Source organism: Pelagibius litoralis, assembly GCF_011683915.1.
GTDB classification, from domain to species: domain Bacteria; phylum Pseudomonadota; class Alphaproteobacteria; order Kiloniellales; family Kiloniellaceae; genus Pelagibius; species Pelagibius litoralis.
The window spans coordinates 111,932-169,602 of sequence record NZ_JAAQPH010000008.1 but is presented as its reverse complement, the minus strand read 5'-3'; the positions used below and the strand labels follow the sequence as shown (position 1 = coordinate 169,602).

Below are 57,671 nucleotides of genomic sequence, written 5' to 3'. Positions count from 1 at the left end.
GCCCGGGCACGGCGGACTTCTGGTTCGTGGCCTTCCAGCCGATCAACCATCCGATCGCCGGCGCGCAGGACCCCGGCGCCACGCCCGACCCCTTCGACGACCCGGTCTCCCTGGTGTTGCAGTACGTCGTGACCGACGCCGACGGCGACGTCTCGCCGCCCGCCAGTGTCACGCTGACCATCGAGGACGATGGGCCGGCGGCGGGCCTGGCGTTGCTGCCGGGCGCGGCGATCGTGGTGGATGAAAGCCTGGGGGAGAACCCGGGCGAGGACGAGACGGCCAGCCTGGGCGCGGTGACGGTCCTGGGCACCGACCTTTTCACCGACAGCGCTGATGCGGGTTCCGACGGCCAGGAGAGCAAGGTCAATACGCTGGACCTGACGGCGGGGGCGAGCGGCCTGACCGACACCGCCTCCGGCGAGGCGGTGGTGCTGGTCGACGTTGGCGGGATCATCGAGGGTCGCACGGAGACCGGGGGCGAGCTGGTCTTCACCATCGCGGTCGATGCCGACAGCGGCGATGTGACGGTGACCCAGTTCCGCGCGCTGGAGCACGGCGATACGGGCGATGCGGATGACAGCATCGGCCTGAACCCGGGCCTGGTCGCGCTGATCCAGACGGTGACCGACGGCGACGGCGATGTGGACAGCGCCTCGGTCGACCTGGGCAGCGTGATCTCCTTCGAGGACGATGGGCCGAGCGTGACCGCGGAGCTCAATGGCGACGAGACATTGCGCCACGACGAGATCGAGGGCCTCAACGGCGAAGACGATATCGTCTTTGACGACCTGTCGACGGAGATCCAGGATCTGTTCAACGCCGTAGGCAATCCCGGCGACGATCCGAATGTAGCGGATGTAGATAAGGACAACGGCGCCCTCGGTTTCGCCGCCAACCCCGCTGCCTTGGTCACCATAACGGCCTCCGACTTCGGCGCCGACGGGCCGGCCGGCGGCAATGCCGCTGCCGCGACCGTCTATGCCCTGGCGATCGGCGGCGACAACGGCGCGGTCGACTCCGGCCTCGACACCGCCGATGGGCAGAGCATCTTCTTGTTCCTGCAGGACAACGGCGTCGTGGTCGGGCGTGTCGACCAGGACGGCAACGGCAGCGCCGGCCCCACCGATCCGGCGGCCTTCGCCATTGCCATCGATCCCGCCAGCGGCGCGGTCTATCTGGCGCAGTGGCTGTCGCTGCTGCACGATGCCACGCCGGAAACGGTCGGCGAGCCCATTGCCCTGGCTGCCGAGGCACTGCAGGTCACGGTCACGCTGACCGACGGCGACGGCGACCAAACCACCGCCGCCGTCGACGTCGGCAACCGTATTACCTTCGAGAACGACGGCCCGCGGGTCATCGACCTGACCGACCTCGACGTGTCCAAGGGCTTCGTCATCATTGGCGAAGCGGCGGGCGACCAGGCCGGCGTCAGCGTGTCTTCCGCCGGCGACGTGAACGGTGATGGCTTCGACGACCTGATCGTCGGCGTCCCCGGCGATTTCTTTGAATATAGTAACGCAGATGGCGCGGCCTACGTGGTGTTCGGCAAGGCCGGCGGCTTCGGCCCCGTCGATCTTGCGAACCTCGGCACGGGCGACGGCTTCGTCATCCAGGGCCTCGAGAATTTTGACCGGACCGGCCACAGCGTTTCTTCCGCCGGCGACGTCAACGGCGACGGCTTCGACGATGTGATCGTCGGTGTCCCGGGCGATAACTATTTCATTGATCCGGAAGGGGCGGCCTACGTTGTCTTTGGTAAAGCCGGGGGATTCGGCCCCGTCGACTTGAGCAGTCTTGCCGTTGACCAGGGCTTTGTCATCCAGGGGGCCGGTCCGGGCGATGAAGCCGGCTTCAGCGTTTCTTCCGCCGGCGACGTGAACGGCGATGGCCTCGACGATCTGATCGTCGGCGCACCCTTTAGCGATGGCGGCGCGGCCCATATCGTGTTCGGCAAGACGGGAGGTTTCGGGACCGTCGATCTCTCGAACCTCGACGCGAGCGACGGCTTCGTCATCCAGGGCGCCGAGAATTTCGACCGGGCGGGCTTAAGCGTCTCCTCCGCCGGTGACGTCAACGGCGACGGCTTCGACGACCTGATCGTCGGCGCGAACGGCAACGGGGCGAATAACCAGGGCGCGGCCTACCTGGTCTTCGGCAAGGCGGGCGGCCTTACGGACATCGATCTCGGGTCCGGTTTGGCCGCCGGCGAGGGCTTCGTCATCCGGGGCGCTGCGGGCGACCGGGCCGGCAACAGCGTTTCTTCCGCCGGAGATGTCAATGGAGACGGCTTCGATGATCTGATCATCGGCGCGATTGGCAATGCCCTTTCCGGTGCAAGTGGCGCGGCCTATGTGGTCTTCGGCAAGGCCGGCGGCCATACGGACATCGACCTTGGGGCCGGCCTGACCGCCGAGGAGGGTTTCGCCATCCAGGGCGATGGGGCGTTTGACCGGACCGGCTTCAGCGTTTCCTCGGCCGGGGATATCAACGGCGACGGCTTCGACGACATCATCGTCGGCGCGCTCGGCAATCCCTATGCCGGTTCGGGCGGCGCGGACTATGTGATCTTCGGCAAGGCGGAGGGCTTCGGGACCATCGATCTGGCGAACGGTCTGAGCGCTGACGAAGGCTTTATCATCCAGGGCCTCGATCAGGGCGCCTATGCCGGCGCGAGTGTTTCCTCGGCGGGCGACGTGAATGGCGACGGCTTCGACGACTTGATCGTCGGCGCGCCCGCGCCCTATGGCACTGCCGAAGGTTATAGTGGCGGCGCGGCCTACGTGATTTTCGGCGGCGCCTTCGGCGGCGCGGTAACCACGACGGGCACCGGCGGCAACGAAATCCTGATCGGCGGCTCGGGCGACGACACGCTGACCGGAGGCGGCGGCGCCGACGTGTTCCGCAGCGGCGCTGGCGACGACCTGCTCGTAGTGGGCGACACCGGTTTCGCGCGCATCGACGGTGGCACCGGCTTCGATACCCTGGCGCTGGACGGTGCCGGCCTGCATCTCGACCTGACCCAAGTGCTGCCGGCGGAGATCGCCAGCATCGAGGCCATCGACCTGACCGGCAGCGGCGCCAACAGCCTGACCCTGTCTCAACTCGACGTCTTCGACATCACGGAGGAACGCAGCGACGGCATGGCGATCCTGCGGGTCACCGGCAATGGTGACGACGGCGTGACCTTCGCCGAGATCGGCTGGGCCAATGCCGGTAGCATCGCCGAGAGCGGTGTCACCTACGACCGCTACGTGCTGGGCAACGCCGAGGTGCGGGTCGAGCAGGGCGTGACGGTTTCTTCCCCGCAGATTATCGACCTGACCGGTCTAACCGTGCCGCAAGGGTTCGTCATCCAAGGCGATAGGTCGGGCGATCGGGCCGGCGAGAGCGTTTCCTCTGCCGGCGATGTCAACGGCGATGGCTTCGACGACCTGATCGTCGGCGCGCCCTATGGCGATGATGGCGGCGAGGCCTATGTGGTCTTTGGCAAGGCCGAGGGTTTCGGGACCATCGACCTGAGCGCTCTGGCCCCGGCGGACGGCTTCATCATCCTAGGCGACATGGCGAACGACCGGGCCGGCTTCAGCGTTTCCTCGGCCGGCGACATCAACGGCGACGGCTTCGACGATCTGATCGTCGGCGCGCCCGATGGCGACGACGGCGGAACCGATGCCGGGGAGGCCTATGTGGTCTTCGGCAAGGCTGATGGTTTCGGCACCGTCGACCTGGCTGAGCTCGCTCCGGCAGAGGGGTTCATTATCCAGGGCTCCGCAAGACTTGAAGAGGCCGGCCTCAGCGTTTCCTCTGCCGGCGATGTCAATGGCGACGGCTTCGACGACCTGATCGTCGGCGTGCGCGGCAAATTCGACCCCGCGTTCAAGGCGGCCTACGTGGTCTTCGGCAAAGTGGAAGGTTTCGGCACCGTCGACTTGGCTGAGCTCGCCCCGGCGGAGGGCTTTGCTATTGAGGGCTTGCCGACCTTACGGATCGGCTGGAGCGTTTCCTCTGCCGGCGATGTGAATGGCGACGGCTTCGACGACATCATCGTCGGTGCGCCCGGGGCCGATCGAAGCGACACCGGCAGAGCTGCCGGGGAGGCCTATGTGGTCTTCGGCAAGGCGCACGGTTTCGGGAGCGATGGTGTTGTCGACCCGGCGGCTCTGGCAGGCTCCGGCGACGGCTTCGTCATCAAGGGCGCCGCGACAGACGACTGGGCCGGCTGGAGCGTTTCCTCGGCCGGCGATGTGAACGGTGACGGCTTCGACGATTTGATCGTCGGCGCGTTTCTTGGCGATGACGGGGACGATGAGAATGTCGGCGCGGCCTATGTGGTCTTCGGCAAGGCGGACGGCTTCGGGAGCGATGGCCTTATCGACCTGGCGGGTTTGGCAGGGTCCGGCGACGGTTTCGTCATCCAGGGCGCCGCGGCGTTCGACAACGCCGGCCGGAGCGTTTCCTCGGCCGGGGACGTCAACGGCGACGGCTTCGACGACCTGATCGTCGGCGCGCCCGGTGGCGACGGCGGCGGCGACAGGGCCGGGGAGGCCTATGTGGTCTTCGGCAAGGCCGATGGTTTCGGCTCCGTCGACGTGACCGACCTTGCCGCCGACGACGGCTTCGTCATCCAGGGCGCCGCCGCATACGACCTGGCCGGCTGGAGCGTTTCCTCGGCGGGCGACGTCAACGGCGACGGCTTCGACGACCTGATCGTCGGCGCGCCCGGCGTGTTGGGTACCGGCAATAGCGGCGCGGCCTACGTGATTTTCGGCGGCGCCTTCGGCGGCGCGGTAACCACAACGGGAACCGGCGGCAACGAGATCCTGATCGGCGGGCGGGACAACGATACGTTGACCGGCGGCGGCGGCGGCGATGTGATCCGTGCCGGCGCCGGCGACGACCTGCTCGTCGTCGCCGATACCGGCTTCGCGCGCATCGACGGCGGCACGGGTTTCGACACCCTGGCGCTGGACGGCGCCGGCCTGCATCTCGACCTGACGGAAATGCTGCCGGCGGAGATCGCCAGCATCGAGGCCATCGACCTGACCGGCAGCGGCGCCAACAGCCTGACCCTGTTGCAGCTTGACGTCTTCGATATCACGGAGGAGCGCAGCGGCGGCACGGCGATCCTGCGGGTCACCGGCGATGCCGGCGACGGTGTGACCTTCGGCGAGTTCGGCTGGGCCAATGCCGGCAGCATCGCCGAGGGTACGATTACCTACGACCGCTACGTCCTGGGCAACGCCGAGGTGCGGGTCGAACAAGGCGTGGCGGTCTCCTTCCCGCAGGTCATCGACCTGGCCGGTCTGACCGTGCCGCAAGGCTTCGTTATCGTCGGCGACAAACTGGGCGACGAGGCCGGCACCAGCGTTTCCTCGGCGGGGGACGTGAATGGCGACGGCTTCGACGACATCATCGTCGGCGCGCCCTTTGGCGACGACGGGGGCGACGCCGCCGGGGAGGCCTATGTGGTGTTCGGCAAGGCCAGCGGTTTCGGCACCGTGGATCTGTCCAATCCTTTGGACCCCGCCGTCGGCTTCGTCATCGTCGGCGACAGATCGGGCGACCGGGCCGGCTCGGGCGTTTCCTCGGCGGGCGACGTCAACGGCGACGGCTTCGACGACATCATCGTCGGCGCGCCCGGCGGGGACGATGGGGGCGGCTCGGCCGGGGAGGCCTATGTGGTGTTCGGCAAGGCGGATGGTTTCGGCACCGTCGACCTGTCTGCTCTGACACCGACCGACGGTTTCGTCATCCGGGGTGATAGGGGCGGCGATCAGGCCGGCCGGAGCGTTTCCTCGGCCGGGGACGTGAACGGCGACGGCTTCGACGACCTGATCGTCGGCGCGCCCTTTGGCGACGACGGCATCGACGACCAGGCCGGCAAGGCCTATGTGGTCTTCGGCAAGGCCGGCGGCTTCGACACTGTCGACCTGACAGGTCTCAGTGCCGCGAACGGCTTCGTCATCGTCGGCGACACATCGGGCGATCGGGCCGGCTGGAGCGTCTCCTCTGCCGGGGATGTGAATGGCGACGGTTTCGACGACCTGATCGTCGGTGCGTACTGGGGAGACGACGGCGGCGGAGACGCCGGGGAAGCTTACGTGGTTTTCGGCAAGGCCAGCGGATTCGGCACTATCGACGTGACGGGCCTGGCAGCGTCCGGCAACGGCTTCGTCATCCAAGGCGACACGGCGAACGACCAGGCCGGCTACAGCGTTTCCTCGGCCGGCGACGTGAACGGCGACGGCTTTGACGACCTGATCGTCGGCGCGCGCTTTGGCGGCGACGGGGGAACCACTTCCGGGGAGGCCTACGTTGTCTTCGGCAAGGCCGGCGGTTTCGGAACCGTCGACCTGTCAGTCTTGAGTCCGACCGACGGCTTCGTCATCGTGGGCGGCGCGCGCGAGGCGGCCGGCTACAGCGTTTCCTCGGCGGGCGACGTGAACGGCGACGGCTTCGACGACCTGATCGTCGGTGCGGCCCGGGACAGTGACGGCGGGACTTGGGCCGGCGGGGCCTATGTGATCTTCGGCAAGGCGGGCGGTTTCGGCACCGTCGACCTGACAAGCTTGGTCCCGGCGGACGGCTTCGTCATCCAGGGCGACGCGGCGTTCGACCGGGCCGGGCGGAGCGTTTCCTCGGCGGGCGACGTGAACGGCGACGGCTTCGACGACCTGATTGTCGGCGCACTCTATGGCGACGACGGGGGCGACAAGGCCGGGGAGGCCTATGTGGTCCTCGGTGGGGCTTTTGGCGGCAGCACGACACCGGCGACCACGGTGGGCACCGCCGGCAACGAGATCCTGATCGGCGGCCTCGGTGACGACACGCTGACCGGCGGCGGCGGTGCCGACGTGATCCGTTCCGGCGCCGGCGACGACCTGCTCGTCGTCTCCGATACCGGCTTCGCACGCATCGACGGCGGCACGGGCTTCGACACCTTGGCGCTGGACGGGTCCGGCCTGCATCTCGACCTGACCCAGGTGCTGCCGGCGGAGATCGCCAGCATCGAGGCCATCGACCTGACCGGCAGCGGCGCCAACAGCCTGACCCTGTCGCAGCTCGACGTCTTCGATATCACGGAGGAGCGCAGCGGCGGCACGGCGATCCTGCGGGTCACCGGCGACGCCGGCGACGGCGTGACCTTCGCCGAGACCGGCTGGGCCAATGCCGGCAGCATCGATGAGGGTGGTGTTACCTACGACCGCTACGTCCTGGGCAACGCCGAGGTGCGGGTCGAAAAGGGCATCTCGATTTCGTCCCTGCAGGACATAGACCTGAGCCTTCTAAACGCGCAGCAAGGATTCGTCATCCAGGGCGACGCGGCGGGCGACCAGGCCGGCGTCAGCGTTTCCTCGGCGGGCGACGTCAACGGCGACGGCTTCGACGACATCATCGTCGGCGCGCGAGGAGGTGATGACGGCGGCAACCGGGCTGGGGAGGCCTATGTGGTCTTCGGCAAGGCCGGCGGCTTCGGTACTGTCGATCTGACGGGACTCAGCGCCGTGGACGGCTTCATCATCCAGGGCGCTGTGGCGAACGGCGCCGCCGGCTTCAGCGTGTCCTCGGCCGGGGATGTGAACGGTGACGGCTTCGACGACGTCATCGTCGGCGCGCCCTTTAGCGGCGCCGGGCAGGCCTACGTGGTCTTCGGCAAGGCCGGTGGCTTCGGGACCGTCGATCTGGCCGGTCTCAGTGCCGCAGACGGCTTCGTCATCCAGGGCGATGCCGCGTCCGACCAGGCCGGCTTCAGCGTTTCTTCGGCTGGCGACGTGAACGGCGACGGTTTCGACGATCTGATCGTCGGTGCACGCTACGGCGATGGCGGGGAGCTCAATTCGGGGGTGGCCTATGTGGTGTTCGGCCAGGCCGGCGGCTTCAGCACCGTGGATGTCGCGGACCTGAACGGCAGCGACGGCTTCATTATGCAGGGCGAGGTATTCAGAGACCAGGCCGGCGCAAGCGTTTCTTCGGCGGGCGACGTGAACGGCGACGGCTTCGACGACATCATCGTCGGCGCTCCCGGCGGCGACGACGGCGGCCCTGCCGCCGGGCAGGCCTACGTGGTCTTCGGTAAGGCCGGTGGCTTCGGGACCGTCGACCTGAGCGCTCTGGACCCGGCGGACGGCTTCATCATCCAGGGCGACAGGACGGGAGACCAGGCCGGCTACAGCGTTTCCACGGCCGGGGATGTGAACGGCGACGGTTTAGACGACCTCATCGTCGGTGCGTTCGGGGGTGACGACGGGGGCAACTCGGCCGGGGAGGCCTATGTGGTCTTTGGCAAGGCCGGCGGGTTCGGGATTAATGGCCTTGTCGATCTGACGAACCTCAGTGCCGCGGAGGGCTTCGTCATCCGCGGCGACGCGGCGTTTGATTTTGCCGGCCGGAGTGTGTCCTCGGCGGGCGACGTGAACGGCGACGGCTTCGACGACCTGATCGTCGGCGTGCCCAATGACGACGACGGCGGCGAAAATGCCGGGGAGGCCTACGTGGTCTTCGGCAAGGCCGATGGTTTCGGGACTGTCGACCTGAGCGCCTTGGCCCCGGCGGACGGCTTCGTCATCCAGGGCGACGCGGCGGGTGACTTTGCCGGCCGGAGTGTGTCCTCGGCGGGCGACGTGAACGGCGACGGTTTCGATGACCTGATCGTCGGCGCGCCTTCTGGCGACGACGGCGGCAACCGGGCTGGGGAGGCCTATGTGATCTTCGGCAGGGCTTTTGACGACGCGACGCCGGTGACCACGGTGGGGACCGGCGGCAACGAAATCCTGATCGGCGGCCTCGGCGACGACAGCCTGACCGGCGGCGGCGGCGGCGACGTGATCCGTTCCGGCGCCGGCGACGATCTGCTGACCGTCTCCGATCTCGATTTCGCGCGTATCGACGGCGGCAGCGGCTTCGACACCCTGGCGCTGGACGGGTCCGGCCTGGATCTCGACTTCACCGCCATCGACAGTTCCTCCAAGGTGACAAGTATCGAGGCTGTCGACCTCACCGGCAGTGGCGACAACAGTCTGGCCCTGGGCGTTCAGGATCTGCTGCAGCTCTCCGACGAGACCAGCGATCTCTTCGTTTTCGGTGACAGCGGTGACACGGTCGCGCTGACCGGCGACTTCGCGGCGGACGGCACCGCGGATGTCGACGGCACCACCTACAACGTCTATATCTCCGCCGGGACCGAAGCCCGGCTGCTGGCGGAGACCGGCGTCGACGTCACGCTTGTGGTGGTCTGAGGCGGTGTAACGGTATGGATGGTGCAAGGATGACCGAGACGGCGATAGCGGCGAGCGGCGCGGCCCAGGTGACCGCCCAGGCGACCAAGGTGGAGCTGTCGGCTTCGCGGCAGTTCCCCAGTTGGCTGGCCGAGCAGAAGACCAGCCTGGCCTTCACCACCTACCAGGCCGGCAAGCTGTTCCTGATCGGCCTGCAGCCCGATGGGCGCCTGTCGATTTTCGAACGGACCTTCAACCGCTGCATGGGCCTCTGGGCGGCGGGCGACAGTCTGTGGATGAGTACGCTCTACCAGCTCTGGCGCTTCCAGAACGCGGCCCAGCCGGGCCAGGCGGCAAACGGCTATGACCGGGTCTACATCCCGCAGATGGCCTATACGACCGGCGATCTGGACATCCATGACGTCGCCGTCGATGCCGAGGGGCGGGCGATCTTCGTCAACACCCTGTTCGGCTGTCTGGCGACGGTCAGCCCCGAGCACAGTTTCATTCCGCTGTGGCAGCCGCCCTTTCTCAGCAAGCTGGCGGCGGAGGACCGCTGCCACCTGAACGGCCTGGCGATGGAGAACGGGCGGCCCCGCTATGTGACGGCGGTCAGCCAGTCCGACGTCGCCGACGGCTGGCGCGACCGCCGCAACGACGGCGGCTGCGTGATCGACGTGGCCTCGGGCGAGATTGTTGTTTCTGGTCTGTCGATGCCCCACTCGCCGCGTCTGCACAACGGGCGGCTCTGGTTGCTGGATTCAGGGACCGGGTATTTCGGCTATGTCGATCCCGAGAAGGGGAATTTCGAGCGGGTGGCCTTCTGCCCCGGCTATCTGCGCGGGCTGAGCTTCATCGGCAACTTTGCCGTGGTCGGCCTGTCGCGGCCGCGCGGAAACCGCACCTTCAGCGGCCTGGCGCTGGACGACAACCTGGCCAAGGCCGACAGCGACGCGCGCTGCGGTCTGATGGTGATCGATCTGAAGAGCGGCGATATCGTCCACTGGTTGCGTATCGAGGGCGTGGTCGAGGAACTTTATGACGTCGTGATCCTGCCCGGCGCCGTTCGCCCCATGGCGCTCGGCTTCAAGACCGACGAGATCCGCCGCATCCTCAACGTCGGCGAGCCGGGGGCCCTGGTGCCGAACTGACGCAATCCCCGAGGTTTGTCTGGGAATCGTCTCGCCGTTCGCCCGTCCCTAAAAAGCCAGCAGCGTCCCCCTGTAACCAGATCCAATTAGCGCCAAGATAGTCGTCGAGTTAGAGCAGTGGTTTGTCCAGTATCGGCAAAGCCTGACTCGGCTCGCATGCCACAGCGTCACGGGCCAACTTCGGCTCGAGTGTCCATTCGGCGTCAGGTCAGATTGACGAGGCTTGCCGCTTCGGCCCGGACGCGGCCGGCGAGCGAAGGGTCGGGCGGCACGTCGCTGCACATACCCAACAGCTGTTCCACCTGTTCTTCGGTATTTATGCCGACGATGACGCTGGCGCAATTGGGCGACAACAACGGAAAGCGAAGGGCGAACTTCGTCAGCCCTTGTTCGGCAATCTCCGGGAATGCCTTCATTAACGCGGCCCGCTTCTCGAACGCTGCCGCGTACTTGGCGGCCTTCAGACGATGGTCGTGCGGGACCGATGCGTGATCGGCGTAGCGGTCGGTGAGAACACCCTCATAGAGCGGGCGGATGGCGAGAAAGCTTCGTCCGTCGGCCTCCAGCATATCGGCAACCGGTGAAAGCTCTACCTCCAGCAGATTGTAGTAACCGATGAGGCATTTGAAGTCGGCCGATGACATCATGGCGGCCGCTGCGCTTTGAGGGAAGTAAGGGAAGGTTGCGAGTTCGCCGACCTTACCCGCCTGCGCCAGGCGCTCGTGGGTTTCCCGCAAGCCGTCGATACACCTTGCCAGCAGCGGCAGGCGGTGGGTCTCGTCATGGGGCCGGATACGCCACATCCATTGGACCAGCGCGATTTGTTCACAGCACAGTTCTTTGAGGGCTTCGTCGATGCGCATCTCGTACTTCCGCCCATCGAAGGCGCCATCGTCCCAATCCGGAACCGGCACCTTGATTACATGATGAAGGTCGTTGCGGGCGGGATGGTCCGACAGGACGCGGTTCATCAGCCAGCGCACACCGTACTCGTAGCTGGAATGGACGAAGTTGATGCCCCCGTCCAGGGCCGCCCGCATGGCGCGTTCGTGTACCGGCAGGAGTGGATCGCTGGGTGTGGTGGCAAGGCGCATCGGGCCATAGCAAAGGACCGACACATCGAGCGACGTGCCGCGAAGACGGCGGTAGGCAATCGACATCAGACAGCTTCCTTGAGGGCGATGGCGTGGGCGAAGGCGCTGAGATCACCCACGAAGCGGGCCGGATGCTCAGAGTGGAGGGCGTGGCCCCCATCTGGATAGGTGACGACCGTAGCGTCCGGGATCTGGCCGACCAGCTCGTCGACGTCCTCCTGGATGCGGAACAGGCGGTCGTGCAGGCCGGTCAGCACCAGCGCTGGAACGTTCAACTCGGCCCAAGGGTAGTCCCAGTCTGCCTTGTGGACGCCATCGGCCAACCGCCGACGGGGGTTGTCGGCGGGCCAAGGCGTGTAGCCCTCATCGGGCAAATGGGTGGGGCGGAGCAGCGCCAGTTGGTCGCGACCGGAGAGCACCGGGCGAAGCACGTCGAGCACGAGCGGCATGCCGCCCATGGCGATAAGCCGTGCTTCCAGCGTGTTGATCCACTCCACCTGGGCGTTTGGTTTGCGAAGGGTGTTGATAAAGGCGATTCCGCGTGCGTCGGCGCCCTGCCGCAATGCCTGGGCACCGAAGAGACCGCCGATAGAGAGCCCCACCATGATCGGCCGTATCGGTGACTCGGTCCGGAACACGCGCACGATGTCTGCGATGATCTCAGCGGGCTCAAGCACGGCATCCGGCCCGAAGCGCGTCTCACCCTGACCGCGATAATCGAACGACAGCGTGCCGAACCCCTGTTCGCGAAGGGCGGGGGCGATGGCGGCCTCCCAAGCCGCAGTCGTCGCGCCCATGGAGTTGAGAAAGACGAAGGTCGCCAGACCTTCGCGTGGCCGGGCATGGAGAACGTGGATGGCGTTGTCCTCGTCGATCGTCACGAATCCTGGTGTTGGCGTGGTCATCTTGCTTCCTGGTGTAGTGACGATCGATGAGTAGGTCATGTTATCGATAACATGTCCCCCTCATCGTCAGTCAACTCTTTATCGTGAATGTCCAGAATGCAGCGCGTTGTGACGGCCGGCTTGCCCCAATCTGTGCTGCCGGCAAACCGCGATGGCGGACCTCTGCTCCAAACCCCGATCGAATTCACCCTGCTTGGAAAGCATTTGACGGCACTCCCGATATCTGGAATGTTATCGATAACAATCAATGCGCCGAATCTCAACTCGGCCGCGAAACATCAGAAGAGGGAGGACATTTTATGACGATTGGAAAGCTGCACCTTGCGGGCCGTGCCTTGGCCTTTGCGGCAACCACGGCGCTTGCCAGCGGTGCCATCGCGCAGGAGGTCGAGATGACCTATGCGCACTCAGAAAACCCCAGTTCGGTCACTGCGGCGGTCGCCTTCGAGGCTATCGTGGAGGGGCTCTCGCAGGGCGAAATCCAGGTCAACCGCGTCATCCATGGCGCGCTTGGGAGCGACCGGGACGTGGTCGATCAGCTTCGCCTCGGCGAGCTCGACTTTTATGTCGTCGGTGTCCATGGCCTGTCCGCTGTCGCGCCGGACTTTCAGCTGTTCGACGCGCCCTTCGTCTTCAAAAACCGCCGCGAATTCTACAGTCTCATGCAGGACGAGACGCTGGTTTCTTACCTGCGCGACTATCTTCTGGAGAAAACCGGCGGCACCATCCGCTTCGAGGGGGCTGCGGAAAACTCCGTGCGCAACCTTTACACCAAAGCCGGTCCCATTCAGACGCCGGATGATCTCGGCAGTGTGAAACTTCGCGTACCGCCCGGACCGCTGAACATTGCTGTGTGGCAGGGGCTTGGCGTGGGCAACGTGGTCGGCCTGTCCGGTTCGGAGCGTAACCAAGCACTACAGACCGGCCTTATCGACGGTGTGGAGGGCAGCCTTTCCGGCGCGGTCGGCAATGGTCACCTCGATATTCTGGACCATGTCACGATGACCGGCCACAGCTACTCGTACATGGCCTACCTTCTGAACAACGACTTCTATGAAGGCCTGTCTGACGCGAACAAGGCGATTCTCCAGGAGGCTATCGACCTTTCGATCATCGTCCAGAACGGATCGGCGATGTCGGAAGAGTTTGCCGCGCTTGAGAAGCTGGCATCCGAAGGCAAGTCCATCACCGTGCTGTCGCCCGAAGGCCTCGGCCAATGGCAAGAGGTTGCCTATCCCATCGGCCAGAAATTTGTCACCGAGAATGTTGATCCGACATTCCGCGACACGGTGATCGGCGCGCTCGAAGGTGTTCGCGCGAAGCTGAACTAGCAACGCCCCGCGATGGCTTGAAGGTACTCTGTGCCTTCAAGCCACGACGCGCCCACCTAGGCGCATTTGCTTTGACAAGCGCATCGCGGATACCCGCGTCCTCACCCCCTGTCAGCCCACGAAAGGATGCGTGATGGTCGTAGCAATCATGCTGCTGGCATTGATCGTGGGCGTCCTGATCGGGTTGCCGATCTTTGCGGCGATGGGCCTCTCTACCCTGGCGCACTATCTTGAGACCGGTCGCGAGTCCACGCTGATCATTCTCAACCAGCGCCTCTTCGATGGCGTCACCTCGTTCACTTTCCTGGCTGTGCCGATGTTCGTCCTTGCCGGCGAAATCATGGTCCGCGGCGCGCTGATTGACCGCCTTCTTGATGTGGCCCGCGCCTTCGTTGGTCATCTCCAGGGCGGCCTCGCACAGGTCAATATCCTATCCAGCGTGTTCTTCGCGGGCATCTCGGGGTCCGGCCAGGCCGACATCGCCGCAATGGGTTCCACGATGATGCCGGCGATGGAGAAAGAGGGCTATCCGCGCGGCTATGCGGCCGCGGTCACGGCCCAATCGGCAACGCTGTCGCCCACGCTCCCGCCCAGCATCGTCATGGTCGTCTACGGCGCGGTGTTCGGTGTGCCGGTGGGGGCGCTGTTTGCCTCCGGGATCACCGTCGGCGCGTTCATGGCGGTGGCCTATATGATCCTCGCCTACTTCATGACCAAGAAATACAAGATCCCCAAGCACCCGCGCGCTTCGCTCGCCATGGTGGGACAGAGCCTGCGCCAAGGCGTAGTGCCGCTCGGCATGCCGGTCATCATTCTGGTCGGGATTTTTGGCGGGATCTTCACCACCGTGGAGGCGGCCTCCATTGCCGTACTCTATGCGGTGATCGCCACGATGGTCATCTATCGCACCGTCTCGGTGAAGGATCTCGGCGGCATTCTGATCTCCGCGTCGATTACCTCCGCCGCGGTGGTCATCATCTCAGGCGTGGCGCTGTCCTTTTCCTACATCGTCGCCATCCAGAACATTCCGGAAGTCGTTCTGGATGCGATGCTGTCACTCACGAAGAACCCGAATGTGATCATCGGAATGATCATCTTCATCCTGCTTGTCGCGGGCATGTTCGTTGGGCGCACCGCGAATATCCTTTTGTTCGGTCCCATCATCATCCCGATCTTCTATCAGTTCGGCTACGCGCCGGTGCACACGGGGATCATCATCATCATCGTGCTTGGTGTCGGGCATCTGACGCCGCCGGTGGGCGGCGCAATCCTCACCGCATGTCTCATCGGCCGCGTCTCCATGGGTGAGATGATGAAATACATGTGGCCGGTGATCATCCTCGAAATAGTTCTGGCGATCATCATCTTGCTGTATTCGCCGCTCTCCACCGCGCTGCCGCGCCTGTTCGAGCTGGGAGGGGTGTGACCATGAATGCTGATACGCACCGCGGGAAAGGCGCGCTCGACCGCGCCTTCGCCCTATGGGACCGGGCCACAGGCTGGGTGGACCTTGCCGCCCGCTGGTTCATGGGAGCTGCGCTTCTGGGCATTCTCGTGATGCTCGTGTTCCAGGTTCTGGTGCGCTACATCCTGCCGTTCCCGGTGCCGTGGGTGGAGGAGGTGGCCATCTACCTTTCCGGCTATGTGGCCTTGGTGGGAATGTCGGTTTGCCTGCGCGCCAGCTTCCACCTGGAAGTGACGCTCCTGGTGGAGCTCTTGCCGGAGCGGGTTCGGCTCGTCCATGTGGTGCTTCTCAACATTCTGGTAGCGGCCTTCGCGGTCTACCTTATCAAGTACGGGGCGAAATTCGTGGCGCTCGGCGCCGGCCAGACCACGCCCTCCAGCTACCTGATGGTCTCGCACGCCCGCGCGGCCTTGCCCATTGGCGGCACACTCTTGCTGCTTCAAGCGCTGACGATGATGGGCCGCGCGGTGATCGCGTTGCAGAAGCATAAGGCGGGGTCCGACCAGCCGCCCGCCGGCGGTCAGATCACCGACGTATAACGACGAGCGGGGCGGCTTCAGGCGGTTCCACCGCCGGGTCACCCCGACACGCAAATGCCCTTCGCGCGGCGGTGCCCCGACTGGCGAACGTTGAGGAGGTTTAACATGCCAAACAAAGTTGCACTCATCGGATGCGGTGCCATGGGTGGGGCAATCGGGACACGGCTCGCGGAAGTCGGCGAGACCCTTACCGTATTCGACCTCAACAGCGCCGCGATGCAAACGCTGGTGGACAAGGGCGCGCTGGCGGCATCCTCGGCGGCCGCAGCAGCCGCTGCGTCCGACGTCATCATCTTGAGCCTCAACTCGGCCGAGATCGTGCGTGCGGCCGTCTTCGGCGAAGGCGGTGTGGGGGAGGGGGCCAGGCCCGGCTCGCTCATCATCGATATGTCCTCCATCGATCCAACCAGCACCAAGGCGCTCGCGGCGATGGCCGCGGAGAAGGGGCTGCGGTGGCTCGACTGTCCCCTCTCGGGCGGCGCGCCGAAGGTGCTGATCGGCGAGCTCACGGTGATGGCCGGCGGGACGGCGGAGGATTTTTCCGCGGCGCGCATCGTCATGGATCATCTCTGCGCCAACTTCACCCACATGGGCCCATCCGGCGCGGGGCAGACCACCAAGCTCATCAATCAGGTGTTGTGCGGGTTGGGTTTTATGGCCGTGGCGGAGGCCACGCGTCTCGCGCAGGACGCGGGCGTCGATGCGGAAAAGATTCCGGTCGCCCTGAAGGGCGGTAGGGCCGACAGCGCGATCCTGCAAGAGTACATGCCGCGCATGGCGGTGAAGGACTACGCGCCCACCGGCCGAATCGCCAACATGGTCAAGGACCTCAACGGAGCGCAGGATCTTGCCCGGCTCACCAACACGGCCATGCCACTGACCGCCCTTTGCGCCGAGGTGCACCGGCTGATGACGGCGGCCGGCCTGGGCGACGCCGATCAGGCGGCGCTCATGGAGTTTTTCGAGGGGCCGGACCCCGAAGGGATTCCGACGTGACGCCGCACTGCGGGGTCTGCTGCGCCCGAGAACCCCGATGAGCACCTCGCGACGACCCACCATGTCCGATGTCGCCCGCGTTGCGGGCGTATCGGTCATGACGGTCTCGCGGGCGCTCAAACCCCAGACGCCGGTCAGCGAAAGCACCCGCGCCCGCATCGAGGCCGCTGCGGAAGAGCTTGGCTATGTCCTGAACAGCACCGCCGCCGGGCTCTCCTCGCGCCACTCCGGTTTCGTAGCGATGACCGTTCCCTCGCTCAACAACTCCAACTTCTCCGACACGGCGCGTGGGCTGACCGAGGGGTTGCGCGGCAGCGGATTCGAGCTGCTGCTCGGCTATACCAACTACGACATGGCCGAGGAGGAGCGCCTGATTGCAGCGTTCCTGCGCCGTAGCCCCGAGGCGATCGTGGTCACCGGCGGCGCACACTCGGCCCGCTGCCGTTCGCTCTTGAAAGCAAGTGGCGTCCCGGTGATCGAAACCTGGGATCTGCCGGCCGATCCCATCGACAAAGTGGTCGGCTTCTCCAATGCCGAGGCCGGCCGCCTCATGGCTCACCATCTTCACAGCCAGGGGCATCGCAAGTTCGGCTTTATCGGTGGCGATGGGATGCGCGACACACGCGGTGCCGACCGCCGGCGCGGTTTTCTGGCGGCACTTCACGAGCTGGGTGTTACGGAGGACCGGGTGTTGAGCGAAGGCGACCCGCCGCTCTCCATGGGCGAAGGCGCCGCGGCGATGACCAAGCTCCTCGACCGCTGGCCGGACACGAAGGCGGTGATGTGCGTCTCCGACCTTTCCGCCTTCGGCGCCATGAGCGCGGCGCAGAGGTGCGGCCTGTCGGTGCCGGCGGACATCGCTATCGGCGGCTTCGGTGCCTACGACATTGCGAAGTATGCTCTGCCCGATATCACCACACTCGACATGAGCGCCGAAGACATTGGCCGAAAATCTGCCGAGATGATCGTGGACGCTCTCAGTAAGGGCGGTCCGGCCAGCCTCCCGGATCGGATCGAAATCCCCTATAAGCTGATCGTGCGCGGCAGCACCGCCGCCTGAAGCTCCGCTATAATGCGCTGGGCGCTCCTGCGGCCTCTGCCAAGTGGCAGGCGACTGTGGCGCCGGCGTTGCCGACCGCAGTCGTTCGCGGCTCCTGCGTGGAGCAGATCTCGCCGATCACACTCTGGCAGCGCGGATGAAACGGGCAGCCGGAGGGCGGCGCGAGCGGCGACGGCAGCTCCCCTTTGAGGATGATAGGCTTGTGCGTGCCGTCCACGTCCAGCGGCAGCGAGGCCGAGAGCAGGGCTTGCGTGTAGGGGTGTACCGGCCGCTCGAACACATCGTCCGTCGGTCCGAACTCCACGAGCCGTCCCAGGTACATTACCGCTAATCTGTCAGCCATGAACCGGGTCGTTCCAAGGTCATGGGCGACGATTACGTAGCTGCAGTGGAACTCGTCTTGAATGTCCTTGAACAGGTTCATGATCTGCGAGCGGATGGATACGTCGAGGGCCGATACCGGCTCGTCGAGGATCATCAGACTCGGCCGCGCGATGATCGCGCTCGCGATGGCGATGCGCTGGCGCTGACCGCCGGAGAACTCGTGCGGATAGTTGCGCGCGGCGTCCAGGGGCAGCCCAACAGCGGTGAGCGCTTCGTGGACCCTGCGCTCCAACTCCGTGCGGGTGAGCCGCTCGTTGATCACCAGCGTCTCGGCAACGATGTCGAACACGCGCATGCGCGGACTGAGCGAGGCCCAGGGGTCCTGGAACACCGCCTGAACGTCGGTGCGGAACCGGCGCAACGCCTCGCCGGAGAGACCTTCAAGGTCGTGACCATTGATGCGGATCCGCCCTGACGTCGGCTCCAGCAACTTGAGCAGCATGCGGGCGAGCGTGGTCTTGCCACAGCCGGACTCTCCCACCAGCGCCATGGTCTCGCCGCGGGCGAGCGAGAAGCTGACGCCGTCCACCGCCCGCAACATCGCGGCCCCGCCGCCAAACAGTCCGCGCGAGACGGCAAAGTGACGGGACAGATTTTCGACCTCGACCACCGGCTCGTCGCTCATGCCCCGCGCTCCTGTTTCCAGCAACTCGCCCGATGGTCGCCGGACCCGCTGAGGCCCGGCGAGGGGCTGGGCGCAAGGCTGCGGCAGGTGTCGTCGGCATAGGGGCAGCGGGGGGCGAAGCTGCATCCGACGCGCGTCTGGGTAAGCTTTGGCGGTTGGCCGTCGATGGCGTAGAGCCGGTCGACCTTGCGGTTCACCGCCGGCACGGAGTTGAGGAGCGCTTCGGTGTAGGGGTGGGAGGGCGCCTTGAAGACGTCGCGCACGGTCCCTTCTTCCACGATGCGGCCGGCGTACATCACGATCAACCGATGGCAAAGGTTGGCGACAATGCCGAGGTCATGGGTGATGAAGATCATCGCCATGCCGGTCTCGGCCTGGATCTCCTGCAGGAGCTGCAAATACTGGAGCTGAATGGTGACATCGAGCGCAGTGGTCGGCTCGTCCGCGATGATCACGTCGGGCGCACCGGAGATGGCGATGGCGCCCACCACACGCTGCTTCATTCCGCCGCTCATCTGGTGCGGATAAGCGTGGACGCGCCGCTCGGCATCCGCGACGTTCACCTTCTTCAGCATCGCCACCGCCCGGGCAGGCAGCGAGCCGCCCGCGCCCCTGCGATCGTTGATCCGCAGCGCCTCGATCACCTGGTTACCGACGGTGTGGAGCGGGTTCAGCGAGGTGTGCGGGTCCTGCAGGATCATCCCTAGGCGGCTGCCACGAATGGCGGTCATCTCAGCCTCGCTTTTGCTAACCAGATCCTCGCCGCGCAAAAGTATCTCTCCGCCAACGATGCGGCCTATGGGGCGCGGCAGAACCCGCATGATCGACAGCGCCGTCATGGACTTGCCGCAACCCGATTCTCCCACAATCCCAAGGGTTTCGCCGGCGCTGACCGAGAAGCTCACGTCGTCCACCACCGGCAGCGGTCCGGCTTTCACCATGAGATGCGTTTTCAGGTTTCGGACCTCTAGAACAGGCTCGCCGATCATGTCACACCTGCCGTAGTTTCGGGTCGAGCCGATCGCGCAACCAGTCGCCCAGAAGGTTGACCGACAGAACCGTCAACAGGATCGCAAGGCCCGGGAAGAAGGAGATCCACCAGCTCGACACGATGAGCTGCCGCCCGTCGGCCACCAACAGACCCCATGCCGGCGTCGGCCGCGGGATGCCGATGCCGAGAAAGCTCAGCGTCGCCTCCAGGATGACCACGACGCCCACCTGCAAGGTCGCGAGGACCACGATGGTGTTGACGATGTTGGGCAGAATGTATTTGCGCAGGATGCGTAGGTCCGATGCGCCGGCAACACGCGCACGGGCGACAAAATCCGCCTCGCGCAGCACCAAGGTCTCGGCGCGCACCTGCCGAGCGAAATAGCCCCAGATCACAAAGATCACCACGAAGATGACGAGTTGGAAGCTTGGGCCCGACAGCGTCGCCAGTGCCAGCGCAAGCAAAATGCTGGGGAGCGCGAAGGTGATGTCGACCACGCGCATGATCACGGCATCGGCCATCCCGCGCAGGTAGCCGGCGATGAGGCCGAGCGCCGTCCCGACCGCCGCGCCCAGAAGAATGCCCACGATGGAGATCGACAACGCATATTTTGCGCCGTGGAGGATCCGGCTCAGGATATCGCGGCCCAGCCGGTCGGTCCCCAGGATGAACTCGGTCGTGCCGCCGAAGAAGAGCGGCGGCTCCAGGCGGTTCCGCAGATAGGCCTTATAGGGGTCATGGGGCGCGATGAGGTCGGCGAACAGCGCCGGTATCACCAGGACCACTACGAGAATGGTCAGCGAGATCACCGGAAGGCCGTCGAAGAAGGGGCGCTTGCGCATCGGTTTCCTCCTAGCCCTGATGCCGGATGCGCGGGTCGATCACCGCGTAGAGGATGTCGACCAGGAAGTTCGCCAGCAGGAAGAACACCGCGAAGAACATCACCACCGATTGCACCACGGGAAAGTCACGCCCCCGGATCGCATCTATGGCGAGGAGCCCTGCACCTGGCCAGGCAAACACGGTCTCGATCACCACCGAGCCGGTGAGGAGGGAGCCGGCCAGGACGCCGAAATAGGTGATCGGCACGATAGCAGCGTTGCTGAAGGCGTGGCGCCAGACGATGGCGCGTTCGCTCACCCCCTTCACGCGGGCAAGCTTGATGTATTCCGCGTCAAGCACCTCAAGCATCGCCGAGCGGGTGAGGCGCGTCAGCGCCGCGATCTGGAACCAGGCCATGGCGATAGCCGGCAGAACCATGTGGGTGACCCCGCCATAGCCGGAGGTGGGAAACCAGCCTAGGATCACGGCAAAGACCCACATCAGCACAAGCCCCAGCCAGAAGGCCGGAAGCGACTGGCCAAGCAGCGCGATGACACTCGCCACCGCGTCGATGGACGAGCCTTTGCGCACCGCCGCGACGACGCCAAGCGGGATCGCCACCACCACGCTGATGAGAAGCGCCAAGCCACCAAGCTGAAGGGTTGCGGGAAGGCGGTCGATCACCACCTCGGCGGCGCTGCTTCCCTTCCACTTGGTGCTATCGCCGAAGTCACCCAGGGCCGCGTTCTGCAGAAAGGTGAAGTACTGGACGTGGAGGGGGCGGTCGAGGCCAAGCTCGCGGGTGAGGTTGTCGATCTGCGCCTGCGTGGCATCGTCTGGGAGCAACGCGTCGATCGGGCTGCCGGTGAGGTGGCTGAGGCTGAAGACGATCAGCGTGATCACCAACAGCGACAGCAGCGCCTGAAGAAATCGCGTGGTGATGAAGCGCGCCATTCGCAAGAGGCCTCCGCGGTGAATGGTCTTCTGCGCCGGCAGAAAAGGCGCGCCGCAGCCGAAAACAGGCCGCCGGCCGCAGCCGGCGGCCCGCTGTCAGCGTCTACTCGTTGACGTCGACGTTTTCGAAGTGGCTGAAGCCTACCGACGTAACGCCCGGATAAAGCCATCCCTCGATGGTCTTCGGATTGACCACCACCTCAGCGGAGATGCTCGCAAGCGGCACGACGGCATACTGGTGGAAGACGCGGTCGAAGATTCCGGCGGCAAGTTCGTTGCGGCGGTCCGGGTCGGTGGACTGCATGTACTCGTCCATCAGCACTTCGACTTCGGGGTCTTCGTAGTTGTTCCGCGGGCGGCCGGCGGCGGAGTAGTAGTTGCGGATGCCTACCGCGCTTGGCTTCACCGGCATGTTGCGCATGGGGTGGAACATCTTGGCCGCACGGGCATTGCGCAGCCCGCCAAGCCCGGCCCAGTCCATTTCCACGATCTCGGTCTGGAAACCGGCCTCCTCAAGGAAAACCTGCATCAGCTCGGCCATCGTTGGGAACTCAGGATTGCCGGCAAGGTTGGAGGAGAGGATCGGGATCACCGGGTTTTCGAACTTGTCCGGATAGCCGGCCTCCGCCATCAGAGCGCGTGCCTTGTCGAGGTCGAAGCCGTAGGCCGCGTCGAACTTGTCGGCGAGTGCCTGACTGTAGCCTTCGTGGCGGGGGTCCATGGCGAACACGGGCAGAACTTCGGCGCGGCCGTCATAGAGCACGTCGATCATCGTATTGCGGTCGATGGACCGGTTGATGGCCTCCCGAATGCGGATGTCGAGCCAGGGCAGGCTTTTGTCGAGCGCCTCGTCACCCGGCTGAAGAAAGGTGCCGTTGAACAGCATCGCTGTTTGGTTGGAGGCACGCGTCGAAGGGATCACCGCCATGCCGGCAGCAATGGCATCGCCCTGCACTTCGCGCGGCAGCACCGCGATATCGGCCTCGCCGGCGAGGAGTCTTGCGAGCCGTGTCGCCGGCTCGGCGACGAACTCCAGTTCCAGCCGGTCATAGCCGACATCCGTGCCGGACCAGTGGCCTTCCACCTTTTCGAAGTTGAGCCCGCGGCCCACATCCCGGCTGGCGTATTGCAGCGGTCCGCTGCCGGCGGGCTTCGTGTCGTAGCCCTCAAGACCTTCGGCATCGAACTGGGCTTTGGAGTAGATCACCAGCGAACCGCGTCCGCCGTGGACGAAAAGGAAGTCCACCTGGGGCGCCGGCAGCGTGAACTTGACGGTGTGGTCGTCGATCGCCTCGGCGACGGCACCTTCGAGCTGGCTTATGCCGTTCAGAATTGAGTCCGGTCCGGTGTGAAGCTCCAGGCTGTGCACCACGTCCGCCGCGGTTACGGGGCCGTAGCCGAAGTGGAACTCGGCGTTCGGTTTCAGCTTGAACGTCCACTCTGTGAGGTCGTCGTTGTTGGTCCAGCTTTCGGCAAGGCCGCTGTTGTCGAACGCGCCGGTCTCGGGGTTGTGGCCGACGAGACCTTGCAGTGCGGGGCCGAGCGCGAAGTCGCCGGGCGTGTTCCAGTAGCGGTTCGTCTCCACCGCGGGGGGCGTCATCGTCATGGTGACTGTCTGCGCCAGCGCAGCAGGCGCTGCCGCGGCGAAAACAAGTGTCGTTAAGGTGATGGCTCTCAGCATTGTATTCCTCCCTGAATTGACACCGTGAATTGTGGTGTGGCGCCGTTACCGGTGACGGGATCCGCCTTGGCTCTCGCGCTTGTTGTTATCGATAACAGTTATCGATATCATTTACTAGTTGACGTCTTCCCCGACGTCAAGGCGAGGCGCAGGCCGAACTGGAATGTTGGAGAGCAAACCCTACACAGGCGCGTAATTTGGGCCAATAGGCTGATAGCCCAGCATTTAGTCCTATAGCAGCCGGTTTTCGATCAGTTAATCCAGCCGCCCGGTCAGTGCCGGAGCCGGTAAAATCGGGATGAATTCATGATGAACCCCATCAAAGCACTCAAACGGCGGATTCTTTCATGCGCGTGATGATCGTAGGCGCTGGCGCCATCGGAGGCTTCTTGGCGGCGAAGATTCACCAGGGCGGGCATGAAGTGTGCGTTGTCGCGCGCGGTCCGCACCTGGCGGCAATTCAGGCGGATGGACTGCGGCTTCGCAGCCCGGACGGCGCCGAGATCATCGCAAAGGTTGCCGCGGACGATGGGCCCGAACGCTTCGGATCGCAGGATCTGGTGATCACGACGCTCAAGGCACCGGCGCTACCCTCGATGCTGCCGCGCCTTGGCGCGGCCCTTGCGGCAGGGGCACCGCTCGCGGCGGCGATGAACGGTGTCTTCTGGTGGTACGGCCACGGCTTCAAGGTCGGCGGCCAGGAGGCCGACACGCGCCGGCTCGACCCCGATGGCGCGCTCGCCGCGATCCCGCCGCAGCGTGCGATGGGAATCGTCATCCACTCTACCAACGAGGTGATCGCTCCGGGTGTGGTGCAAAATCGCAGTGCCAAAAACCGGTTCGTGATCGGTGGCCCGACCGCCGAAAGCATGGCAACGGCGGCAACCATCGCCGATGCGCTGAACGGCCCAGGATTGACCATGTTGGCCGATGCGGACATTCGCCGCGTCATGTGGCGCAAGCTCTTGCGCAACCTGTCGTCGGCCCCGGCCTCCGTCCTCACCGGCGGTGAGGCCTATGATGTGTTGAACGATCCGGACGCGCGCAGTGTCGCCCAAGCGCTCTTTGCGGAGGGTGCCGCCGTTGCTGCCACCCACGGCTTTTCGGAGCTTGCGCAGGAGGCGCCCGACGTGTTCCGCGTCGGCGGTGGCGCGCGCCAGAAACCGTCCATGAGCCAAGACGTCGATCGCGGCCGCCCCATGGAGATTGATACGATCCTGCGGAGCGTCCAGGATTTTGCCCGGCAGTGCGCCGTGCCGACACCGACGCTTGATACTGTGATCGCGCTGGTGCTGCTGCGCGCGCGCCTCGTGGGTGCCTATCCTCGCCCCCCTGCGCAGCAACCAGCGGATGGGCAATGAGCCCCTGGACCAATTACGGCTGTTTGATGCCAGGTTTTGATGGTGCAGAGTTAAAGCAATGCACCATCAAATGCCGGGACTAAACACCTAGATCGGATCATGTTTTGACGGAACCACTTTGTGGTTGCGCCAAAACATGTGAATCCGATCGCCATCAAACAGTTAGAGCAGATTCACCCGGTCGCCAGATATCCCAGGAGATCGCCTCCGGCGATTCCATCCGACCGGGTTCTGCTCTAGTTATGGACGTCCCGCCGAAGGCATGGCGCGCGATACACCGCAACCGGGCGTGAATAGCGGCACAAGTATCGCTTTCTTTCGCCTGGAAGTCCCAGAGCCGGCTCGTTCGGAAAAAACTTGACTGCGACAAGATGTCAATTCAACATTGAATGAATGATCATTCAGTGGTGTCGCCTGCTGTTCCTGGCGACGATACCGAGGCGCTGATAACCGGATAACAAGAGATGGCGGCCATAGAGAAGCCGCCACCGGCCAACAACAACGAACAGCGGGGGTATAGATCATGGACGTCGTCGACCAACTAAACGCGGTCAGATCCGGAAAACTGAGCCGGCGGGCCTTCAGCCGCTCGCTCTTGGCAGCTGGGGTCGGGCTTGCCGCCATGCCTCTGGCGCCGCGTCGGGTACTGGCTGCCGAGGGGGAACAGGGAACCTTCTTCACCTGGGGCGGGTTCGATGTCCCCGAGCTGTTCGGGTCCTACGAGGCCAAGAACGGGACACTTCCCAACTTCTCGATCTTTGGCGGCTCCGAAGAGGCGCTGACGAAGATGCGGGGCGGTTTCGTGGTCGATGTCGCGCATCCCTGCAACGCGGGCCTGAACCGATGGGTCGCGTCGGGGCTCTTCCAGCCGATTGACACCTCGCGGTTGTCGAACTGGCCCGACGTCATTCCCGAACTCGCCGCTATCGAAGGCAACATGAGCGCGAGCGGCAAGCCGTGGCTCGTTCCCTTCGATTGGGGCCAGACCTCGATCACCTATCGCACCGACATCTTCGAACTGGAGGGCGAGGAGAGCTGGGATATGCTCTGGGACGAGCGCTACGCCGGTCGGCTCGGCTCGCTTGCCTCCGGCGGGGACGCGTGGTGGTGCGGTGCGATCAAGGCCGGCGTCGGTTTCGACGATATCACGACCGACGAGGCCTTTGAGAAGATCGCGGCCGTGATGCGCGCGCAGCGCCCACTGATCCGGGTCTACACCGACGACACCACCACTCTTGAACAGGCGTTGTCGTCGGGCGAGATGGCGGCGGCGATGACCTGGAACAGTTCGGCCGTGCTGTTGAAAAGCGAGGATGTACCTGTGCGCTTCGCCCAACCCAAGGAAGGGGCACTGACCTGGGTCTGCGGCCCTATGATCCACAAGGATGCGCCGCACCTCGACCGCGCTTATGACATCATCGATTCCCTCCTCAGCGTCGAGGCCGGCCAATTCATGATCAACGATTACGGCTACGGGCATTCGAACCAGAAAGCCTTCGATGCCTTCGACGACGAGACGCTGGCCGGCCTGGGGTTGAGCAAGAACCCGGTAGATATTCTTAACGCCGGTCATTTCATGGTCCCGCAGTCCCAGGAGTGGGAAACACGGATGAACGAGACCTTCGAGATGATCAAGGCGGGATTCTGATTCGATGCCCGGGCCCGCAGGATTTCCGCGTGGTCGTCGGGAGCGATTTACGGGGGCGGTCGGCCAGGTATGATTGACGCCCCCCTAACCGGCACGCGGCCCGCCGTCGTGCAGGAGCGGCGTCCAGGACGGTTGGCCGGCCTTTTCCATCGCAGCGAATCCCTGCGCGGCTACACGATGCTGTCCCCGACCATGCTGGTCATGGCGGTGGGGATCCTCGCGCCGTTTATCATCCTGCTGGCGATGAGTTTCTGGACCCGGCAGGGCTTCGAATTCGATACGACGCCGACCTTTGCGAACTATGCCCGCGCCATGAGCGAGCCGATCTTCGGCGCTTTCCTTGCCCGCTCGTTCTGGGTTTCCGGCATCGCTACCGTGGCGACCGTTCTGCTGTGTTATCCCATGGCCTACTACGTCGCCTTTCATGTCCACAGGAACAAGATGCTGTGGATCGTCCTGATGACGCTGCCGTTCTGGACCAGCTATCTGCTGCGTGTCTTCGCCTGGAAGGTGATCCTGGGCTATGAGGGCGTTATCAATTCGGCACTTCTCAGCATGGGCCTAATCGATGCGCCCCTCGAGTTTCTTCTCTACAGCCAGACTGCGGTGATCATCACGCTGGCCCATGCCTGGGCGGCTTTCGCGATCCTGCCGCTCTATGTGTCGTTGGAGAAGATCGACCGCTCGCTCCTCGAGGCAGCGACCGACCTGGGCGATGGTCCGGCGTGGCGGTTCTTGCGCGTCACCCTGCCTCTGTCGATGCCGGGCGTGATTGCCGCCGTGTTCCTCATCTTCATCCCGACGACGGGCGACTTCATCACGCCCGCGCTGCTCGGCGGGCCGGACGGTGCGATGATCGGCAACCTGATCCAGCTGCAGTTCGGTGCGGTCAACAACTGGCCCATGGGCGCGGCGCTTTCGATCGTTCTGATGCTCTGGATCGCGACAGTGGCGCTCGTCTTCCTGCTTGTGACCCGCAAGGCGCAGGAGCGACTGGCATGAGCGACGTCTCCTACATCCGCCGTCCGAATCGTCTGTTGCAGATCTACGCCTGCATCTTCCTGATCGTGCTTTACGTGCCGGTACTGTTCATTCCGCTCTTCAGCTTCAATGATTCGATCTATGTCCGGTTTCCGTTGCAGGGCTTCACGACCAATTGGTATGCGGACCTCATGCGGCGGGACCCGCTTTGGGCGGCACTGATGAACAGCCTGCGAGTCGGTCTGTCTGTGGCGGTGATCTCGACTTTTCTCGGGGTGCTTGCCGCGCGCGCGATCACCCGATATCGGCTGGCCGGGCAAAACGCGCTCGTCGCCTTCATAATGCTGCCGCTGGTCATTCCGGGCATCATCTTCGGCGTGGCTCTGCTGGTGCTGATGAGCCGGATGGGCGTTCCGCTTTCCCTCTACACAGTCGCGCTCGGTCACCTGATCGTCTGTCTTCCCTTTGCGGTCGCCACGCTCCTTCCACGCTTCGAAGGCTTTGACCGGTCGATGGAAGAGGCCTCGGCCGATTTGGGCGAAAACCCGTGGTGGACCTTCTGGCGCGTGACCTTCCCGATCGTCTATCCCGGAGTGGTTGCCAGCTTTCTCCTGACCTTCACCATCTCGTTCGATGAGTTCATCATGGCCTTTTTCCTGTCGAGTACGGACGCGACGCTGCCGATGTACATCTGGTCGCAGTTGCGCTTCCCAAGGGAATTCCCGTCGGTGCTGGCGCTTTCGTCGATCATTCTTCTGGTTTCTTTCGCGCTCGTGTTCCTGGCTCTGCGGATCGGGCGTCTGGGAAGCGTGCGCAAGCCGGGCGCCGGCAGCAACGGAGCGGATTGAACCCATGACGTCGACAGATGCCTTTATCGCGATCCGCGAGGTCGAGAAGTTCTACGGTTCGTTCCAGGCCATCGCAAACGTGTCGATGGATATCCGCCACGGCGAGTTCTTCTCGCTGCTCGGTGCGTCGGGTTGCGGCAAGACGACGCTTCTGCGGATGCTCGCGGGATTCGAAAGCGCCTCGTCGGGCGAAATCTGCATTGACGGTCAGCCCATGTCCGAGGTGCCGCCCTACCTCCGACCCGTCAACATGGTCTTTCAAAACTACGCGATCTTCCCGCACCTGAATGTTCGGGACAATATTGCCTACGGTCTGCGCAGGCTGAGGCTGCCGCGCTCGAAACGCCACGAGATGGTCGAAGAGATACTCGATCTGGTGAAACTTCCAGGCTACGGAGATCGCCGCGCCAACGAGCTTTCGGGGGGGCAGCGTCAGCGTGTCGCGCTGGCGCGGGCGCTGATCCTACGCCCCAAGGTGCTCTTGCTCGACGAACCCCTGGGCGCCCTGGACAAGCAGCTGCGTGAGCAGATGCAAGTGGAGTTGCGCCGTCTCCAACGCTCGGTCGGGATCACCTTCGTCTTCGTTACCCACGATCAGGAAGAGGCGCTGACCCTGTCGGACCGCATTGCCGTGATGGCCGGCGGTAGAGTGTTGCAGGTCGATACGCCGAGCCGACTCTATGAAGCGCCCCGGTCCCGGGAGGTTGCGAACTTCATCGGTACCATGAACTTCCTTGGCGCCCGCGTTGTTTCTCGGGCGAACGGGCATCTGCGGCTTGATATCGAGGCGCTGGGGCAACTGGATCTGCCGGCTGGCGGGACGCCCCTCTCCGAGGGCGACCGTACTTGCGTGGCGATTCGGCCCGAGAAGATCACCCTGCACAAGGACCGGCCGGGCGGAGATGCGCCCGCGCTGTCCGGTACTCTTGAGATGACCACCTATCTGGGCGAGCGAAGCCATTTCCATGTTCGTGTTCCGGGCTGTGACAATTCCTTTTCCGTCTCCGCGCAGAACAATACGATCCAAGGTGGTGAGGGTCAGGCATCCGGCCGCCCGGTGTGGCTGACGTGGCGCGACGATGCGCTGTTCGTTCTGGGAAAGGATTAGGCGTGGGCATAGAAGCGGCAAGAGAAGTGAAGCTGCGGCGTACGGCACCGAAGGAAGTGCGGCGCCAACAGTTGATCGAGGCAACCATGGATTCGATCGCTGAGAACGGTATCTCCGGCACCACAATGGCGACCGTGACCCGCCGTGCGGGCCTGTCGATGGGCATCGTCAGCCTGCATTTCGAGAGCAAGGAAAATCTGCTGACCTCGACGCTCCGGTATCTTGCCGAGGAGCATCGGGCGGTGTGGGTCGCCATCCAGAAGGACGCCAGCCTCGAACCCGCAGAAAAGCTCTGGGCGATCATCGACGCGAATTTCCATCCTCGCGTTTGCACACCACTGAAGATCGCCGTTTGGTTCGCGTTTTTCGGTGAGGCGCGCTACCGCGATATTTACCGGTCAATGGTTGAGGACTTCGACACCGAGCGCGCCTTGGCAGTCGAAGAGTTGTGCCAATTTGTCAAGGATGAGGGCGGCTATGAGGGTGTCGATCCGCATGCGCTGGCCCAGTCGATCGAAAGCCTGGCGGACGGACTCTGGCTTAATCTGCTGCTTTATCCCAAATGGATCTCGCTCGAACAGTCGAAGGCACAGATCTTCGACCTTCTGGTGACCCACTTCCCGCGTCACTACACAGCCGATGGGCCCATCGCGGCGGGGGGTTGTGCAAAATGAGCGGCTGGCAACCAACACGGAGGTCCTTTATGGCAGGCTTGGCTGGTAGCTTTGGGTTGCCGTTGGCGGCGCGGGCGCTGCCGGCGTCCCCCGACGTCGTGGTTATCGGCGCAGGCGCCGCCGGCATTGCCGCCGCGCGGCGGCTGATCGCCGGCGGCAGAAGCGTTATCGTGATCGAGGCCGCGGACCGGATCGGCGGGCGCGCCTACACCGAGAGTACGACTTTCGGCGTGCCCTACGACCAGGGATGCGCCTGGCTCCAAGGGCCGGACGACCTGCCGCAGGTCTCGCTCGCGCGGGAACTCGGGTTCAAGCTGGTCGATCACGACAACGCACGCGACGTGCTCTTTTCCGGGAACGGCCGCGCCTCTCGGACCGAGCGGCGTCAGTACGACCGGGCCTTTGCGCATCTCGAAGATGCGCTCGAAGAGGCCGAGGGGGACGTGGCGGCTTCGACGGTCGTGCCGTCGGACATGCCGCTGTCGGCCGTCGCTCAGACCTGGATGGGGCCGCTCGACTTCGGCGTCGATCTAACCGATCTTTCGACCGCCGATTACAACGTCTACGCCGATGAGGAAGTCAACTATCTCGTCCGCGAAGGCTTGGGAACCTTGGTCGCCGGGTTGGGGACGGGTTTGCCCGTTCAGCTTGGCACCGCGGCAACCGGCGTGGACTGGAGCGGGGATGGCGTGCGCGTCGAAACCACGGCCGGCACGATCGAGGCTCGCGCCTGTATTGTGACGGTCTCCACCGGGGTGCTCGCCTCGGGCGCTATCCGTTTCACGCCTGAATTGCCGGCGTCGAAAGCGCAGGCGATCGATGACGTGCCGATGGGGCTTCTGACGAAGATCGCGCTGCAGTTCGATGGCGAACGCTTCGGCCTGACCGAGAGCGACTTCCTGACCTACGTGATCCCGAACGAGGTGCCCGCTGAGGCGTGCTATTTCCTGACCTTCCCCACCGGCTGGGACATTGCCGTGGGCTTCGTCGGTGGCAGCTTCGGATGGGATCTTTCGCGCGCCGGCGAGGCCGCGGCGGTGGATTTTGCCCTCGGCGAATTCGTCAAGATAATGGGCAGCGATGCACGCCGCCACTTCGTCAAGGGCCATATGAGCGACTGGGCGGAGAACCCGCTGACGCTGGGCGCCTATGGCGCCGCGCGCCCCGGCCGGTTCGATGCCCGTGCCGTGCTGGCCGAACCGCTGGGCGACCGGGTGTTCTTTGCCGGAGAGGCCGTGGCCGGCCCCTATATCGCGCTCTGTTCGGGTGCGCATCTGAGCGGCGATGCGGTGGCTGAATCCGTCACCGCGATACTGGACGGGCCGTCCGGTTGCGGTTCCTGCGACGCGCGCGGCAGGCAGCGTGTCCGCATCAAGGAAACCCCGGAATGACAGGGTACGGCAAGGATAGTCGTACCTCCGCCCGCGATAAGCGCTACGACATACTGTTCGAGCCGGTCAGGATCGGCCCGGTCACGACGCGCAACCGGTTCTACCAGGTGCCGCACTGCAACGGCATGGGGCGGGCCTATCCCTCGTCGATGGCCGAGATGCGCGGTGTGAAGGCCGAAGGCGGCTGGGGTGTGGTCTGCACCGAACAGGTTGAGATCCACCATACCTCGGAACTCAGTCCCGTGATCGAAGGGCGGCTCTGGGACGATGCCGATCTGCCGGTCTTTCAAAAAATGACCGACAAGATCCATGAACACGGCAGCCTTGCAGGGATTGAGCCCTGCTATGACGGGCTTGCGACGCCCAATCGCTACAGCCGCGAGATCCCGATGGGGCCCTCCGCCCGCCCGGTTACCTACCTGGAGCCGGTTCAGGCCCGCGCGATGGACAAGACGGATATCCGCAACCTGCGGCGCTGGTATGTCGACGCAGCCAGGCGCAGCCGCCTCGCCGGGTTCGACATTATCTACGTCTATGCCGGGCATGACCTGAACGCGCTGTCTCATTTTCTGTCGCGCCGCTGGAACGACCGGGGCGACGAGTATGGCGGCAGTCTGGAAAACCGGGCGCGGCTCCTACGCGAGGTGCTGGCCGATACCAGGGAGGCCGTAGGCGACACCTGCGCGGTTGCCCTGCGCTTCGGCGTCGAGGAGTTGCTCGGCGACGCGGGGTTCACTTCCGGGGGCGAGGGGCGCGAGGTGGTCGAAGCGCTGGCCGAGATTCCTGATCTCTGGGACGTGAATGTCAGCGACTGGAGCAATGACAGCGCGACTTCGCGCTTTGCCGCTCAGGGGTTTCAGGACAGCTATGTCGCTTTCGTGAAGAAGGTCACCAGCAAACCGGTCGTCGGCGTCGGCCGCTATACGTCACCTGACGCCATGGTGGCGCTGATAAAAAGCGGGGCGCTCGATCTGATCGGGGCCGCCCGCCCGTCGATTGCCGACCCCTTTCTGCCCAAGAAGGTCGAGGAGGGGCGGGTCGAGGACATCCGCGAATGCATCGGCTGCAACATCTGCGTCTCGGGCGATTTTCTGGCCACGCCCATGCGCTGCACGCAGAACCCGACCATGGGCGAGGAATGGCGCAAGGGCTGGCATCCCGAGCGAATCGCGCCCAAGACCTCGGAGGACAGCGTGCTGATCGTCGGCGCCGGGCCCGCCGGGCTGGAGGCGGCCCGTGCGCTCGGACAGCGGGGCTATGCGGTGACGCTTGCCGAAGCCGGCAAGGTGCTGGGCGGCCGCGTCGCGGTCGAGAGCCGGCTCCCGGGCCTGTCTGAATGGAAGCGCGTCGCCGATTACCGCGAATACCAGATCAACCAGATGGTCAATGTCGAGACCTACCTCGACAGCCGGCTCACCGCCGAGCAGGTGCTGGAATTCGAGGCCGATCACGTGGTGGTCGCCACGGGTGCCCGCTGGTGCACGACCGGGGTGGGGCGGGCCAACACGGCGCCGATCCCGGTGGCCGAGGAGGCGCGCATCCTGACGCCCGACGACATTGCGGCAGGGCCGGTACCGGACGGGCCGGTCGTGATCTTCGACGACGATCACTATTTCATGGGCGGTCTGCTGGCGGAACTGCTGCGCGGCAAAGGCCATGAGGTGACGCTGGTCACGCCGGCGGCGGATGTTTCGCACTGGACACACAACACGCTGGAACAGGCCCGCATCCAGAAGCGCCTCATTGAGATGGACGTGCGCATCCGGCCGCTGCACAGCGTCGTTGCCCTCGGCAGGGATACTGCCACGCTCCAATGCGTCTATACGGAGCGCCGCCATGAGATTGCCTGCAGTACTTTCGTACCCGTCACCATGCGCCGCCCGGTGGACACGCTCTACCACGAGATTCTGCGGCTGACCGGTCCCGGGGAAGCACCCGCGCCGAAATCGCTTGGCCGGATTGGCGACTGCCTTGCCCCGGGAACGATCGCGGCGGCCGTCTATGGCGGGCACCGCTACGCGCGCGAACTGGGCGAGCCGGTGACGGATGCCGTGCCTTTCCGGCGCGAACTGCCGCAGCTCGCAACCAACTGATTGATACAAGAGTTGACACCCGTGGCCCGCGATCCGAGATACGACATCCTCTTCGAGCCGGTGAAGATCGGCCCCGTCACCGCGAAGAACCGCTTCTATCAGGTACCTCATTGCACCGGCATGGGATACCTGCGGCCGCAGACCCTGGCGGCGATGCGCGGGGTGAAGGCCGAGGGTGGCTGGGGCGTTGTCTGTACCGAGTACAATTCGATTCATCCCGCGTCGGATGACCTGCCCCATGTCTCGGCATCGCTCTGGGACGACAGCGATATCCGCGCGCACATCCTGATGACGGACGCGGTTCATGAACACGGTGCACTCGCGGGGGCCGAGCTTTGGTTCGGCGGCGCGCGAAGCTCGAACCACTACACCCGGTTGGTCTCGATGGATGTGGCGAGCCTGCCAAACCTTGCGGGCCATCCCTTCCAGACCCGCGCGATGGACAAGACCGACATCCGCAACCTGCGCCGCTGGCATCGGAAGGCCGCCATCCGGGCGCGGGACGCCGGGTTCGACATCGTCTATGTCTATGCCACGCACGGTTATCTCGTGGCCAATTTCCTCGACCCCCGGACGAACTCCCGCAGCGACGAATACGGCGGATCGCTGGAAAACCGCGTGCGGCTGACGCGCGAGTTGATCGAGGAAACCAAGGATGCCGTGGGTGACCGTTGCGGCGTCGCGGTGCGCTTCAAGGCCGACGAGACCATCGGCGAGGACGGCGTACCCGCGCACGGCGAGCGGCGAGAGATGTTCGAATTGCTTGCCGAACTGCCCGACCTCTGGGACATCAACATTGCCGACTACACGCTGGAGATGGGTGTGTCGCGCTTCACCAAGGAAGGCGCGCTCGAACCCTATATGTCCTGGGTCAAGTCGGTGACGACGAAGCCCGTGGTGACGGTGGGCCGCTTCACCTCGCCCGATACGATGGTCAGCCAGATCCGCCGGGGGATTACCGATCTGATCGGCGCCGCGCGTCCCTCCATCGCCGATCCGTTCCTGCCTAAGAAGATCGAGCAAGGCCGTCCGGAGGACATCCGGGAATGCATCGGGTGCAACATCTGCTATTCGGGCGACAGCCTGGGCGTGCCGGTCCGCTGCACGCAGAACCCCACCATGGGCGAGGAATGGCGCAAGGGCTGGCACCCCGAGAAGGTGCCGACGAAGGGCTCGGACGCGCGGGTGCTGATCGTCGGGGCGGGCCCGGCGGGGCTCGAGGCCGCGCGCGCTCTCGGCGCCCGAGGCTATCAGGTGATGCTGGCCGAAGCCACGCGCGAGCTTGGCGGGCGCGTGACGCGTGAAGCCTCGTTGCCGGGGATGAGCGAATACATCCGCGTGCGCGACTACCGCGAACAGCAGTTTCTGAAGATGCCCAATGTCGAGATCTTCCGCGAAAGCGCGCTCTCGGCGGAGGATGTCTTTGCGGTCGAGGCCGATCACGTTGCCATCGCCACCGGGGCAACCTGGCGGCGCGACCGCTTCGACGGCAAGACCTACGTGCCGGTCGCGATCGATGGTGCCGAGGTTCTCATCCCCGACGACATCATGTCCGGTCGGCTGCCCTCGGGCCCCACGGTCGTTTTCGACGGGGACAACTACTATATGGCCGGCGTGATTGCCGAACGGCTGCGCGCCAAGGGCCTGCCCGTGACCTATGTGACCGAGGCCGACAGCGTCTCGGAATGGGCGGAAAACACCTCGGAACGCTGGCGCATCCGCACCCGGCTGATGGAACTGGGCATAGAGATCGTCACCGCCCACAGCCTGACCGCCTTCGACGGCGAAGCCGCGACCCTTGCTTGCGAATATACCGGCGCCGAGCGGCAGGTGCCCGCCACCGGCACGGTTCTGGTCACCCAGCGCGCGCCGTGCGACGACCTCTATCACGAGATTCTCGCGCGGGCCGGCGGCGATGCCGGCAAGCTGCCTTTTACGCTCAAGCGGATCGGTGATTGCGAGGCTCCGGCGATCATCGCAGCCGCGGTCTATGCCGGCCACAGCTATGCGCTCGAGACCGATGCCCCGGTCGACATCGACATGCCGCTCAGGCACGACCGGCCGGATGTCGGCGCCGTATCGGCGACCGGGCAAAGGGTGCCTGAGGTCACGCCTGCCACGATGGTGCCCGCGGCGACCGCGGATGCGGCCTATCTCGCCAAGCTTCTTCAGTACTATGAGGAAGAGCTTGCGGGCCAGTCATATTTCCGCGCGCTGGCCGACCGCCTGCCGGTCGCCAGACAGAAGGAAAAAATGATTCTTCTGGCCGAGGTCGAACGGCATACGGCGGCAATCGTACGCCCGCTGATCGAACGCTACGGCCTTCAGCCGCGAAGCCGCGCGGAGCTTGAGGCGATGGGCCGCGCGGACGCCGATGCCGGTCCACAGGACTGGGCCGGGATGATCGCGTACATGCGGGCCACCTATCCGAAATACATAGATGACTTCAAGGCGCTGGAGGGTATGGCCCCGGCGGCTGACCTGCCCGTGCTGGAATGCATGACCGAGCACGAAGTCGTGGCCATCGACTTCCTCGAGCGCGAGGCCGCGGGCGACCCGAACAGCACCGAACCTCTCGTACTCTTCATCTGTTCGCCGGCGGCAACGCCGCGGGCGGCGTGACCTGATGGGCATGATCGCCAACGAACGCGCGGCGCTGGCCGACAGCCTGTGGGCGGCAACGGCCAACCCGTCCCCCGAACGCCCGCCGCTTCATGGCGAGGCAGAGGCCGATACGGTGGTGATCGGCGGTGGCTTCACCGGGCTTTCGGCGGCGCTGCATCTGGCAGAGGCGGGCAAGTCGGTGGTGCTGCTCGAGGCCGAGACACCAGGCTGGGGGGCTTCGGGCCGCAATGGCGGGCAGGTCAACCCGGGCCTCAAGGCCACGCCGGAGGAAACCGAGGCGCGGTTCGGCCCTGATCTCGGCCGCCGGATGGTGGCGATGTCGGGCGGGGCAGGAGACCTCGTTTTCGACCTGATCGCGCGCCATGGCATCCAGTGCGCTGCGTCGCGTTGCGGCTGGATCCGGGCCGCCACCACGCCGAAGGCCTTGGCGACGTTGCAGGAGATTGGGCGGCAATGGCGAGACCGCGGTGCAGTAGTCGACGCGCTCGATGCCGATGAGATGGAGCGGCTTCTGGGTACCCGGGCCTATCCCGGCGGACTGATCGACCGGCGCGGCGGCAACCTGCATCCGCTCAACTACGCCCTGGGGCTCGCCGAGGCGGCCGAGCGTGCAGGCGCGCGTATCCATGGGCACAGCCGCGTGAGCGGCGTCCAGTCGACAGACGACAGTGTGACGGTGTCGACGCCTGAAGGCAGGGTAACGGCGCGCGCGGCCCTCATATGTACGAATGCCTATACCGGTGGCCTAGCCGCGCCGCTGGGCCAAAGCGTTATTCCGGTCACCTCTGTCCAGGTGGCAACGGAGCCGCTGAGCGACAAATTAAGGCGCACGATCCTGCCTGAAGGTCATGCGCCCTCGGATACGCGCCGGCTGCTCCTCTATTTCCGCAAGGACGACGCGGGCCGCTTTGTCATGGGTGGGCGTGGCGCCTTGGGGGACGGCTCGATCGGAAAGCGCCAGGCGGCGTTGCGCGAGGCGGCGGTGCGGCTCTACCCGCAACTCGAGGGGGTTCGGTGGCGCTACGCCTGGGGTGGCGACGTGGCGCTGACCCGCGACCACGCGCCGGGCCTGCACCTGATCGCGCCGCGGGTCATGGCCGGCCTCGGTTACAACGGGCGCGGCGTCGGCATGGCGACGGCGATGGGCCGGGTCCTTGCGGAATGGGCGCAGGGCCGCCCCGGGGCCGAGCTCGATTTCCCGATCACCGCCGCCAGGCCCATCCCGTTTCACCGCTTCCGCCGCATCGCGCTTGGCGCCACGGTCGCCGCTTTTCGCATGCTCGACCGGGTGGGGATTTAGGCCATGACCAGACCTCGATGCTTCGCGCGCCCGAAGATCTGACAACCGCCGATCCAAGAGAGGTGACCATGAACGCATATGCTTCCATCGCCAATGGGCTCCGGCTGCCCAGCGGCACCTTCATCGACGGGACCCTCAAGCCCGCCATCAACGGCGCGACTTTCGAGACGCGCAACCCCTATTCCGGCGCGGTGATCGCGGTCCTGCCGGCTTGCGGGGCCGCAGATGTGGATGCTGCCGTCGCCGCGGCCCGCCGCAGCTTCGAGGCGGGCGTGTGGTCGGGAAAGCACCCCTCCGAGCGCAAGGCCGTTCTGTCGACCTTCGCGGACCTGATCATGGCCGACCTGGAGGAGCTCGCGGTGATGGAGGCGATGGATGCGGGCAAACCCGTGGCCGACTGCCTTTCTGTCGATGTGCCGGAAACCGCCAACTGCATCCGCTGGCACGGTGAGGCGCAGGACAAGCTCTACGACCAGATCGCGCCCACGTCGCCGGACGCCGTCGGTCTGATCGTGCGCGAGCCCATCGGCGTCGTCGCGGCCGTTTTGCCGTGGAACTTTCCGCTCCTGATGATGGCCTGGAAGATCGGCCCGGCGCTTGCCACCGGCAATTCGGTCGTGGTGAAACCGGCCGAGCAGACCAGCCTCACCGCGCTGTGCATGGCGGAGCTGGCGCTGGAGGCCGGCGTGCCGCCGGGCGTATTGAATGTCGTCACCGGGATGGGCCCCGAGGCGGGCGAGCCGCTCGGACGGCACATGGACGTGGACGCGCTCACCTTCACCGGGTCGACCGACGTGGGGCGGCGGTTCCTTGAATACTCGGCGCAGAGCAACCTCAAGGAGGTCTGCCTCGAGATGGGCGGCAAGAGCGCCGCCGTGGTGCTGAGCGATGCCACCGACATCGCCCGTATCGCCGAGATTCAGGCCAACGCGATCTTCTGGAACATGGGCGAGAACTGCACGGCCAACAGCAGGATCATCGCCCACAAGGATGTCTACGACGAGCTTGTGGCCGAGATGGCGCAACAGGCTTCGGCGTGGAAGCTGGGCGATCAGCTTGACCCGGAGACGCAGAACGGCCCCCTCGTCAGCGAGGAGCATTTCGCCAAGGTGTCGGGTCTTGTCGAAAGCGGCAAGGCGCAGGGCGCGCGGGTCGTGAAAGGCGGCGAAGGCGCGGGTGGGATGTTGTTCAGGCCCACGGTGTTTGCCGAGGTCACCGCGGAAATGGAGATCTTCCAGAAGGAGATCTTTGGTCCGGTGGTTGGCGTGACGCGGGCCGAAAGCGACGAGCATGCGATCGAGCTCGCCAATCAGACGCAATACGGCCTGGCTGCGACGCTCTACAGCAAAGACATCTCCAAGGCTCACCGCTTCGCGCGCAAACTGAAGGCGGGAACGGTCGGTGTGAACGCCTATTCCGAGGGCGAGATCTCGACCCCCTTCGGTGGCTTCAAGGCATCGGGTTTCGGTGGCCGAGACAACGGCATCCACGCCCACGAGCAATACACGGAACTCAAGACCATCTGGATCGATCTGACCGCTTGATCCGGCAATCGGCCGGCCGAGTGTGAGGAGTCAGCACCGAACCGTCTGGCTCGACAGGTCAATGCCTCGCCCGGCCTTTTCACAAAATCTCTGGATGAGTGGGCCTGCGCCGTATTCGGCGCGGCACCTCAGATGAGTCGCTTACGGCGCGATTATGGAGAGGCAAAAGCACGGCTTGGCCGATATACCGCGATATCTTAGTATTAGGGGTTACTTCTAGATTCGCGGTTCTAACACTAACTGGGGAAATTTTGAGCGATACCAGACATTTGGGCTGGGCTTGGCAGTGTCCGGCCATCTTGTGCGCGTTGACCTGTCGGTCGGTCTGCGCAGCGATTCCAGGACTGCCTGCTGCAGGCCAGTACCGGCGCTCAGTCTAACCCATGCAGACACTTCTCGCACTTTTGGGCGCCGTTGCGCTTCTCGTTTGGGGCGTTCGCACGGTGCGAACCGCGCTGGAGCGGGCCTTTCCCTCTCAGCTTGAGCGCGCTCTTGGGAAGGTCGCGGGCAATCGTTTCTCGGCCCTGCTGTTCGGTGTGGGAACCGCTGCGGCGCTGCAATCGGGGACCGCGGTCGTTACCATGGTCTCAGGGTTTGTTTCCCGTGGAAAGTTGGCGGTGGCGCTCGGCCTTGCCGCGGCGCTGGGATCGGATGTGGGCTCGGCCGTCGCCGCGGTGGTGTTGTCCCAGGACGTATCTGCTCTATCGCCTTTTTTGATCATGGTCGGTGTTGCCGTTTTCATGATCACCTCCAGTAAGACCCATCGCAACCTCGGGCGCTTCGCCTTGGGGCTGGGTTTCGTTCTGCTGGCGCTGTCGCTGATTTCCGGGGCGACGCAGGAACTGAAATCATCTGAAACCGTCGGCCTGATCCTCACGGCGTTGGGTGAAGATCTGGCGTTGGCGGTGCTGATGGGGGCGGTGCTGACGGTGGCGACTTATTCCAGCCTGGCCACCGTGCTGTTGGTGGCCAGTTTTGCGGCGCAGGGGCTGATTGGGATCGAGGCCGGCTTCGCGCTGGTCCTCGGCGTCAATCTGGCTTCCGGTGCGCCGGCTCTGATCGCCAGTTGGGGTGAGGGCTGGGAGGGCAGGGTGACCCCCCTGGCCAATCTTGTCCTGAGGATGGCAGGTGCCGTTGCCCTTGCGCCCTTTGCGCGCCAGCTGGCGAGGTTGGTCGGCGAACTCGGCTTGCCGGCGGAAACTTCGGTGGTGCTTTTTCATCTGTCGTTCAACGCGCTTCTGGTGTTGGTCTGCCTGCCTTTTGTCGAGACGATATGCAAGGGCGTTGCCCGGGTGAGGCCGATGGAGCCGGTGACCGATCAGACGGATGCCCGCGCACCGATCTATCTGCGTGAAGCGGACCTGGAGCGCCCCGAGCGGGCCCTGGCCAACTGCTCGCGCGAGGTGCTGCGGGCGGCCGAAGCCGTTCATCAGATGCTGAACGACACCATTGAAGCGTTTCGCGATAAACGACTGATCCGTGTTATCCGACAACGCGACGAAATTGTGGATTCTCTGCACAGAGAGGTCATCCTCTTCGTCGCCATGATCACACGTGAACGTCTGACGGCGGAGCAGGCGGCGCGCGCTGGTGCGATCTTCGAATTCAGCACCAACCTTGAACACATCGGTGACATCGTCGACCACAACCTGATGGATCTGGCGGGCAATCGTAAGCTGGCGGAAGAAGAGTTCTCGCCCGAGGGCTGGGCGGAGATTTTGAGGCTCCATGAAGAACTCGTCGGCAATTTCAAGCTGGCTCTCGACGTTTTCCTGACAGAGGACGGAGAGTTGGCCGAGCAGTTGCTGATCGAAAAACGCCGTTACCGCGAGCGGGTCGAAGAATCCAACAGACAGCACTTTCAGCGGCTCAATGAGGGCCGGGTCGAGTCGATGAATACTTCTGTCCTGCATCTCGATATCCTGCGGGACTTTCGCCGTATCAATTCTCACCTGTCGACGGCGGCCTATCCGGTTCTCGAGCCTCGGCGGGGTTCATGAGAAACGCGCTCGAGGCTGATCCGACGCCTCTGCTTTTTTTTGCCGGCCTAGGGGAAGCGCGCCTCTTCCTCGACCACATTCAGGTCCATGTGGTTGCGCATGAAGCGATCCGCGGCCTTGGTGTCCGGTTGGTGGTCCCAGGGCTGGTAGCGGCCCTGGCGTAACGCCTCATAGACGATCCAACGGCGTGCCTGGCTTTCCCGCACCTCCGCATCGAAGCGCTGCATATCCCAACGCGCCCGAACCCGGGCCATGAAGCCGGCCACCCTGCCGGCCTGGGCCGGGTCATCGCCAAGGTTGGTCAATTCCTGAGAGTCCGCTTCCAGATCGAAGAGCTGCGGCGGGTCCAATTCGCAGTGATTGAACTTGAAGCGGCCATCGCGGATGGAAACCATGGGGGCGTAGGAACCCTCGGCCGCGTACTCCATGAGAACCGGCCTTCGCTGCTCCTGGGACAATAGGGATTGGCCGTCGAGCCCGGTGATGATCCCGTCCGGCGCGATACCGGCGAGTTCGGTCAGGGTCGGCGCGATGTCGAGGGCCGAGACCGGCGTATCCACCCGCCCGGCGCTGAAGCCCGGCCCGGCGATCATCAGCGGGACCCGCGCCGAGCCCTCAAAGAAGCTCATCTTGAACCATAAACCGCGCTCGCCCAGCATGTCGCCGTGGTCGGAGCAGAACACCACCACCGTATCGTCGCTCATGCCACAGCGCTGCAGGGTGTCGAGGAGCCGGCCGATTTTCTCATCCAGGTAGGAGATGTTGGCGAAGTAGGCGCGGCGCGCCCGGGCGATCTGGTCCTGTGTAATGTCGAAGTTCCGAAAGTCGTTCGCCTCTAAGATCCGTTTGCTGTGCAGGTCCTGTGACTCGAAGGGCATGGCCGGCACACCCGGCATCAAGGCCGGGCAGTCTTCGTAAAGATCCCAGAACCGCTGCCGGGCGACATAGGGGTCGTGCGGGTGGGTGAAACTGACGGTCAGGCACCATGGGCGGGGATCGCGGCCTCTGGCCAGGCGAAGAAGCTCGGCTTCGCCGTGGAAGGCCACCTCGTCGTCGAACTCCAGCTGGTTGGTGGTTTCCGCGACGCCGGCTCCGGTCACCGAACCCAGGTTGTGATACCACCAGTCGATCCGCTCGCCGGCTTTACGGTAGTCGGGCGTCCAGCCGAAATCGGCCGGATAGATATCGGTGGTGAGACGCTCCTCGAAACCGTGCAACTGGTCGGGGCCGACGAAGTGCATCTTACCGCTGAGCACGGTGCGGTAGCCGGCGCGCCTTAGGTAGTGGGCGAAGGTGGGCAGGCTGGCGGCGAACTCGGCAGCATTGTCGTAGACCCCTGTGCGCGAGGGCAGCAGCCCGGTCATGAAGGAGGCCCGCGCCGGCAGGCAGAGCGGGCTGGGCGTGTAGCAATTGGCGAAGCGCCGGGCGCGCTCTGCAAGCGCCTTCAGGTTGGGCGTGTGGAGAAAGTCCGCCGGCCCGTCCGGACAGAGGGTGCCCGTCATCTGGTCGACCATCAGAACGAGGATGTTGGGCTGCCGTGTCATCTCTCTCGTTTCCCTTGCAACTTGGGCGGCTGGGATGCCGCCATCTGGACCTATCAGGCGCATTCTGGTTCCCCAAGGCCTTTTTCGCCCTTTGGCCAGCGGCCTGTTCTGGCTTCTGAGAGACCCCTGGCGTGTCGGAGGGAAGGAAGCCTATGCTTAAATGCTGCTTATGGGAGCCGTAAGTTGTGCTTAAGTCAGAGGAGGTCGGAAAGATGCCTGTGAACCCGGACGGCCCGCTTGATGTTTCCATCCGTGCGCTGCGGGTATTGGTCGCCGTGGACGAGGCTGGCTCCATGGCCAGAGCGGCGGAACGCCTGGGCGCCAGCGCAGCGGCGGTGTCTCAGCAGATCGCCAACCTGGAGAGCTTTGCCCGCACCCGCTTGCTGGACCGCTCGGAACGCCCGATCCGCCCCACCCCCGCCGGCGCTCTTCTGCTCAGCCATGCCCGCAAGGTGTTGATGGCGGTGGCCGAAGCACAGGCCCAGATGATGGAGTTGAACCTTTCATCTTTGCCGCAGCTGCGTTTTGCCGTCATCGACGATTTTGACGCTTCCATCACACCCCGTTTGATCAATGCCTTGCACGGTGCCCATCCGACCACCGCCTTCAGCACCGTTTCCGGCCGCTCGGACTCCATCACCGACCTCTTCGTCCGCCGGGAGGCGGACATCGCGATCACCGGGCTGCCGCCGGAAGATCCTTCGAGCTACGACGTTCTGCCTTTGCTGGCGGAAACCTTCGCTTTGGTTGCGGCGCGGGGAGTGCTTGACGGCGAAGCGCCTCTTTTGGCGCAGCTGCAGCAGAAGCCCTTCGTCCACCATCATGAGAAGATGCCGATCGGGCGCCTCGTGGAGCAGCATCTGCGGCGCCATCGTTTCTCCGCCGAACGCCGCTTTTCCTTTGAGGCTTCCCGTTCGATCCTCGCCATGGTGGCGATGGTCGGCGGATGGACTCTGGGTACGCCTCTCAACATTCTGGATAGCGCGCGCTTCTCGGATGAAGTGGAAATTCTGCCGTCGCCCTTCACCCGTCTCACGCGCTCGGTCTATCTGGTTGCGCGCCGCGGCGAGCTGGGCGGTCTGCCGGTGACGGTCGCCGCGTTGATCCGGGGCCTGCTGGAAGAGACCGTGGTGCCGGGCCTCAGCCGTTTTGCGCCGATGCCGGAGGAGCTGTTCGAGATTCTGGCCGAGCCGGCTAGGCCGGCTGCATCCGCGCCCGCGGCAGCAGAATGTTGAAACGGTCGCGGATCGCAGCATCGGCAGCCGGGTCGATATAGGCCGGATAGTGGCTTGAGAGAATGCCGTCACAGCGGGTTCTGGCGCGTGTCATGAGGTCGTGGGCGCCAGCCTCGGCCCAGGTCTGGGGTTCGTTGCGGTCGGCCAGATTTGGATAGAAGTAGTCGCGCTGCATCGCAGCCATGGTCTGGGGGGCGCCAAGGAAGTGGCCTTCACCGGCGACCGCCTCGCGGATGGTTTCGAAGCCCAGGGTTTCCGCGTTCACCTCGATACCCCTGATGGTGCGATGCACGTGGCTCAGCATTTCGTCGTCGGCGACGAAGGCCTCGAAGGAGGCGCCCAGCAGGCTCGCCATCATGCCCGCGGATTCATAGATCATGTTGGCGCCGCCGAGCCCGGCGGCGAGGGCGGAGAGCGCCTTTTCCATACCCATCTGGGCATCTACGGCTTTCGCATCGGACATCGAGCAGGCGACGCCGCAGGGCAGGCCGAGGTGGCGGCCGATCTGGCCCGAGGCGGCGTTCATCACGCTGATCTCGCCGCCACCGCCGCAGAAAGCCCCGGTCCTGAGATCGATGACCAGCGGCCAGTTGGAAAAGATCATCGGATAGCCCGGCGCAAAGAGGTTCACCAGGATAAGGGCCGCCAAGGTCTCGGCGGTGGATTGAACCAGGAAACCGGCGGGCGTCGCCGGCGCCGTGGCGCCGGACATAGCGGCGATGATGGCGTTGATGGGAACGCCCAGACGGATACATTCCAGGGTGACGCCGACGGCATCCTCGCCATAGCGCAGGGGCGAGATCACCGGACTGATGTGGGCCTTGCAGAAGGGCCGCTCGCGGAATCTGCCGGCGCCGCCGAGGGCCATGTCGAACATCTCGATGACAGGCGCCACGTAGTCCGGCTGGGTGAAGGAGGTGCCGACGGGTTTGGTGGTGCCCGCCAGCAGGGCGTAGGCGGTGTTCACGTCCAGATCGAAGTTGTCGGGAATGTCGGTCGCCACACAGCAGCGGGTGAACCAGCTGACATTGGCCAGGGTGTCGATCAACCGGGTGAAGTCGTAGAGGTCCGCCAGGGTCGAGGGCCGGTAGAGCCCGGTCTGACGGTCGAGGGTTTGAACCGCGGCGCCGCCGGTGCCGAAGTAGACCTTGTCGCCACCGATCTCAAAGTCATGCCGGGGGTCGCGACCGTGATAGACGAAGCGTTTGGCGGCCCCGGCAATGATGTCTTCGACCATCGGTCGGGGAAAGCAGAGACGGCCTGCGTCATTCAGTTGTGCGCCGGACCCCAGCGCCTTGTCCCGTACGATGATAGGCACCTCGCCCATGCCGATTTCCTCGAGCACCCGAAAGGCCTCGGCACAGATGGTTTTCAGATCGGAGTCCGGCAAAGGCCGGTAGCTGCCGCCGGTCTGGCCGGGAGGGCAGGGATCGACCTCGGCTTCCGGCGCCGAGCGCGCGGCAACACGGGCGGCCCTGCCACGACCGCGGCGCCCGATCCTGGTTTCCTCGGAGGTCATGCCCCCTCTCTCCCATTCCCCTTGCCGTTGGGTCCCGGGTCTCAGTCTGCCTGAATTGGCGGCTGGCTGCAGGGCGTGAACTCTCATGTTAAGGAAAATCGAAGCGGTAATGCGATTTTCCTTAATCTGAGATTTAGCAATTAAATCAGTTTCTTTGAGCGCGCATGTTGAACGGAGGTTGAACGAAAAAGCGGCTGAGCCGGATCGCTTTGAGGGAGTTTGGGACCATGAAATCGCAGGCCCGGGTTGTGGTGATCGGCGGTGGTATCGGCGGCTGCAGCGCGCTCTATCACCTGACCGAAGAAGGTTGGCGCGACGTGGTTCTGGTGGAACGCGACGAGCTGACTTCCGGCACCACCTGGCACTCTGCCGCCCAGGTCACCAACTTCGGTGCTAATCAGGTCATGGTCGGGCTGAAAAGCCATTCGATCCGGCTTTACAAGGAGTTGGCCGAGGATCCGGACTATCCGATCAACTACCATCACGCGACCGGCGGACTGCGTCTGGCCTCGACCCAGGATCACCTCGACGGCTATCGTCATTTCATCTCGCTGGCCAAGGGGATGGGGGTCGACTTCGAGCTTCTCGATCCGGCGGAATGCCGGCGCCGCCACCCGCTGATCACCACCGACAATCTGCTGGGCGCGCTCTGGGATCCGCTTGATGGGGACATTGATCCGGCCCAGCTCTGCCAGGCCCTGGCGCGGCGCGCCCGCAAGGCCGGCGCGGAGATCTACCGGCACACGCCGGTCACTGCCTTGACTGAAAAACCGGACGGTGAGTGGATCGTCCACACGGATAAAGGTGACATCCACTGCGAGATGATCGTCAACGCCGGCGGATACCGCTGCAACGAGATTGGCGCCATGATGGGGGTCGAACTGCCGGTCGCCTCGATGGAGCATCAGTACCTCTTGACCGAGCCGATCCCCGAGATCGCGGAACTGGACTTCAGGGTGCCGCTGCTGCGCTGTCCGGCCGATGATTTCTACTCCCGTCAGGAGAAGCAGGGCCTGCTGGTCGGGTTCTACGAGCAGGGCTGCAAGACCTGGGGACTGGATGGCATCGACCCGAACTTTACCAACGCGCTCTGCCCTGACGATCTGGACCGTTGTATCGACACCATGGAAGGGACCTTCCGGCGTCTTCCCTGTCTGATGGAGGCCGGTATTCACTCGGTGATCAATGGGCCGATCACCTATACGCCGGACGGTCTGCCACTGGTCGGGAAGATACCGGGCAAGCGCAATGCCTGGTGCATCACCGGTCTGCGGGCCGGCCTGGGCGAGGGTGGGGGACACGGCTGGCTGCTGGCGCAGATGATGGTGCGGGGGGAGGCCTGTTACGACACCTGGCCGCTCGATCCGCGGCGCTTCACGCGTCACGCCACGGTGGACTACACCGCGTTGAAGGCGGTGGAAGACTATCAGAACGAGTTTCGCTTCCACATGCCCCATGAGTACCGGCCGGCGGCGCGAGAGATGAAGACAACCCCGCTTTATCCCGTTCTGGCAGGGATCGGGGCTGCCTTCGGCGTGGTGAACGGCTGGGAGCGGGCGCTCTATTTCAAACCGGCGCCGGATTTCGAAGAGCAGCACTCCTTCCGCTTCAACAATACCTTCGATGTCGTCGCGCAAGAGGTGGCGGTGGTTCAAAATGCCGTCGGCATCATGGAGGTCTCCGGCTTCAACCGCTATGAGATTACGGGCGAGGGTCTGGACGATTGGCTTGACGGTATTGTCTGTTCACGGCTACCGCGGCGGCCCGGCAAGGTAGCCCTGACCTATCTGCTGAACGAGCAGGGCAACATCAAAGCGGAAGCGACCATCGCCAGGCTGGCGCCGGACCGGGCCTGGTACGGCGCGGCGGCTGCGGCCGAATATCATGATCTGGATTGGCTGAGCGAGCGGCTTCCCGCTGATGGCTCGATCCGGTTCGAAAACCTGACCGATGACTTTTCGATCCTGGTACTCGCCGGGCCGCGCAGCCGCGATGTTCTTGCCAAGGCCGCGCCGGGCTGTGACTGGTCGCGGGAAGCCTTTCCCTGGCTGTCGGTCCGCCCGGTCGCTGTCGGCGATGCCGAGGTATTGGCCATGTCGGTGTCGTTCTCGGGCGAACTGGCCTGGGAACTGCACATTCCCAATGGACAGCTCACGGCGGTTTTCCAGAAACTCTGGGCGGCGGGTCAAGCCTTCGGGATCCGGCCTTTCGGCCTCTACGCCACGGAATCCCTTCGCCTTGAAAAGGGTTTTCGGCATTGGAAGGCGGACCTGATCACCGAGTACAACCCGCTGGAGTCCGCGCTCGACCGTTTCGTGCGTTGGGACAAGGATTTCGTTGGCAAAGCGGCGCTTGAAAACATGGCGGCAAGCGGGCCGCGCCGCTGTTTCGTGTCCATGACCCTCGATACCGCTTCGGCACCGGCGCAGCCGGGGGACTCCGTCCTTTCAGGCGACAGGGTCGTGGGCAGCGTTACCTCGGCCGGCTGGGGGCACCGTGTCGGATGCAACCTTGCCCTGGCCTTCGTCGATCCACCGTTTGCCCAGGACGGCAGTCTGCTGTCGGTTGAGGTTCTGGGCGAGGCGGTAGCGGCGCGGGTCGGCGAGATCTGCCTCTATGATCCGGCGTTCAGCCTTGTCCGCGCTTAAGGCCCTTTGTCGGCCCGGGAAAGGGCTCCGGGGGCGCGGCTGTCGACTTCCGCACCACCAGGGTCGTTTCCAGCGGCCGGGGCGCGGCGACGCGTTCGCCGCGCAGCTGGGCGAGAAGGTGATGCGCCGCCTGCCGGCCCATTTCCTCTCGCGGGGTGCGGATGGTTGTGAGCGTCGGCATGGTCTGGCTTGCCAGCCACATGTCATCGAAACCGGTGACCGAGACCTGGCCCGGCACATCGATGCCCATATCGCGGGCTTCGAAGAGCGCCCCGTAGGCATGCGGTTCGGCCCCGCAGATCACGACCGTCGGCGGTTTGGAGCCGGACATCAGGATGTGGAAGGCATCGCGCCCGGCCTCCGGCTCAAAGGGACGGTGCAGCAACTGATCGTCGTCGAGCGACAGGTCATGCCGGGCGAGGGCTTTGCGGACGCCGGCCAGCCGGGCGCCGGCCCTGTCGTTGTGTTCGGTGAAGCCCGAGATCATGCCGAAGCGCCGATGGCCCAGGGACACCAGGTAGTCGACCAGGTCGGCAGAGGCGGCAGCATTGTCGAAGCCGACACAGTGTTCTTCACGGTCGCCGCTGGACACCCAGGTCAGCACATAGGGAATGCCCTGGCGCTCGATCTGACGATAGATGTTGGGGTCGCGGTGCCCGCCGACCAACAGCAACGCATCGACAGGACTTTCCAGGAAGTTGCGGATGTGAACCCGCTCGTGCTGCTGGTCGTACTCCGAGCAGGCGACCGCCACGGTATAGCCGGCGCTGCCGACTTCTTTCTGAAAAGCCTCCAGCGGGCCGCCGAACAGCATGTTGTCGAGCGACGGCAGGATGGCGCCGATCATCCGGGACCGTCGTGAGGCGAGGGCCCGCGCGGAGCCGTTCGGTACATAGCCCAGCTGGTCGATGGCGCCCTGGATGCGCACCCGCTTTTCCGCCCTGACCGATTGGGGCTGGTTCATGCAGCGTGAAACCGTTGCCGGCGATACGCCCGCCAGTCGTGCAACGTCTTCCAGGGTTGTGGTTTCCCTACGGCTCAATTTGAAAGCCCTTCCATTCCGGCGGCCACGTCAACGCCCCTGCGCTGGCGTTTCGGCCCAAAGCAACCTGTATCCCTTCGTAATCCGTGGCCATAGAAAGCCAATTTCATTTCAAAACAATGGCTAACCCGGGGTGGGCGCTTGCCGGTTGACTCGATGCTAAACTATGTGATCTCCTAATGAAAAGGGCGTTATTTGAAAGCGCTTTCAAAGGCCGGGACGGCAGCCGCAATGCATTGCAGCTCAAAACGGGACATATAGGCGATGGGCGAGGTTTACCTGAAGCAGGCGCCTGGCAGCGACAACGCGGCTGGCTCCAGGACGACGGAGACCGTTGCCGGGATGCTGTCCGAGCTCGACTCGGGCGGTGAGGCCAAGAGCCGGGAGTTTGCGCAGAAACTGGATGCCTGGCAGGGCGATATCGTTGTGCCGGAGGACTGGTTTCGCGATGCCGAGGCGATGCTTCCCGAGTCCACGAAAGATGATCTGCGCTATGCGCACGCGCGGGTGCGCGACTTTGCCCAGCGGCAGAGGGATTCCCAGCAGGAATTTGAAATCGAACTGCTCGACGGTCTGATGACCGGCCAGCGGTTGATTCCGGTGACGACCGCCGGCTGCTATGTGCCGGGCGGTCGCTATGCGCATGCAGCCTCGGCAATCATGAGCGTCTGTACCGCCAAGACGGCGGGCGTTGAAAACGTCATTGCGACCTCGCCGGCCAAGGGCGAGGAACGCATCCATCCGGCGATCCTCTACGCCATGAAGCTTTCCGGTGCCGACAGGGTGCTGGCGCTCGGCGGTGTACAGGGCGTGGCGGCCCTGGCGTATGGACACTTCACCGGGCACCCGGCCGATATCATCGTCGGACCTGGCAACAGCTTTGTTGCCGAGGCCAAGCGGATGCTGTTCGGCCGTGTCGGTATCGATGTCATTGCCGGACCGACGGAATCGATGGTGGTCGCCGACCACACGGCGGACCCGGCGATCGTCGCTGCGGATCTGGCCGGACAGGCTGAACACGGACCGGACTCCCCGGTCTGGCTGGCGACCACCAGCCGGGAACTGGGCGAGAAGGTGATCGAACTGATGCCGGGCATCATCGCCGCACTGCCCGGTCTTTCCGGTGACTCGGCCACGGCAGCCTGGCGGGACTTCGGCGAGGTTATCCTCACCGATACGCGCGAGGAGGCCTGCGCCGTCTGCGACCGCTATGCGCCGGAACATCTGCAGGTGCAGGCTGAAGATCTGGATTGGTGGCTGCGTTCGCTGAAGAACTACGGCTCGTTGTTTCTGGGCGAGGAGACCACGGTGGCATTCGGCGACAAGTGCTCCGGTCCCAATCACATTCTGCCGACCCGTGGCGCCGGCCGCTATTCCGGTGGCCTGAACGCACAGAAGTTCGTTAAGGTACTGACCTATCAACGAATGACCAGAGGGGCTTCGCGCGGTGTCGCCCAAGTTGCCAGCCGGATCTCGCGCCTTGAGGGCATGGAGGGCCATGCCATGACCGGGGATGTGCGCCTGGCCAAGTACTTTCCCGACGAGGTGTTCAAGCTGGAACCGGAGGCCAAGGCCCAATGACAGTTTCGGATGCGCGCTCTGAGCCGGATGGCGGCGCGGTTTTCCGCGGCGATCTGAGCGCGCCCGACCCGATCCCCGAGGCCGGCATCGAAGCGGCGGTAAAACTGATGCGCGACGGCCGACTGTTCCGCTACGGCGAAGACCGCGACACCATTCCGGAAGCGGCATTGCTGGAGCAGGAATTTTCCGACTACATGGGCAGCAAGTACTGCGTCGGTGTGAATTCCGGCGGTTGCGCCCTGTTTCTGGCGCTGAAGGCGGCGGGAGTCGAGGCGGGCGACAAGGTTCTGGTGAATGCTTTCACCCTGGCGCCGGTACCCGGGGCGGTTGCCCACGCCGGCGCCCAGGCGGTCCTGGTCGACATCGATAAGCGCCTTGTTGCCGACCTGGATGATCTGGAGCGCAAGGCCGCCGAGAGCGGTGCGCGGTTTCTCATGCTTTCCTATATGCGCGGCCATATTCCCGATATGGATGCGGTAACCGCGCTCTGCGCGCGCCACGGGATCGTCATGATCGAGGACTGCGCCCATACCATGGGGGCGGGTTGGAACGGCCGCCTGACGGGCAGTTTCGGCAAGGCGGGCTGCTTCAGCACCCAGACCTTCAAGCACATCAATTCCGGCGAGGGCGGACTGATCGTGACGGATGACGAGGATCTGGCGGCACGCGCCATTCTTCTCTCCGGCAGCTATATGCTCTACGCCCAGCATCGCGCCCGCCCGCCGCTTGAGGTCTTTGAGCGTCATCGCTTCGCCACGCCGAACTGCTCCATGCGGATGTCCGGTCTGGTGGCCGCCCTCCTGCGGGCGCAGTTGCCCCTGTTGGACGAGCGCAATGCGCGTTGGCGGCAGATCTATGCGGTGCTGGCCGACGAACTCTCCGGTATTGAGGGGATTTCTCTGCCGCAGCGGCCGGCTGAAGAGGATTTTGCACCGAGTTCGCTGCAGTTCTCAGTTGCCGACCGGTCGCTTGACGACAGGCAGATCGCGCTCTTCGTCGATGAGGCCATTGCCCACGGCGTTCACATCAAATGGTTCGGCGCAGCAGATCCTGTCGGCTTCACCAGCCGTCACGACCACTGGCGCTATCTCGGCGAGGGCGCTGGCGGTGGTCTGCCCAATGCCGATCGGCTGCTGCATCAGCTTTGCGACATCAGGCTGCCGCTATGGCTGAGCGACGAGGATTGTCATACGATTGCGGTTGTCTTGCGCGAAGCCATGGCCAAAGCCAGGGCGGCCGCGGTTAAGCTCTATGCGTAGAGGAGTACTGTGTAGAGGTGGACAGGGAATTTCGGCGATATAGCCGGAGATGGCGGGCGGACCGGGAAGTCTGTTGGCCCGGCATTGGCAGAGTGAATTGGGGGACGGTTGAGAGCGGGTAAACCGACGGATGCCGGACGAAACGACAAAACGAACTACGAGCAGGAGTATGAGGCTATGAAAATCAATAAAGCACTTTCGAGCGTCGGGGTGGCAGCCATCCTGACGATGGCGGGCCCCGCACAAGCGGCAGACGTGGTGATCGGCGTGCCGAACTGGCCCTCGGTCAATGCGACGGCGAACATTCTGAAGGTGGCTATCGAAGAGAATCTCGGCCTTTCGGTCGAGCTGCAGAACGGCACCAATCCGATCGTTTTCGAAGCGATGGACAAGGGATCGATGCATGCGCATCCTGAGGTCTGGCTGCCGAACCAGTCGAACCTTCACGACACCTACGTGAAGGAAAAGGGCACTGTCGTGAAGAACGAAAACGGCGTTGCCGCGTTTCAGGGTATGTGCGTGCCGAAGTTCGTCGCCGATGAAATGGGCGTCAAGTCGATCACCGATCTGACGGATCCGGACAAGGCGGCGCTGTTCGATACCGACGGCGACGGCAAGGGTGAAGTCTGGATCGGTGCGCCGGGCTGGGCCTCGACCTCTGTCGAGAAGGTCCGGGCGCGCTCCTACGGCTATGACGAGACCATGGTGCAGACGGAAATGGACGAGACCCTGGCCTATGCCAATCTCGACGCCGCGATCAAGGCAAAGCAGCCCTGGGTCGGTTTCTGCTATACGCCGCACTATGTGTTCGCCCTGCATGAACTGCATGCCCTTGAAGAGCCGGCCTATGATGCGGCCAAGTGGAATGTGCTTCAGCCGACCGATGACCCCGCATGGCTTGAAAAGTCCTCCGCCGCGATGGCTTGGGATACGGCCTACCTGCATCTTCACTATGCGAAGTCGCTGGAATCCGATTTTCCCGAGGTAGCGGCCATCATGGCGAACATGAAGCTGACCACCGAAGAGGTCAGTGCCATGACTTATGCGTTGGTGATCGAGAAGCAAGAGGCTGACGCCTACGCGAAAGCCTGGGTCAAGGACAATGAAGACCGTGTTCTTGGCTGGTTGAGCCAGTAGCGCCTGCCGCGGCCGCCAAGTCTCTTGGCGGCCGCATTTCTCTTACGAAGGCAGGTGATATTATGACCGACCCCGCTGTTAAAGTATCGGGTGTTTGGAAGGTATTCGGCCCCCGTGCCGACGAGGCCATGGCCGCGATCAAGGCCGAGGGACTGACCAAGCCCGAAGTTCTGGAACGTTTCGGCTGTGTCGTCGGCGTGCAGGACGCGAGCTTTGAAGTTCCCCGTGGCGAGATCTTCTGCATTATGGGCCTTTCGGGCTCCGGCAAATCCACTCTGGTACGTCACGTAAATCGTCTTATCGAGCCGACCGCCGGAACCATTGAGCTGCTCGGCCAGAATGTGAATGACATGTCGCCGGGCGAACTGCGCCAGGTGCGTGCGCAGACCATCGGCATGGTGTTCCAGCATATGGCGCTGATGCCGCATCGTTCCGTGCGCGACAACGTGGCCTATCCCCTGGAAATCCGAAAGGTGACTAAGTCCAAGCGCTGGGCCATCTCTGATCATGCGCTCTCCCTTGTCGATCTGGTGGGTTACGAAGACCGCTTGCCCAGGGAACTGTCGGGCGGGATGCAACAGCGGGTCGGTATTGCCCGGGCGCTGGCCTCGGACCCTGAAATCCTGCTGATGGACGAGCCTTTCTCGGCGCTCGATCCGCTGATCCGTCTGCAGCTTCAGGATCAGTTCAAGGCGCTGGTGGCGCAGTTGCAGAAAACCACGCTCTTCATCACCCACGACCTCGACGAAGCCATCCGCATCGGCCATCGCATCGCCATCATGAAAGACGGTATCATCGTGCAGATCGGCACGCCGGAGGAGATCGTAGCGAACCCCGCCGACGACTATGTTCGCGAGTTCGTCCAGGGCATATCGAAACTGAAGCTGGTAAAGGCCCATACGATCATGCAACCGCTGGAGAAATTCAACGGCAGCCTGGAGGGCGCACCGCGTGCTGACGAGGGGGCCGATCTCGACCAGCTTATCGACATCTCGGTCGACAGCGACCTTCCCGTGGTAATCACAGAATCGGGCCGCGACGTCGGGGTGGTAACGAAACCGCGGTTGCTGCGCGGCATTCAGGGGGGCAAGGAATGACCGATGTTACAGTAACTGCGGCTTCCGATATCGAGATCGATCGCGAGGCGCTGGATGCCTCGATTGCGGAGTTCACCGGAAGCAACAGCGGCTACTATGCCGCCGCCTTCCACAAGATCCATGAGTCTTCGGGGGCGGTACCCCTGACGTTCAATCTGGCGGCGGCGGTTCTTGGTCCTGTTTGGGCCGCCATGCGTGGTGTCTGGGGTTTCTTCTGGGGCTTCCTGCTGCTGGAGATGATCGCCTGGGTGCAGATCGGCCGGGGCGCCTGGGGCGACCTGGGTGCTGACATCTTTGAAAGGGCGGAGCGTCAGCGCGAGCGGGCAGCCGGATTTCTGGAGCGCGCCGATCAGGCGCGGCAGGCGGGCGAAGACCCGGCCCGGTTTGAAACTCTCGCTGCCAACCTGACGAAGGCGGCCGAAAACAGCCAAGTGGCGGCCGATGCAGCCCAGGCGGAGGCGCTGTCTATTCTGATTGTCGGCCTTGTCCTGCTGCTGCTCTTGAAGCTGTTCCAGGGTGTCTGGTCCAACATCGTCTATGAAAAGCAATACTCGCGCTGGCGGATCGATCCCGATCATGTGGAGTCGGGTTTGAAGCCGCGCAACCTCATCCTGGGAATAGTCCTTGTTCTCACCATCGCGCCGCTGACGGTGTATAAGTTTACGATCAGTGGGACGCCTGATTTCCTCAACAGTTTCCCGGCGGATAAGGACCACTACGTCAACACGGCCAACTGGCTGGAAGGGCACATCGACGCCGCCGCCCTGGGGGGCGCAGGGGCTTTCGATTCAATCGTCGCCGCGGTTCGCGCGGTGCTCGACGCCCTGACGATCGCCTTGATTGGGACGCCCTGGCCCGTCGTCATGGCAGTGATTTGCGTCGTCGCCTGGCGTGCCGCGGGGCCGCGGGTTGCGATCTTCACGGCGGGTGCTCTGGCCTACATCGCTTTTCTCGGGTATTGGGAAATCAGCATGGAGACCGTCGCACTGGTCGGCGCGGCGGTTATCATCTGTGTGTCTTTCGGCATTCCCTTCGGTATCTGGTTCGGCAAGTCGAAACGCGCCTATAAGTTCGCCGAGCCGGTGCTTGATCTGATGCAGACCCTGCCGGCCTTCGTTTACTTGATTCCGATCATTGCCTTTTTCGGTACCGGCAATCCGCCGGGCATCCTGGCGACCATTATCTTCGGCATGCCGCCGGTGATCCGTCTGACCGCGCTCGGTATGCGCGGCGTGCCGGAGAACATCAAGGAGGCGGCGACCGCTTTCGGGGCGACCCGCTGGCAGTTGTTGAGGGATGTCGAGGTGCCTCTGGCCCTGCCGTCGATCATGGCCGGGGTCAATCAGACCATCCTGATGTGCCTCTCCATGGTCGTGATCATCTCGCTGATCGGCGGCGGGGGGCTCGGCAAGGTGATCCTGGAAGCTCTGCAGTACGCGGCGAAGGGGCCCGGGCTGCTGGGCGGCTTCGCCATCCTGTTCTGCGCCATGGTCATCGACCGCATCGTACAGGGCGGTTTCCGCCGGGCCGACCAGAAGTAGGCTTCTCTGCCTCAAAGCGCGGTGTCCGATCCTTCCGGATCGGCGCCGCGCTTTGGTATCAGATCCCGACATCTTTCCTGAAACCCTGCAGTCTCAGCCCTACCGTGGTCGGCCTTTGTCGCAGGCCGGGCGGCTGCGGGCTTGCTCAATTCGGAGAAAAAGACATAAAATGCATGATAAAGCATAGATTCATCAGATAAACGGCCTGAGAATAGGGTATGCAGGACTTCGGGGCGGCTTTTGCCGAGGCTTTTGCGCTGATCGCCGGGCTCGATGCCGAGCTCATGGCGATCATCGGGCTTTCGCTGCGGGTTACCTTCTCCGCGGTGCTGATTGCCTGCGCCATCGGGCTGCCGCTGGGTGCCTTGTTGGCCGTTGGCCGTTTCCCGGGACGCGCGGCCCTGGTGGTGCTGGTAAGCGCCCTGATGGGCCTGCCGCCGGTGGTGGTGGGCCTGGCGGTCTATCTGCTGCTGTCCTCCGCCGGCCCGCTCGGCGTTCTGCAACTGCTCTATACGCCGACGGCGATGATCATCGCCCAGGCGATCCTGGTGACGCCCATCGTGGCGGCCCTGACCCGTCAGGTGATCGAGGACCTGCACGGCGAATATGACGAACTGTTGCGTTCCCTGGGAACCAGCCGTCTCGGTACCGTCGCGACCTTGCTTTGGGATGCCCGCTACTCGCTGTTGACGGCGGCGCTGGCCGGTCTCGGCCGCGCCCTGGCGGAAGTAGGGGCGGTGATGATCGTCGGCGGCAACATCAACCATGTGACCCGTGTCATGACCACGGCGATCGCGCTGGAAACGTCAAAGGGAGAGTTGGCTTTGGCGCTCGGCCTTGGAATTATCCTGGTATGTCTCTCCATCCTGATCAACGCGGGCCTGATGGGGCTGCGCCGCACGGCGGAGCGCATGGCCTATGCCTGAGGTGCTGGCCATAGACTTCGGCGACGAGAAAGCATCGCCCCCCGCGATCCTGCTGGACGATGTGGTGTTGGAGCGTGGCGGCAAGGCGGTGATCGACCGCTTGAGCCTGCCCCTGGGTCCGAAGGGCGTAACAGCCTTCATGGGCCCGAACGGCGCGGGTAAGAGCCTGACCCTGCGGCTGATCGCGGGATTGATCGCGCCGACCGCGGGCCGCATCCGTTTTGCCGAAGGGGTGCCCCTGCCGCAGCAGATTGCCTTGGTCTTTCAAAAGCCGGTGCTGCTGCGCCGTTCTGTCAGGGCCAATCTCGATCATGCGTTGAAGACCTTCGGCACGCCGCGCCGGGAAAGGCCTGCACGTCTGGCGGACTTGCTGGCCCTGGGGCAGCTTGAGCCTTTGGCGGAGCGGCCGGCCCGGGTTCTTTCCGGCGGCGAGCAGCAGCGCGTAGCCATGGTCCGCGCCCTGGCCGCTAATCCGAAATACCTGCTGCTGGACGAGCCGACGGCGAGCCTCGACCCGCAGGCGACGGCTGCTATCGAGACGCTGGTGGCGCGCGCCGTTGCCGCGGGGGTTCGCGTGATCCTGGTCACCCACGACCGGGGCCAGGCCGGGCGTCTGGCCGACGACATCTGTTTCCTGCACAAAGGGCGCCTGCTTGAGGCCGCGCCCGCCGCGCGTTTCTTCCAGGCGCCGAAGACCGCCGAAGCCAAGGCTTACCTGGCCGGCGACCTGCTTCTTTGACTTCTGCAATCAACCAATGCAATCAACCAAAAAGGTGATAACGAGATGCTAGTGAAGGCCCTAAGGTTTGCGATCCCAGTGCTTGCAGCCGCGTCCCTGATGCAGGGCAGCGCCCTGGCCGCGGACGACTTCATCATCGTCCAGTCGACGACCTCGACTCAGAATTCCGGCCTTTATGACCACCTGCTGCCGAAGTTTCAGGAGAAATCCGGTATCGAGGTGCGGGTGGTGGCTGTGGGAACGGGGCAGGCGATCAAGAACGCGCAGAACTGCGACGGCGATGTGCTGCTGGTCCATGCCAAGGTCTCGGAGCAGAAATTCGTCAGCGAAGGCTACGGCGTCAGCCGCGCCGATGTGATGTACAACGATTTCGTCATCGTCGGCCCGGCCGCCGATCCGGCGAGTGTTGCCGGCGGCAAAGACGTGACGGCGGCCTTGGCGAAGATCAAGCAGACCTCGGCGGCCTTTGCTTCGCGCGGCGACGACTCCGGCACTCACAAGAAGGAACTGGCGCTGTGGAAAGCGGCCGGCGTCGATCCCAGCGGCGACAGCGGCGGCTGGTACCGGGAAACCGGCTCCGGTATGGGCGCCACCCTGAACACCGCGGTCGGCATGGG

At 64.3% G+C, this 57,671-nt stretch carries 39 protein-coding genes (2 of these 39 running past the window's edge); 29 read left to right on the top strand and 10 right to left on the bottom strand.

The genetic code is table 11. The features are described from left to right. Together HBA54_RS12300 and HBA54_RS12295 are read left to right on the top strand one after the other, a co-directional pair. Positions 1-9,236, top strand: partial view of a DUF5801 repeats-in-toxin domain-containing protein gene (locus HBA54_RS12300; protein WP_167224885.1) — the 3' portion only. It extends 1,000 nt beyond the left edge of the window; the window shows 9,236 of its 10,236 coding nt (coding positions 1,001-10,236); the start codon falls outside the window, past its left edge; its stop codon occupies positions 9,234-9,236. A 29-nt stretch (positions 9,237-9,265) separates the two neighbouring features. Continuing rightward, positions 9,266-10,366, top strand: a complete 1,101-nt coding sequence (locus HBA54_RS12295; RefSeq protein ID WP_167224883.1) for a TIGR03032 family protein — start codon at positions 9,266-9,268, stop codon at positions 10,364-10,366. Positions 10,367-10,569: 203 nt separating this feature from the next. Here the strand turns inward: HBA54_RS12295 and HBA54_RS12290 are convergent, their stop codons facing one another. Both HBA54_RS12290 and HBA54_RS12285 read right to left on the bottom strand, forming a co-directional pair. Further along, the gene (locus HBA54_RS12290) at positions 10,570-11,526 is read right to left on the bottom strand and encodes an aldo/keto reductase (protein WP_167224881.1); all 957 of its coding nucleotides are present in this window, start codon (positions 11,524-11,526) and stop codon (positions 10,570-10,572) included. Next, positions 11,526-12,365: an alpha/beta fold hydrolase gene (locus HBA54_RS12285; protein WP_167224879.1), complete on the bottom strand. Its 840-nt coding sequence runs from the start codon at positions 12,363-12,365 to the stop codon at positions 11,526-11,528. Before HBA54_RS12285 ends, HBA54_RS12290 begins: the two co-directional genes overlap by 1 nt. A gap of 83 nt (positions 12,366-12,448) precedes the next feature. Here HBA54_RS12285 and HBA54_RS12280 point away from each other — a divergent pair, with 83 nt between their 5' ends. From HBA54_RS12280 to HBA54_RS12260, 5 genes are all read left to right on the top strand, one after another. Continuing rightward, entirely contained in the window at positions 12,449-13,696 is a 1,248-nt protein-coding gene (locus HBA54_RS12280; RefSeq protein WP_167224877.1) for a TRAP transporter substrate-binding protein, read from the top strand. 133 nt (positions 13,697-13,829) lie between these two features. After that, the gene (locus HBA54_RS12275; protein WP_167224875.1) at positions 13,830-15,122 is read left to right on the top strand and encodes a TRAP transporter large permease; all 1,293 of its coding nucleotides are present in this window, start codon (positions 13,830-13,832) and stop codon (positions 15,120-15,122) included. A gap of 2 nt (positions 15,123-15,124) precedes the next feature. Next, positions 15,125-15,700 (top strand): TRAP transporter small permease, encoded by a 576-nt coding sequence (locus HBA54_RS12270; RefSeq protein ID WP_167224873.1) that lies wholly within the window; start codon positions 15,125-15,127, stop codon positions 15,698-15,700. A gap of 105 nt (positions 15,701-15,805) precedes the next feature. Then, positions 15,806-16,696 carry an NAD(P)-dependent oxidoreductase gene (locus HBA54_RS12265; RefSeq protein WP_167224870.1) on the top strand — a complete coding sequence of 297 codons (891 nt, stop codon included), beginning with the start codon at positions 15,806-15,808 and terminating at the stop codon, positions 16,694-16,696. 37 nt (positions 16,697-16,733) lie between these two features. Then, positions 16,734-17,756 carry a LacI family DNA-binding transcriptional regulator gene (locus HBA54_RS12260; protein WP_205944605.1) on the top strand — a complete coding sequence of 341 codons (1,023 nt, stop codon included), beginning with the start codon at positions 16,734-16,736 and terminating at the stop codon, positions 17,754-17,756. A 7-nt stretch (positions 17,757-17,763) separates the two neighbouring features. Here the strand turns inward: HBA54_RS12260 and HBA54_RS12255 are convergent, their stop codons facing one another. From HBA54_RS12255 to HBA54_RS12235, 5 genes are all read right to left on the bottom strand, one after another. After that, the gene (locus tag HBA54_RS12255) at positions 17,764-18,765 is read right to left on the bottom strand and encodes an ABC transporter ATP-binding protein (RefSeq protein WP_167224868.1); all 1,002 of its coding nucleotides are present in this window, start codon (positions 18,763-18,765) and stop codon (positions 17,764-17,766) included. Continuing rightward, complete coding sequence (locus tag HBA54_RS12250) at positions 18,762-19,754, bottom strand: ABC transporter ATP-binding protein (protein ID WP_167224866.1); 993 nt, start codon at positions 19,752-19,754, stop codon at positions 18,762-18,764. Before HBA54_RS12250 ends, HBA54_RS12255 begins: the two co-directional genes overlap by 4 nt. 1 nt (position 19,755) lies before the next feature. Then, positions 19,756-20,598: an ABC transporter permease gene (locus HBA54_RS12245; RefSeq protein WP_205944604.1), complete on the bottom strand. Its 843-nt coding sequence runs from the start codon at positions 20,596-20,598 to the stop codon at positions 19,756-19,758. Between the two features lie 10 nt (positions 20,599-20,608). Next, the gene (locus tag HBA54_RS12240) at positions 20,609-21,532 is read right to left on the bottom strand and encodes an ABC transporter permease (RefSeq protein ID WP_167224864.1); all 924 of its coding nucleotides are present in this window, start codon (positions 21,530-21,532) and stop codon (positions 20,609-20,611) included. Between the two features lie 103 nt (positions 21,533-21,635). Further along, positions 21,636-23,213, bottom strand: coding sequence for an ABC transporter substrate-binding protein (locus HBA54_RS12235; RefSeq protein ID WP_167224862.1), 1,578 nt, complete (start codon positions 23,211-23,213; stop codon positions 21,636-21,638). A 347-nt stretch (positions 23,214-23,560) separates the two neighbouring features. Here HBA54_RS12235 and HBA54_RS12230 point away from each other — a divergent pair, with 347 nt between their 5' ends. From HBA54_RS12230 to HBA54_RS12170, 12 genes are all read left to right on the top strand, one after another. After that, on the top strand, positions 23,561-24,574 hold the full coding sequence (locus HBA54_RS12230) for a ketopantoate reductase family protein (protein WP_167224860.1): 1,014 nt from the start codon (positions 23,561-23,563) through the stop codon (positions 24,572-24,574). A 523-nt stretch (positions 24,575-25,097) separates the two neighbouring features. After that, a complete protein-coding gene (locus tag HBA54_RS12225; RefSeq protein ID WP_167224858.1) occupies positions 25,098-26,222 on the top strand; it encodes an ABC transporter substrate-binding protein in 1,125 nt (374 codons plus the stop codon). 69 nt (positions 26,223-26,291) lie between these two features. Beyond that, a complete protein-coding gene (locus HBA54_RS12220; RefSeq protein ID WP_167224856.1) occupies positions 26,292-27,224 on the top strand; it encodes an ABC transporter permease in 933 nt (310 codons plus the stop codon). Next, positions 27,221-28,051 (top strand): ABC transporter permease, encoded by an 831-nt coding sequence (locus HBA54_RS12215; RefSeq protein ID WP_167224854.1) that lies wholly within the window; start codon positions 27,221-27,223, stop codon positions 28,049-28,051. The genes HBA54_RS12220 and HBA54_RS12215 overlap by 4 nt, the downstream gene beginning before the upstream one ends. Positions 28,052-28,055: 4 nt before the next feature. Next, complete coding sequence (locus tag HBA54_RS12210; protein WP_167224852.1) at positions 28,056-29,159, top strand: ABC transporter ATP-binding protein; 1,104 nt, start codon at positions 28,056-28,058, stop codon at positions 29,157-29,159. A 2-nt stretch (positions 29,160-29,161) separates the two neighbouring features. Further along, on the top strand, positions 29,162-29,833 hold the full coding sequence (locus tag HBA54_RS12205; RefSeq protein WP_167224850.1) for a TetR family transcriptional regulator C-terminal domain-containing protein: 672 nt from the start codon (positions 29,162-29,164) through the stop codon (positions 29,831-29,833). A gap of 38 nt (positions 29,834-29,871) precedes the next feature. Beyond that, positions 29,872-31,224: a flavin monoamine oxidase family protein gene (locus HBA54_RS12200; protein ID WP_240932648.1), complete on the top strand. Its 1,353-nt coding sequence runs from the start codon at positions 29,872-29,874 to the stop codon at positions 31,222-31,224. Beyond that, on the top strand, positions 31,221-33,317 hold the full coding sequence (locus HBA54_RS12195; protein ID WP_167224846.1) for an oxidoreductase: 2,097 nt from the start codon (positions 31,221-31,223) through the stop codon (positions 33,315-33,317). The genes HBA54_RS12200 and HBA54_RS12195 overlap by 4 nt, the downstream gene beginning before the upstream one ends. A 21-nt stretch (positions 33,318-33,338) precedes the next feature. Beyond that, the gene (locus tag HBA54_RS12190) at positions 33,339-35,939 is read left to right on the top strand and encodes an oxidoreductase (RefSeq protein ID WP_205944602.1); all 2,601 of its coding nucleotides are present in this window, start codon (positions 33,339-33,341) and stop codon (positions 35,937-35,939) included. Positions 35,940-35,943: 4 nt separating this feature from the next. Continuing rightward, positions 35,944-37,242: an NAD(P)/FAD-dependent oxidoreductase gene (locus tag HBA54_RS12180; protein ID WP_240932646.1), complete on the top strand. Its 1,299-nt coding sequence runs from the start codon at positions 35,944-35,946 to the stop codon at positions 37,240-37,242. 68 nt (positions 37,243-37,310) lie between these two features. Beyond that, positions 37,311-38,786, top strand: a complete 1,476-nt coding sequence (locus tag HBA54_RS12175; protein ID WP_167224844.1) for an aldehyde dehydrogenase — start codon at positions 37,311-37,313, stop codon at positions 38,784-38,786. A 383-nt stretch (positions 38,787-39,169) separates the two neighbouring features. Continuing rightward, complete coding sequence (locus HBA54_RS12170) at positions 39,170-40,786, top strand: Na/Pi cotransporter family protein (protein WP_167224842.1); 1,617 nt, start codon at positions 39,170-39,172, stop codon at positions 40,784-40,786. A 47-nt stretch (positions 40,787-40,833) separates the two neighbouring features. Here the strand turns inward: HBA54_RS12170 and betC are convergent, their stop codons facing one another. Beyond that, positions 40,834-42,330 (bottom strand): choline-sulfatase, encoded by a 1,497-nt coding sequence (gene betC, locus HBA54_RS12165; RefSeq protein WP_167224840.1) that lies wholly within the window; start codon positions 42,328-42,330, stop codon positions 40,834-40,836. Between the two features lie 212 nt (positions 42,331-42,542). Between betC and HBA54_RS12160 the strand changes: the two genes are divergently transcribed. Next, on the top strand, positions 42,543-43,565 hold the full coding sequence (locus tag HBA54_RS12160) for a LysR family transcriptional regulator (protein ID WP_167224838.1): 1,023 nt from the start codon (positions 42,543-42,545) through the stop codon (positions 43,563-43,565). Here the strand turns inward: HBA54_RS12160 and HBA54_RS12155 are convergent. Next, positions 43,525-45,084 (bottom strand): trimethylamine methyltransferase family protein, encoded by a 1,560-nt coding sequence (locus HBA54_RS12155; protein WP_167224836.1) that lies wholly within the window; start codon positions 45,082-45,084, stop codon positions 43,525-43,527. The two genes, HBA54_RS12160 and HBA54_RS12155, sit on opposite strands and share 41 nt — an antisense overlap. A 227-nt stretch (positions 45,085-45,311) precedes the next feature. Here HBA54_RS12155 and HBA54_RS12150 point away from each other — a divergent pair, with 227 nt between their 5' ends. Beyond that, positions 45,312-47,732, top strand: a complete 2,421-nt coding sequence (locus tag HBA54_RS12150; RefSeq protein WP_167224834.1) for an FAD-dependent oxidoreductase — start codon at positions 45,312-45,314, stop codon at positions 47,730-47,732. Here the strand turns inward: HBA54_RS12150 and HBA54_RS12145 are convergent. After that, positions 47,713-48,774, bottom strand: a complete 1,062-nt coding sequence (locus tag HBA54_RS12145; RefSeq protein WP_167224832.1) for a LacI family DNA-binding transcriptional regulator — start codon at positions 48,772-48,774, stop codon at positions 47,713-47,715. The genes HBA54_RS12150 and HBA54_RS12145 overlap by 20 nt on opposite strands. A 264-nt stretch (positions 48,775-49,038) precedes the next feature. Here HBA54_RS12145 and hisD point away from each other — a divergent pair, with 264 nt between their 5' ends. From hisD to HBA54_RS12105, 8 genes are all read left to right on the top strand, one after another. Beyond that, positions 49,039-50,355: a histidinol dehydrogenase gene (gene hisD, locus HBA54_RS12140; protein ID WP_167224830.1), complete on the top strand. Its 1,317-nt coding sequence runs from the start codon at positions 49,039-49,041 to the stop codon at positions 50,353-50,355. Then, positions 50,352-51,614, top strand: a complete 1,263-nt coding sequence (locus tag HBA54_RS12135) for a DegT/DnrJ/EryC1/StrS family aminotransferase (protein WP_167224828.1) — start codon at positions 50,352-50,354, stop codon at positions 51,612-51,614. Before hisD ends, HBA54_RS12135 begins: the two co-directional genes overlap by 4 nt. Before the next feature lie 177 nt (positions 51,615-51,791). Further along, positions 51,792-52,751: an ABC transporter substrate-binding protein gene (locus HBA54_RS12130; RefSeq protein ID WP_167224826.1), complete on the top strand. Its 960-nt coding sequence runs from the start codon at positions 51,792-51,794 to the stop codon at positions 52,749-52,751. Positions 52,752-52,813: 62 nt separating this feature from the next. After that, positions 52,814-53,848: a quaternary amine ABC transporter ATP-binding protein gene (locus tag HBA54_RS12125; RefSeq protein WP_167224824.1), complete on the top strand. Its 1,035-nt coding sequence runs from the start codon at positions 52,814-52,816 to the stop codon at positions 53,846-53,848. After that, positions 53,845-55,389, top strand: a complete 1,545-nt coding sequence (locus tag HBA54_RS12120) for an ABC transporter permease (RefSeq protein WP_167224823.1) — start codon at positions 53,845-53,847, stop codon at positions 55,387-55,389. The genes HBA54_RS12125 and HBA54_RS12120 overlap by 4 nt, the downstream gene beginning before the upstream one ends. A 218-nt stretch (positions 55,390-55,607) precedes the next feature. Then, on the top strand, positions 55,608-56,315 hold the full coding sequence (locus HBA54_RS12115; protein ID WP_167224821.1) for an ABC transporter permease: 708 nt from the start codon (positions 55,608-55,610) through the stop codon (positions 56,313-56,315). Further along, positions 56,308-57,054 carry an ATP-binding cassette domain-containing protein gene (locus HBA54_RS12110; RefSeq protein ID WP_167224819.1) on the top strand — a complete coding sequence of 249 codons (747 nt, stop codon included), beginning with the start codon at positions 56,308-56,310 and terminating at the stop codon, positions 57,052-57,054. The genes HBA54_RS12115 and HBA54_RS12110 overlap by 8 nt, the downstream gene beginning before the upstream one ends. A gap of 78 nt (positions 57,055-57,132) precedes the next feature. Beyond that, positions 57,133-57,671: the 5' portion of an ABC transporter substrate-binding protein gene (locus tag HBA54_RS12105; RefSeq protein ID WP_322096032.1), read on the top strand. The gene runs 259 nt beyond the window's last position; only the first 539 of its 798 coding nucleotides appear in the window; it begins with the start codon at positions 57,133-57,135; the stop codon falls past the right edge of the window.

Excerpts from the sequence above, each read along its gene's own strand:
- HBA54_RS12295 (WP_167224883.1), top strand. The coding sequence starts at position 9,266 with ATGACCGAGACGGCGATAGCGGCGAGCGGCGCGGCCCAGGTGACCGCC.
- HBA54_RS12290 (WP_167224881.1), bottom strand. The coding sequence starts at position 11,526 with ATGTCGATTGCCTACCGCCGTCTTCGCGGCACGTCGCTCGATGTGTCG.
- HBA54_RS12285 (WP_167224879.1), bottom strand. The coding sequence starts at position 12,365 with ATGACCACGCCAACACCAGGATTCGTGACGATCGACGAGGACAACGCC.
- HBA54_RS12275 (WP_167224875.1), top strand. The coding sequence starts at position 13,830 with ATGGTCGTAGCAATCATGCTGCTGGCATTGATCGTGGGCGTCCTGATC.
- HBA54_RS12270 (WP_167224873.1), top strand. The coding sequence starts at position 15,125 with ATGAATGCTGATACGCACCGCGGGAAAGGCGCGCTCGACCGCGCCTTC.
- HBA54_RS12265 (WP_167224870.1), top strand. The coding sequence starts at position 15,806 with ATGCCAAACAAAGTTGCACTCATCGGATGCGGTGCCATGGGTGGGGCA.
- HBA54_RS12260 (WP_205944605.1), top strand. The coding sequence starts at position 16,734 with ATGAGCACCTCGCGACGACCCACCATGTCCGATGTCGCCCGCGTTGCG.
- HBA54_RS12255 (WP_167224868.1), bottom strand. The coding sequence starts at position 18,765 with ATGAGCGACGAGCCGGTGGTCGAGGTCGAAAATCTGTCCCGTCACTTT.
- HBA54_RS12250 (WP_167224866.1), bottom strand. The coding sequence starts at position 19,754 with ATGATCGGCGAGCCTGTTCTAGAGGTCCGAAACCTGAAAACGCATCTC.
- HBA54_RS12245 (WP_205944604.1), bottom strand. The coding sequence starts at position 20,598 with ATGCGCAAGCGCCCCTTCTTCGACGGCCTTCCGGTGATCTCGCTGACC.
- HBA54_RS12240 (WP_167224864.1), bottom strand. The coding sequence starts at position 21,532 with ATGGCGCGCTTCATCACCACGCGATTTCTTCAGGCGCTGCTGTCGCTG.
- HBA54_RS12235 (WP_167224862.1), bottom strand. The coding sequence starts at position 23,213 with ATGCTGAGAGCCATCACCTTAACGACACTTGTTTTCGCCGCGGCAGCG.
- HBA54_RS12230 (WP_167224860.1), top strand. The coding sequence starts at position 23,561 with ATGCGCGTGATGATCGTAGGCGCTGGCGCCATCGGAGGCTTCTTGGCG.
- HBA54_RS12225 (WP_167224858.1), top strand. The coding sequence starts at position 25,098 with ATGGACGTCGTCGACCAACTAAACGCGGTCAGATCCGGAAAACTGAGC.
- HBA54_RS12220 (WP_167224856.1), top strand. The coding sequence starts at position 26,292 with ATGATTGACGCCCCCCTAACCGGCACGCGGCCCGCCGTCGTGCAGGAG.
- HBA54_RS12215 (WP_167224854.1), top strand. The coding sequence starts at position 27,221 with ATGAGCGACGTCTCCTACATCCGCCGTCCGAATCGTCTGTTGCAGATC.
- HBA54_RS12210 (WP_167224852.1), top strand. The coding sequence starts at position 28,056 with ATGACGTCGACAGATGCCTTTATCGCGATCCGCGAGGTCGAGAAGTTC.
- HBA54_RS12195 (WP_167224846.1), top strand. The coding sequence starts at position 31,221 with ATGACAGGGTACGGCAAGGATAGTCGTACCTCCGCCCGCGATAAGCGC.
- HBA54_RS12180 (WP_240932646.1), top strand. The coding sequence starts at position 35,944 with ATGGGCATGATCGCCAACGAACGCGCGGCGCTGGCCGACAGCCTGTGG.
- HBA54_RS12175 (WP_167224844.1), top strand. The coding sequence starts at position 37,311 with ATGAACGCATATGCTTCCATCGCCAATGGGCTCCGGCTGCCCAGCGGC.
- HBA54_RS12170 (WP_167224842.1), top strand. The coding sequence starts at position 39,170 with ATGCAGACACTTCTCGCACTTTTGGGCGCCGTTGCGCTTCTCGTTTGG.
- betC (WP_167224840.1), bottom strand. The coding sequence starts at position 42,330 with ATGACACGGCAGCCCAACATCCTCGTTCTGATGGTCGACCAGATGACG.
- HBA54_RS12160 (WP_167224838.1), top strand. The coding sequence starts at position 42,543 with ATGCCTGTGAACCCGGACGGCCCGCTTGATGTTTCCATCCGTGCGCTG.
- HBA54_RS12155 (WP_167224836.1), bottom strand. The coding sequence starts at position 45,084 with ATGACCTCCGAGGAAACCAGGATCGGGCGCCGCGGTCGTGGCAGGGCC.
- HBA54_RS12150 (WP_167224834.1), top strand. The coding sequence starts at position 45,312 with ATGAAATCGCAGGCCCGGGTTGTGGTGATCGGCGGTGGTATCGGCGGC.
- hisD (WP_167224830.1), top strand. The coding sequence starts at position 49,039 with ATGGGCGAGGTTTACCTGAAGCAGGCGCCTGGCAGCGACAACGCGGCT.
- HBA54_RS12135 (WP_167224828.1), top strand. The coding sequence starts at position 50,352 with ATGACAGTTTCGGATGCGCGCTCTGAGCCGGATGGCGGCGCGGTTTTC.
- HBA54_RS12130 (WP_167224826.1), top strand. The coding sequence starts at position 51,792 with ATGAAAATCAATAAAGCACTTTCGAGCGTCGGGGTGGCAGCCATCCTG.
- HBA54_RS12125 (WP_167224824.1), top strand. The coding sequence starts at position 52,814 with ATGACCGACCCCGCTGTTAAAGTATCGGGTGTTTGGAAGGTATTCGGC.
- HBA54_RS12120 (WP_167224823.1), top strand. The coding sequence starts at position 53,845 with ATGACCGATGTTACAGTAACTGCGGCTTCCGATATCGAGATCGATCGC.
- HBA54_RS12115 (WP_167224821.1), top strand. The coding sequence starts at position 55,608 with ATGCAGGACTTCGGGGCGGCTTTTGCCGAGGCTTTTGCGCTGATCGCC.
- HBA54_RS12110 (WP_167224819.1), top strand. The coding sequence starts at position 56,308 with ATGCCTGAGGTGCTGGCCATAGACTTCGGCGACGAGAAAGCATCGCCC.